Below are 56,796 nucleotides of genomic sequence, written 5' to 3'. Positions count from 1 at the left end.
CGGAAAGGCCCACCCAAGGCCGTCCACATAGCGAGATTGGGCGGTTATCCGGCGGTTGCCACCTGTTCGCCCCGCTCCGCCAATGACCGAGACGTAGCGGCCTGTTGTGGTTCACGGATCGCCCGTTATCCGATTTTGACATCTCCGGCCCCCAGAATCGGACGGTCCGAATGGCAAGATGCACCATCACACGAGGTCGCGACACCCGAAGGTGTGTGCACGACCCCATGTCACGACATGACACATGGCTACTCCCCCATCCGCCGGAGGACCCCTATGACCGCAGGCACCACTCGTCGCACGACCGCCGCGAACTCCGCGAAGTCCCGGATTGTCGCTGTCGGCGCGATCGCGGTCGCCGGTTCGCTGCTCCTGACCGGCTGCGGCGACCAGCGGGACAACAAGAAGGACGACGGCGGCAAGAAGGTCATCGACGCCCCGCTCTCCGACCTGCTGCCCGCGAACGTCCGCAACAAGGGCGTCATCAAGGTCGGCTCGGACATCGCCTACCCGCCCGTCGAGTTCAAGGACAAGAACGGCGACACGGTCGGCATCGATCCCGACATCGCCGAGGCGATGGGCAAGCAGCTCGGAGTGGAGTTCCAGTTCGACAACGGCACCTTCGACACGCTCCTGGGTGGCCTGCGCTCCAAGCGCTACGACATCGCAATGTCGGCCATGACCGACACCAAGAACCGCCAGGAGGGCGTCGACGAGGAGACCGGCAAGAAGGTCGGCAAGGGCGTCGACTTCGTCGACTACTTCACCGCGGGCGTCTCGATCTACACCAAGAAGGGCGAGAACCAGGGCATCAAGACCTGGTCCGACCTGTGCGGCAAGAAGGTCGTGGTGCAGCGCGGCACCGTCTCGCACGACATGGCGAAGGCCGAGTCGAAGAAGTGCAAGGGCGGCAAGAAGATCGGCATCGAGTCCTTCGACAACGACCAGCAGGCCCAGACCCGGCTGCGCTCCGGCGGCGCGGACGCGGGCTCCTCGGACTTCCCCGTCGCGGCCTACGCCGTGAAGACCTCCGGCGGCGGCAAGGACTTCGAGCTGGTCGGCGAGCAGGTCGAGGCGGCCCCGTACGGCATCGCGGTCTCCAAGGACAACCCGAAGCTGCGTGACGCCATCAAGGCCGCGCTGGACGCGATCATCGCGAACGGCCAGTACGAGAAGATCATCAAGGAGTGGGGCGTCGAGGACGGCGCGGTCAAGAAGGCCGTGGTCAACGGCGGCAAGTGAGCCGATCCCCGCGAGATCCCCGCGAGATCCCCGGGAGATCCCTGCGCGATCCCCGCGAGACCCCCGTCGTACACCTCGTCACACTCGTCGCTGAAAGGCACCACCCGTGACAACGGACATCACCAAGTCGGGCTCACCCGGCCCGCAGGACGAGCCGCCACGCTCCGCGCCGGAGGCCATCAGAGCCATCCCCGTGCGCCACTACGGCCGCTATGTCGCCGCCGTGCTCGCCATCGGCGTCCTGGGCGCGATCATCTACGCCTTCTCCCAGGGTGACATCAACTGGAACGCCATCCCGGACAACTTCTTCGACGACCGCATCCTCAAGGGCGTCCGCGAGACGCTGATCCTCACGGTCCTGTCGATGCTCATCGGCGTCGTGGGCGGCGTGGTCCTGTCGGTGATGCGCCTGTCGAAGAACCCGGTGACCTCGTCGATCGCGTGGTTCTACATCTGGTTCTTCCGCGGTACGCCGGTCCTGGTCCAGCTCTTCGTCTGGTTCAACCTCGGCTTCGTCTTCGAGTACATCAACCTCGGGCCGGTCTACCAGGACGAGTGGGCCGACTTCATGACGCCGTTCCTGACGGCGCTGCTCGGCCTCGGCCTGAACGAGGCCGCGTACATGGCGGAGATCTGCCGCGCCGGCCTGCTCTCGGTCGACGAGGGCCAGACGGAGGCCGCGCAGGCCCTCGGCATGAGCCACAACAAGACGCTGCGCCGCATCGTCATCCCGCAGGCCATGCGCGTGATCGTGCCGCCGACGGGCAACGAGGTCATCAACATGCTGAAGACGACCTCCCTGGTGGCGGCCGTCCAGTACTACGAGCTCCTCAGGTACGCACAGGACATCGGCACCTCGTCGGGCGCCACGGTCGAGGCCCTGCTCCTCGCCGCCACCTGGTACCTGATCATGACCTCGATCCTCAGCGTCGGCCAGTTCTACCTGGAGCGGTACTACGCGCGCGGCTCCTCGCGCACCCTGCCGGACACCCCCTGGCAGAAGATCAAGGCCAACATGCTGTCCCTCGGCAACCGTTCGGGAGGTATCCGATGACCGCCATGGTGAAGGCCGAGGGCGTCCACAAGTCGTTCGGCCACGTCGAGGTCCTCAAGGGCATCGACCTGGAGGTCAAGGCCGGTGAGGTCTTCTGCCTCATCGGACCCTCCGGTTCCGGCAAGTCGACGTTCCTGCGCTGCATCAACCACCTGGAGCAGATCAACGCCGGACGCCTGTACGTCGACGGGGAACTCGTCGGCTACCGGCAGAAGGGCGACAAGCTGTACGAGCTCAAGGACAGCGAAGTCGCCATGAAGCGCCGGGACATCGGCATGGTCTTCCAGCGCTTCAACCTGTTCCCGCACATGACGGCCCTCGAGAACATCATCGAGGCGCCCGTGCAGGTCAAGGGACAGCCGAAGGCGGAGGCCCGGGAGCGCGCCGAGCAGCTCCTGGAGCGGGTCGGCCTCGCGGACAAGGCGAAGAACTACCCCTCGCAGCTCTCCGGCGGCCAGCAGCAGCGCGTGGCGATCGCCCGCGCGCTGGCGATGGACCCGAAGCTGATGCTGTTCGACGAGCCGACGTCCGCGCTGGACCCGGAGCTGGTCGGCGACGTCCTCGACGTCATGCGCGACCTCGCCGAGTCCGGCATGACGATGATCGTCGTGACGCACGAGATGGGCTTCGCGCGCGAGGTCGGCGACAGCCTCGTCTTCATGGACGGCGGCGTGGTGGTCGAGTCCGGGCACCCGCGGGACGTCCTGACCGACCCGCAGCACGAGCGGACGAAGTCGTTCCTGTCGAAGGTCCTCTGAGCCGAAGGGCCACCGGTCCACGTCCGGGACACGCTCCCGGGCACCCGCGTCCGGAGAACGCGCTCCACGGAGAGAGGGGCGGTACGGGTCACCGACCCGTACCGCCCCTCTCCGTAGCCGCGGGCAAGCCCCTACTTCACCGCAAGCACCATCGCGTCCGACGGCGACGCCCACACCGCGCGGGCCTCGGCGAAGCCCGCCTCGCGCAGGGTGCGGGCGTGCCACTCGGCGGGCGGGGTGTCGCCGTCCGCGTGCTCGCCGTAGATCTCGAAGCGCTTGGCCGTGGGCTCGGCGAGGACCGGGTCCGCGGCGGCGAGCGCCCACCAGTCCGCCCAGTCCAGGACGCCCGCGGCCTTCGCGGCGGCCTGGCGGGCGTGGCGCTGCTCACGGTCGGCGGCGTTGATGCGCGGCGTCGCGGGGTCGGGCATGTGGTCGGCGTTCAGGAAGACGCCGCCGTCCCGGACGAGCTTGCCGACCTGGTGGTAGAGCGCCGCCAGCGGCTCACTGAACAGCCAGTGCAGCGCGGTGGCCGTGAGCACGGCGTCGTACGAGTCGTGCGGGAGCTGGGAGGCCCACTCCGGGTCCTTCAGGTCGGCGGTCACGAAGGTGACCCGGTCGTCGCCGGCGAAGGTGCCCTCGGCGATGGCGAGCAGGGCGGGGTCCAGGTCGACGCCGACGCTGACGGCCTTGGGGAACCTCTTCAGCAGCCGGTCCGTGATGCTGCCCGTGCCGCAGGCGAGGTCGAGGACCCGCGGTTCCGGGCCGACCAGCGCCTCCACCATGTCCAGCATGACGCGGAACCGCTCCTCGCGGTCCGGCATGTACCACTCCTGCTGGCGGTCCCAGCTCTCCTGCCAGGCGCGCCAGTCGGTCCCGAAGCCCGTACCGCTAGCCGTTTCCGTCACCGGAAGCCCTCCGTCCCGTACTACCCTCGAATATCCTCGGCAGGTAACACCCGCGATCGAAAAGCGCCTGTTACCTCGCCCGCAGATGAAGATAGCCCGCCGCCGTAAGGACTACAAGTGGAACTGGCCTATTACTCGGACTACGCCGTGCGACTGGTCAACACCGAGGAACCGGCGCGCAACAAGGACACGCTCACGTCGGTCGACGCGGTCCGTGAGCTGTTCGGGGCCAACCAGCAGGCGGCCCGCCGGGCCACCGACTCGGACGTGACGCGCTTCCGCTCGGTGCGGGCGCGGCTGCGCTCGGTCTTCGAGGCGGCGGACGGCGGTGACGAGACCCTCGCCGTGGACCTGCTGAACTCGCTGCTCCTTGAGTTCCCGGTGAGCCCGCAGATCTCCGGCCACGACTACCGCGACGACGACGGGCGCCCGCTGTGGCACATGCACCTGGCCGACCACCCGTCGAACGTGACCGCGGGGTACGCGGCCATCGCCGCGATGGGGCTCGCCTTCCACCTGACGGAACACGGCGTGGACCGGCTCGGCCTGTGCGAGGCGGCACCGTGCCGCAACGCCTACCTGGACACGTCCACCAACCGCTCGCGGCGCTACTGCTCCGACCGCTGCGCGACCCGCGCCAACGTGGCGGCCTACCGCGCCCGCAAGCGTCTGGAGAGCGAGCGGTCCGCCAGCACCGGCCGCACGGCCGAGAAGCTCCAGGAGACCAGCGCCGCCGGGGACAGCTGACGCCGCCCGACCGCCTCGCGCTCCGCGCGGAAGCTGCTGAGCGGCCTGAAGCGCCCCCGCACCCGGGCGAGCACGAGCTCCTCCGGCACCACGCCGTAGACGTTGCTGTCGCCGCCCGTGTTGTACGGGTTGTCGCCGAGCACCCACCAGCCGCCGTCCCGCCGCTCGACGGCCCGCTTGACCACCAACAAGTCCTGCTGCAGCGGGTGCCGCAGGATCACCACGTCACCGGGCCGCACCCGCGCGCCGTGCTGCACGAGCATCCAGTCACCCGGATTCAGCGTGGGCACCATCGACGGCCCGTCGACCTCGATCAACTGGAACGGCACGCGTGTCTCCCGCCCGTCTGCCGCCATCTGAGGCATCAGACAACCTCCCGGTCCAATCCTCCACCAGTCCCAGTGTGACCCTGGACTTTTGACCTAAGCCCGTGGGGGCGCCCGCGAAAACAGGTCTCTCACGGAGTAATCTCGCCCCTGAGAAGACGATCACGAGGAAGGACAGCTCAATGCTCTCCCGCCTGTTTGCCCCCAAGGTCAAGGCCAGTGCCCACTGTGACCTGCCGTGCGGCGTGTACGACCCCGCCCAGGCCCGCATCGAGGCGGAGTCGGTCAAGGCCGTGCAGGAGAAGATGGCCGCCAACGACGACCCGCACTTCCAGTCCCGTGCCACGGTCATCAAGGAACAGCGCGCCGAACTCGCCAAGCACCACGTCTCGGTGCTCTGGAGCGACTACTTCAAGCCGCCGCACTTCGAGAAGTACCCCCAGCTCCACGTGCTGGTCAACGACACCCTGAAGGCCCTGTCGGCGGCCAAGGCGTCGACGGACCCGAAGACCGGCGAGAAGGCCCTGGAGCTGATCGCCGAGATCGACCGCATCTTCTGGGAGACCAAGAAGGCCTGACCCGCGGGCGGTTGACCGTGACGAGGGGGCCCGGCCGGGCGCACCGGCCGGGCCCTTCGTCGTACCCGGGCACGGGCAGACCGGAGCGCGCCGGAAATCAGTTGCCCTCCTCCCGCGCCCCCTGCTGCACTGATCACGTCGGCCCGTACCGCGCGCGCCCGCCGGACGAGTGACCGCCGAGCGCTCCACGAGCGACCGACGTGTGACCCGCTGGCCCGGAAACCCGCCGCCCCGCCGCCCCACAGACCCACAGCCCCGCAGCCCCAGGAGATCCCAGATGCGCCAGACGTCCGTGTCCCACCAGGAAGGAATCGCCCCCCGACACGAGGACATGACGCCTAGTGCCATCGCACTCTCCCGCACGCATCCTGAACCTGGGCATCCTGGCGCACGTAGACGCCGGTAAGACCAGCCTGACCGAGCGGCTCCTGCACGCCGCCGGTGTCGTCGACGAGCTCGGCAGCGTCGACGACGGCAGTACGCGCACCGACTCCCTGGCCCTGGAGCGGCGGCGCGGCATCACCATCAAGTCCGCCGTCGTGTCGTTCCCGCTCGACGACGTCACGGTCAACCTCATCGACACCCCCGGCCACCCGGACTTCATCGCCGAGGTGGAGCGCGTCCTGAGCGTGCTCGACGGCGCGGTGCTCGTCGTCTCGGCCGTCGAGGGCGTCCAGCCGCAGACCCGTCTCCTGCTGCGGACGCTGCGGCGGCTCGCCATCCCCACGCTGGTGTTCGTCAACAAGGTCGACCGCCGCGGCGCGGACGGCGACCGCGTACTCGCCGAGATCGGCCGGAAACTGACCCCGGCCGTGGTCGCGATGGGCACCGTCCGCTCCCCCGGCACCCGGGGCGCGCGGGCCGTTCCGTACGCCCCCGACGACGCCGGCTTCCGTGCCCGTCTGGCCGAGTGCCTCGCCGAGCGGGACGACGCACTGCTCGCCGCGTACGTCGACGACGACCTCGCCGCGCTCACCCCCGCGCGGCTGCGCGCGGCCCTGGCGGAGCAGACGCGGCGGGCCGAGGTGCACCCGGTGTTCTTCGGCTCGGCCATCACCGGCACCGGGATCACCGCGCTGACGGACGCCGTCAAGGAGCTGCTGCCCGCCGCGTCCGGTACGCCGGACGGCCCGCTGGCGGGCGCCGTCTTCAAGGTCGAGCGCGGCCCCGCCGGTGAGAAGGTGGCGTACGCGCGCCTGTACTCCGGGGCGGTGCGGGTGCGCGACCGGGTGCCACTCGCCGGCCCCGCTGCCGACGGAGCGGTCGCCGACAGCGGGATCGTCGACAGTGCGGTCGCCGACAGCCCAGTCGCCGGTCGGGCCACCGACGGCAAGGTCACCGCCGTCAGCGTCTTCGAGCGGGGTGCGGCCGTGCCCCGCGAGACCGCCGCCGCCGGACAGATCGCCCAACTGTGGGGCCTCGGCGACGTACGGATCGGAGACGTGCTCGGCGACGTACGCGCCGTGCCCGAACGGCACGCGCCCCGGCGGCACTTCGCGCCGCCCACTCTGGAGACGGTCGTCGTGCCGCGCCGCGCGGCCGACAAGGGCGCACTGCACGCCGCGCTCACCCAGCTCGCCGAGCAGGACCCGCTGATCGGTCTGCGCCGGGACCCACTGCGCCAGGAGATCTCCGTGTCGCTGTACGGCGAGGTGCAGAAGGAGGTCGTCGAGGCCACGCTGGCGGAGGAGTACGGCATCGGCGTCGAGTTCCGCGGGACGACCACGCTGTGCGTGGAGCGGGTCGTCGGGACCGGCGCGCAGGCCGAGATCATCGACACCGGCCCCAACCCGTTCCTCGCCACGGTGGGGCTGCGCGTGGAACCGGCGCCGCCGGGTGCGGGCGTAGCGTTCCGGCTCGGCGTCGAGCTGGGGTCGATGCCGTACGCGTTCTTCAAGGCGGTCGAGGAGACCGTCCGGGAGACGCTGCGGCAGGGCCTGTACGGCTGGGAGGTCCCGGACTGCGTCGTCACCATGACGCACTCCGGGTACTGGCCCCGGCAGAGCCACGCGCACGCGGTGTTCGACAAGAGCATGTCGAGCACGGCCGGCGACTTCCGCCAGTTGACGCCGCTGGTCCTCATGGACGCGCTGCGGGCGGCGGGCACGCGCGTGTGCGAGCCGCTGCACCGGTTCCGCCTCACCGTGCCCGCCGACGTGTTCGGCACCCTGCTGCCGGTGCTCGGGCGCCTGCGCGCCGTGCCGCGGGCGCCAGTCGTGCGCGGCTCGTCGTACGTGCTCGACGGCGTGATCCCCGCCGCGCACGTGCACGAGCTGGAGCGGCTGCTGCCCGGGCTCACGCGCGGCGAGGGCGAGTGGGAGTCCGCCTTCGAGCGCTACGAGCCCGTACGCGGGGCACCGCCGACGCGCCCGCGCACGGACCACAACCCGCTGGACAGGAAGGAGTACGTGCAGCGGGTCACGCGGCGGACCGGCACCGGGCCCGGCTGACCGGGTGCACCGGTCCGCTGGGGCGCCCGGGCGCGTCAGCCAGGGGCGCGGGCGGTACGGCCGGTCGGCGCGGCCTGCCCGGTCAACCGGGGCCGTCGACCGGCCTGGCCGACCGGTGGCGCCGCCCGGCCCGTGGCGCCGCCCAGCCCGTGACGCCGCCCAGCCGGTGGCGCCGCCCGGCCCGGTCAGCCGGTCGGCTCGCCGCCGCCGATGACGGCCGCGATCGTCGAGGCGTCCACGAGCGCGGCGAGCCGGTCCCGGTCCGCCAGGATGTTGACCTCGACGATCCGGCCGTCGCGCACGGTGAACTCGCCGACGGAGAACGGCTTCCCGTCGAGGATCGAGAGCTGGCCCACGCGGCCGTTGACCAGCACCAGGTGCGTCGACAGCGCGACCGTGGCGAAGGAACGCGCCCCCGCGACGACGGCCTGGGAACCCCGCACGATCCTGGACAGGCCGGTGACGTCGCCGCCGTCCGCCCGCAGCACCACGTCCGGGTCGAGGAGTTCGAGCAGCGCGTCGAAGTCGCCGCCGCGCGCCGCCGCGAGGAACGCCTCGACGACCTCGCGCTGCTTGGCGCGGTCCGGATCGGGCGCGGGCGCCGCCTCCCGCACCCGGCGGCGGGCGCGGCTCGCGAGCTGCCGGGTCGCGGCCGGGGACCGCTCCACGATGGGCGCGATGTCCTCGAACGGCACGGCGAACATGTCGTGCAGGACGAACGCGAGCCGTTCGGCGGGGCCCAGCGTGTCGAGCACCACCAGCATCGCGAGCCCCACCGAGTCGGCGCGCAGCGCCTCCTCCTCCGGGTCCGCCGCCTCCCCGCGGCCCGGCAGGGGGCTGATCCGCGGGTCGGGTACGTACGTCTCGGGTACGTCGAGGGAGAGCTCGCCGCGCTGCCGGCGCGAGCGCAGCAGGTCCAGGCAGACGCGGCCGATGACGGTCGTCAGCCAGCCGCCCAGGTTCCGCACGCCGTCGCTGTCGGAGCGGCTGAGCTTGAGCCAGGTCTCCTGAACGGCGTCCTCGGCCTCGCTCAGGGACCCGAGCATGCGGTAGGCGACCGCCCTCAGGTGCGGCCGGTGCTCCTCGAAGCGCTCCGCGAGAAGCTGCCTTCCGTCCATGTGTCACATTCCTTCGTCGCGATCCGTCACAGCAGTGACGCGCCGGGGACGACGGCGCGCCGACCGCCTCGCGGCGGTGTCGAACAGAAGATCACGGAGCGGTACGCCCACGGTATCGGTCCCTGCGCGACAGGGGCATGGAGGGCGGGCGCGAGGGCGACGCGGAGGACGGACGGACACATGATCGAGTGGATGCGGAACCCTTCCGGGTCTCCGGGCACACCTCCCGTTTCCCTCCCCCCGGTCGGGGCGGGCAGCGGGGACGGCGGCCCGGAGGGGATCGTGGGACCGGGAGGGCCGGCCTGGTGACGGCCGGACGGGGCCGGAAGGGGGACACGGGGTGGGGGCGGGGCCGACCCTCTGCGCACGGTGGCGGAGGCGGCCCTGCCCGGAAGGACGGTCGCGACAGCGCCTGGTGAGGGCGAGGGCCGGGCGGCCCGGGCCCGCGCCGACGGGCGTAGGAGCCGGACGCACCTCCCCGAGCTTCACGCGAGGAGCGGCGCCAAGGCCTCGCGCAGGTCGTCCGGCCGCCGGTACAGCACGCCGGTCATGCCGAGGGCGACCGCCGCGTCCACGTTCTCCTGGCGGTCGTCCACGAACAGGCAGCGGCTGACGGCCGCGCCCACGCGCTCGGCGGCCAGCTCGTAGATACGGCGGTCGGGCTTGGCCAGGCCGAACGCGGCGCTGCCGACCACGTCGTCCACGAGGCCGGTGAGGCCGAGCCGCGCCAGGTCGTCGTCCAGCCAGGGCGTGGCGTTGGTGACGATCGACACCGGTACGCGGGCCCGGGCACGGCCCAGCAGCTCGACGACCTCCTGGTCCGCCCAGAACCCCGACTCGGCCAGCGCGAACCCGAGTGCACGGCCGCGCGCCGGGTCGAGCCGCCGGTGTTCGGCGAGCCCGGAGGCGATCGCCGCCACCCACTCCTCCTTGCCGATCCGGCCGAGCATCAGCGGCAGGTCGGTCTCCGGCGCGAAGGCGATCTCGGCGGTGGCTCCCTCGGGCAGCCCGGCCGCGCGCTCCAGTGCGGCGAGCCGGGACATGTCGTAGAAGCGGATGACGCCGTCGAGGTCGGTGAGGACGGCGTCGAAGGGACGCGGAGGCACGGCCGGGGCGTGCCCGGCGCCGCGCGCGGGGCGCAGGGGCGCGTCCGTCACCGGAGGCGGGTCCGGGGTGAGGGGCGCCTCGGTCACCGGAGGCAGCTCCGCGGTCACGGGTGTGTCGGTCGCAGGGGGCAGCCCCGGGTTCAAGGGCGTGTCGGTCACCGGAGGCGGCCCCGGGCTCAAGGGCGTGTCGGTCACCGGGCGGAACCTCGGGTTCGGGTCATGGCCCCATCATGCACACGGCCCCCCCGGGGACCGGCAGGGCCCTGCTCCGCCGGGCCGTCGGCCGGACAGTCCGCCGGGCCGTCGGCCGGGCCGTCGGCCGGGCGGTCGGCCGGGCGGTCGGCCGGGCAGTCCGCCGGGCAGTCGGCCGGACCCGGCGCGGGGCCGCCGCTCCCCGACCACACCGCCCACGCGCACGCCGCCACCACGAGCCCCACCGCCCCGCACTGCGGCCCGCTCAACCGCTCCCCCAGTGCCGCGAAGCCGACCGCCGCGCCCACCGCGGGCCCGAGCGCCAGCAGGACCCCGAAGGCCCGGACGCCCACGCGGCGGAGGGCGAGCAGGTCCAGGCAGTACGGGATCAGGGAGGAGAGGAGCGCGACGAGGAGGCCGGTACCGAGGACGGCCGGGTGCCGGGCGACGGCCGCGCCGTCGGTCACCGCCCCGACCGGGACGAGCAGTAGCGCCCCGACGGCGAGCGCCACGGTGAGCCCGGACCAGTCCGGGAAGAGCCGCCCCACACGGCGGTTGAGCACCACGTACGCGGCCCGGCAGACCGCGGCGAGCGCGCCGGACACCAGGCCAGCGACCGGCAGCGCCCCACCCGGCGCGGCAAGCAGCAGCACCCCGGCGAGGGCGAGCAGCCCGGCGCAGAGCTGCGCGAGGCTGCGGGACAGCGCCAGGGCGAGCATGAGCGGCCCGAGGAGTTCCAGGGTGGCGGCGACCCCCAGCGGCAGATGGCCGATGGCCTGGAAGTACGCCGTGTTCATGGCGGCGAACACCACGCCGAGCCCGACGGCGGCCCGCCACCGCGCGGCCGTCAGCAGCGCGAGCCTAGGCCGCACCACGCACCACAGCACGAGCGCCGCGAAGCCGAGGCGCATCCCGGCGAGAGCGGTCGGGCTGACGTCTCCGTACGCGCCCTTGGCGACCGCGGCACCTGCCTGGAGGCTGACCACCTGCGCGAACACCATGACGAGGGCGCCGCGCGCGGCGCGTGTGTTCCCCATGGGCCCAGCGTGATGTCATGCCCTTATGCAGTTCAACCATTACGGGGGCGAGGCGGCTCTGCTCGCGGCGGACCTGGTGAACGCGTACGCACGGAAGCCGGACACGAAGCGGGAACCAGACGCGAAGCCCGAGCCGAACGCCCCGGAACCGCAGGTGGACCTGGAACAACAGACAGGCACCACCGACCTGTCGGCCCTGCTCGTCGCCCGCGGAGTCGTGGACCACACCCTCACCGCGGCCCAGCAGCGGGACATCCGCGCCTGGGCCCACCGCCTCGCCCCCTGCTTCGGCCCGCAGGACCTCGCGAAGCGCTGCGCCCGCCTCAACGCTCTGCTCGACGAGGCCTCCAGCCGCCCCCGTATCGCCCTGCACGACGGCACCCCGCACTTCCACTACAGCGCGCCCGGCTCGGACCCGGCCGCCCACGTGCGGGCCCTGACGGCGGCCGGCCTCGCCTCCATCGTGTGCCACGCCGACGCGCGCCGGCTGGGCCGCTGCGCCCGTACGCTCTGCGGTCACGTCTTCGTGGACACCTCACGCGCGGGTCGTCGGACGTACTGCTCGGTGCGCTGCGCCAACAACGACGCGGTGGCCCGGCACCGGGCCACCCGCCGACCCGACTGAGACGCCCGCCCCGCCCGCCACCGACGGTCCGAACCGGCCCCCAACCCGCCGCCGACGTTCCGGGACGGCCCCCGGCCCACCGCCGATGCTCCGGGACGGCCTCCGCTACTCGCCGAGGGCCCGGCGCACCGCCGCCCGCACCCGGTCCAGGTCCGCGCGCACGGCGTCGTACGACGCCTGGTGCCGGGATATGTCGCGCCGCTGCTTCTCGGCGGTCACGAGCCACCACACGCCTGCCGTGTTGTGCTCGCGCTTGCACTCGATGTCGGCCACGGCGGTGTCCCGCTCGCGGCGCGTACGCGTGGTCCGGCCGTCGCCGCCGCGCCCCCAGGCCTTGTCGCGGAAGGCCGCCTCCGGGCTCGCGTACCGCTTGAAGCCCTTGTCGGCGACGCAGTCCGCCCACGTGTCCAGTGCGCGGCGCATCCGCGCGTCCTTGGCGACGGCCTTGTCGAGGGCGGCGCGGCGCTCCATGACGTACTCGATCAGGCGCTGTTCGTCCTTGGCACCGGCGCGCAGCCGACGGGCGCTGCTCGCATAGCAGCCGCCTTTCGGCACGGTGCGGCCCTTGACCTTGCGATCGCCTTCCGCGAGCGCCTCGCCGTGCAGCACTTGCTCCTCGTCCTGCGTGATCAGGCGCCCCTTGGAGTGCTTCCCGAACGCCGCCTCCATCTCCTTGGCATCCACCCCGTACCCCAGATGCCGGGCCCGGTCGAGGTCGAGCACCCCGTAGAGGCTCGTGAAGAACGCCGCCGTGGTGACGGTCTCGGCCAAGGTCTCCTGGTGCTCACGCCAGTGCGACGGGAAGTCGCGGAAGCCGTAGGAGCGCATGCACCGCTGCGTGAGGCGCCGCGTGGCCGTCTCCTCGCGGTCGTGGTCGCGCGCGCTGAACTCGTACGCGTCCAACGGCAGTTCCGGTAGGTCGCGCTCGACTCTCACCTCGGGCTCGCCCGGTGAGCGCGCGCGATCCCGGGCCGGCCCGTCCGCGGTCCCGCACCCGGCCGCCACCATGACGGCCAGCAGTGCGGCGGCCCACCGCGTCCCCCACGTCGCCTTCATGCCGGGGACGTTACCGGCACCCACTGACAATCGGCGGCGGAGGCCGGTGCTCGCCCGCGGTCAGGCTCCGGGGTCCGGCTGGACGTCCGTCACGGACTTCGTGTCGGCCGCGGCGGGTCCGGCCGTCGGGCGGCCCTTCTGCTGGTGGGCCCCGCGGCGCCTGCTCCTGCGGGCACGTCGGACCCTGACCTCCTCGGGTTCCTCGGTGGCGCGCGCGTCACAGGCGGGGTTGTGGCAGGGGGCGGGGCCCCACACGGGGACGTACGCTCCCAGCACCTTGCGTCGTTTGACGGCCGTAGCGACCGGACGTCCGCAGCTCGGGCATATGTGTCCGTCCTGCGAACGGGAAGCGAACCGGCCTTCTTCACTGCCCATACACCCAGGGTATGGCGATATGCCGGGACCGCACAGCCTGGCGGTCACCCGTTTGCGGACCGCCGCACGTAGTGGCGTACGACGAGCCCGTTGCCGAAGACCCGCGACGACGTCAGCGCGAAGTCGCTGACGTCCGGCTCCACGCCCGCGAACATCGGCATGCCGGAGCCGAGCAGCACCGGATAGGTCTTGATCACGAGTTCGTCGACCTCGTCGCGTAGCTGGCCCGCCACCTGCGCGCCCCCGCACAACCAGATGTCCAGCGGGCTGTCCTCCGCCTTGAGCTCGCGCACCTTGCCGACGAGATCGTCCGCGATGAGCTGGACGTTCGGGTCGGGCGCGGTGCCGAGGCTGCGCGTGGCGACGTACTCCCGCAGGTGGGCGTACGGGCTCGCGATCCCCTCGTCCAGGCCGAGCCGGTAGCTGTTCATGCCCTGGATGACGGTGTCGAACTTCCGGTTCGGCAGGTCGTCGAAGCCGAGAGCGCGGCGTCCGGCCGCGGAGACCGTCTCCGGGTACTCCGTCTTGAGGAACTCCAGGAACTCGTCGTCCACGAACCGCATGTAGGAGGTGGCGTCACCGCTCGGGTCCCCGATGAACCCGTCGATCGAGACGGCGACGAAGTAGGTGAGCTTGCGCAAATGTGTCCCCTTTTTCACTGCTGTCCACGGTTTTTCTCATTGCTGTCCGCGGTCTCACTGCTGTGGGCAAGCATCCGGGCACATCCGCGCCGCAGGCACACCGGCACACCGGATGAAGTACTTCACTTATAGTGCTTCACCCGCAGTGGTTTCAAGGGGTTACGGCGCCCCGTTCGCCTCGCTCTCTTGTTTCCGCAGGCCAGAAGGGTTTACCAGGCTCAAGAACGTTGCGGCTCGCGCCACATGGGCCACATCGTCGGCCCGTCCGGCAGGTCCAGGGCTTGGCCCAGGTCGGCGAAGCCGAGGCGCAGATACAGCTCACGGCTGCGTGGACTGCTCGCCTCCAGATAGGCGTGCAGCCCCTCGCGGTCGCACCGGTCGAGGACGGAGGTGATGAGCGCCGTACCGATCCCCTGCCCCTGCCGCTCGGGCCGTACGGCGATCATGTGCAGATACTGGTGCGGCCGGTCCGTCGGGTGGATGCCGGACGTCAACTGGGCGATGACTTCCACCCGTTCGTTGTCCGGGTCGACGGCCTCACGCAGTTGGGCGGGTCCGTCCGCCGCGGAACCGGCGTCCTCGCGCCCCGCACCCGCGGGCACTGACCACCACAGCGCCACCGCCGAACCGTCCTCGGCGATGTCCACGTACCCCTCCGCGAAGGCGAGATCGAGGAACGCGCTCATCAGCGCACCGTGCCGGTGCCGGCGCCGGTCCTCGTCCGGGAAGACCCAACTGCTCACCGGGTCCTGCCGGAACGCCTCGTCCATCAGGCGAACGATGTCCGCCCTGTCCCCCTCGGTCGCTCTCCGCACCACCACACCCATGTCCCCGCCCCTTCTCCGTGAACCCTGAAGTCCTCCCCCGTCACTGCCGTTTGCAGCCTAGGTGATCGTTTCGCGCGGGGCGACGGTGTAGTGGGCGTGCGTATACGGAGTGGCGAGTGTGACGCGTGTGCGTATGCGGAGTGACAGTGTGATCCGTGTGTGTGCAGGCGCCGGTCGCGTGCCGTACCTACGCACACGGCGGCAGCGGCATCCCGCACACCGAGGCGGGCGGCCTCCGGTTACGCACGCGAGGCGGCGGGCCACCCGGCACGCGCGGCGGCGCCCGGGCACCCCCTGCCGTGGTGGCGCCCGTACAGCGACGGCACGCACGCGGACGGATGTGGCCTGCCGTCGCCGCCTCCGTAACCGGACGGCCCGCCGTGGCCGTGCGGCGTGACCGGACCCGCCCCTCCGCGCACGGCCACCCCTCGGTCGCGCCCCTGCACATCCGGCTCCCCCCTCGGGCCGGTTGTCAGCAGGTGTCAGCAGGACCGGCGCGTCACGAGCTCCGTGAGCGCCAGCAGCTCTCCCGCCCGCTCGGGGTCCGGCACCGCCCGGGCTAGCTCCCCCAGGGCCCGGGACATGCGGTCGGCCGCCTGTGTCTGTGCCCAGTCCCGCCCCCCGGCCCGCTCCACCGCGCGAGCCAGCCGCTCCGGGTCGCGCTCGCCGGGCTCGCGGTCGTACAGCCCGGCCAGCGCCGCTCCGTCCGGCGTGCCGGAGGCGAGCGCGGCGACCACCGGCAGCGACTTCCCGCGCGCCGCCAGGTCCCCCCGCGCGGCCCCACCGGCCCGTGCGGGATCCCCCCAGATCCCGATCACGTCGTCGATGAGGCGGAACGCGAGCCCGGCCTGCCGCCCGAACCCGTCGAGCGCGTCGGCCACCTCCGGTCCCGCACCCGCGTACACGGCGCCGATCGCGCACGCGCAGCCGAGGAACGCCCCGGCCCCGGTCTCCGCCACGGCGATCCACTCCGCCGGCGCGACCTCGGCGGAGCGGCGCCGCTCCAGGACGTGCTCCAGGTGCCGTGCGGCACAGAGCTCCACGACGCAGGCGGCCAGGCGGGCGGCGGCCGCCGGGGCCCCCGGGTGCGGATCCTCGGCAAGGAGCCGCTGCGCCACGGCCTGGAGGGCGTCCCCCGCGAGGATCGCGTCGGCCTCGCCGGGCAGCGCTTCAGCGGTGGGCCGTCGCCCGCGGACGGCGGTCCGGTCCAGGACGCCGTCGCGGAGCCGGGCGCGGCCGTGCGTCAGCTCCACGGCGGCGGCCGCCCGCACGGCGACGCCCGGGTCACCGCCGAGCGCCCGCACCGCGGCCAGCACGAGCGCGGGCCGGGCCGCCGCGCCCGCCCCGCCGGGGGCGGGTGTGCCGTCCACGTGCCCCCAGCCGAGGTGAGGGAGCGCGACGCGGCGTAACGCCTCGGGCAGCGACGCGACGGCCGTGCGCAGCTCCGGGCCGACGCGGCGGCGCGCCGACGCCAGCATCTCGGCCGCCTCGTGCTCCTCCGGGGGGTCGAGGCCCCCTGGCGCCCGTGGGCGTTCCGTCACGTCCGCGGTGTCCGTCATGGACTCACTCCGGCGTGGAGGCGGACGGCGGCCGGTCCTGGGCGCCCGGGCGCGTACGGCACAGGGACGTCCGGCGCCGCTGCAGGGGGCACGGGTGGCGCCGGGGCCACGGACACGGGCGGCGCCTCACCTCCAGCGGCCGATCTCGACGTTCTCGAGGACCCCCAGCGCGTCCGGGACCAGGACGGCGGCCGAGTAGTACGTCGACACCAGGTACGAGATGATCGCCTGCTCGCTGATGCCCATGAAGCGCACGGAGAGGCTCGGCTCGATCTCGTCCGGGATGCCCGCCTGGTGCAGCCCGATGACGCCCTGCTCCTCCTCGCCGGTACGCATGCAGATGATCGAGGTGGTGCGCGTCTCGCTCACCGGGATCTTGTTGCACGGGAAGATCGGCACGCCGCGCCAGGTGGGGATGCGGTGGCCGGACACGTCGACGGTCTCCGGGACGAGCCCGCGCTTGTTGCACTCGCGGCCGAACGCGGCGATCGCGCGCGGGTGGGCGAGGAACAGCTTCGAGCCGCGCCGGCGGCTGAGCAGCTCGTCCAGGTCGTCCGGGCTCGGCACGCCGTCGTGCGGCTGGAGCCGCTGGTCGTACTCGCAGTTGTGGAGCAGGCCGAACTCGCGGTTGTTGATGAGCTCGTGCTCCTGGCGCTCCTTCAACGCCTCGACCGTGAGCCGCAGTTGCTGCTCGGTCTGGTTCATCGGCTGGTTGTAGAGGTCCGCCACGCGCGTGTGGATGCGCAGTACGGTCTGGGCGACGCTCAGTTCGTACTCACGCGGCCTCGCCTCGTAGTCCACGTACGTCCCGGGGAGCACCGGTTCACCGCTGTGCCCCGCGGAGAGGTCGATGGCCGCCTCTCCGTAGTCGTTGGTGCGCTGGGACGGGATGGACCGCAGGCTCTGGAGGTGGGCGCGCAGGGACTCCGAGCGCTCCGCGACCTGCTCCAGGTCCTGGCGCGCCAGCGTGAGGACCGTGCACGCGGTCACCGCACGGACGCTGTACTCCCAGATGGTGTCCGGGTCGATCAGGGCCTGCTCGCCGAAGTACGCGCCGTCGGCGTGCGTGCCGAGGACGGTGTCGTCGCCGTAGGGGCCGGTGCCGATCTGCTCGGCGCGGCCGTGGGCGAGCAGGAACACCTCGTCCGCGGGGCTGCCGAAGGACACCAGCTCCGATCCCGCGTCGAACTCGCGCTGCTGGCACCGCCGCGCCAGCTCTTCCAGGACCTCCTGGTCCTCGAAGTCCCGCAGCACCGGCAGCTCGCCGAGCTCGGCGGGGATGACCTCGACGCGGTCCCCGGTCTTCACGAACGTGACGCGCCCGTCGCCGACCGAGTAGCTCGTCCTGCGGTTCACCCGGTACGTACCACCCTGCACCTGCACCCAGGGCAGCATCCGCAGCAGCCAGCGGGAGCTGATCTCCTGCATCTGCGGCACGGACTTGGTGGTGGTGGCCAGGTTCCGCGCGGCAGAGGTACCGAGGCTCTGCTGCGGCCTGCCTTCGTCCGTACGGATCTCTTCGCCTACCGACATGGACAACGCCCTCCCAGATCATCTGCCGAGCTGCGTTCGCCACCCTTCCAGCACGGTGCGTACGGGCGCCATTACACAAATGAGCGGGAATGGATCAGGACGTACGGGGCACGCTGCTGCTACCAGGCCCGTTCCTTCGTACGTTCGTCCAAAGTCGGCTCACGGCGCGTGAAGCTCCGGCACCAGGCCCCGACGGCCCCGACGTACGGGGCGCACCACTCGTTCGGCCCGCCTCCGGATGTGCCCGTGGCAGGTCCCTGATGCGCTCGGTGGACGAGCACCCCGCCGACGCCGGTGGGTGCCCTAGGGGTTCCCGCGTACGGGCGGGGACCGATGCAGCACTGAGCGAACCGGGAGTACCGGGAGGGCTGGGAGAAGTGGACAGTGCGTGGCCGCACGAGCCTGGCACCGCTTCGTGGCGCAAATGGGGCAAACAATTCCGGCCAACTCACAGGGTGCGCTATTGACATCGCCGCGCCCCGGAGTCCCGTCCGGCACGCCCGGGAGCCGCACCGGTGCGACCCCGGGAACCGCAAGATCCGCGCGCACGTTGGAGCACACGAACGCGGCGCGCGCACCATCCGCACCAACCGTCAGGAGAAGGCGACATGGCAGGTTTCCTCGACCGCGCACGAGAGCAAGTGCAGCAGGGTCTCAACCAGGGCAAGCAGAAGCTGGACGACGTCCAGGCGCAGCGCGCGGGCAACGACCTGCTGAAGCAGCTCGGCGCGGCGTACTACGCCGAGCGCCGCGGCAGCGGCACCCCCGACGCCACGCAGCAGGCGCTCTCCGCCCTGGAGGCCCACATCGCGACGCACGGCGACGGCTTCCTGCGGAGCTGACCGCGCGCCGGCCGCACGCCGCTTGAGCACCTTCGGGACCGCCTCTTCGGGACCGGCCACCCCTGTGGGACCTCCCTTCGGCCGCCTCTTCGGGGCTGACCGGAACAGCTCGCACAGGGGCCCGAACGGACGCCGGGCACATGGTTCACGCCCTTGTGTTTCCGGTATCAACCACCGTACGAGGCGGCCCGCGACCGGCGGCCGTCGCGCCCCGAAGGAGGCGGCCATGGCCCCACCCATGTCCGCGAACAGATTCCTGGACGTGTTACAGGACGAAGGCGTCACGATCGTCGAAGTCGGAAACTGGCGCACGCACAACCGCAACCACAAGGGGCCCTGGGGTCCCGTCCACGGCGTGATGATCCACCACACGGTGACGTCCGGCGCCGAGAAGACCGTGCGCATCTGCCGCGAGGGCTACCAAGGCCTGCCCGGCCCGCTGTGCCACGGTGTCATCACCAAGGACGGCCGCGTCCACCTGGTCGGCTACGGCCGCGCCAACCACGCGGGCCTCGGGGACGACGACGTGCTGCGCGCCGTCATCGCCGAGAAGGCCCTGCCGCCGGACAACGAGGCCAACACCGACGGCAACCGCCACTTCTACGGCTTCGAGTGCGAGAACCTCGGTGACGGCGAGGACCCCTGGACACCCGCCCAGCTGGACGCCATCACGAGGGTCTCCGCGGCGGTCTGCCGCCACCACGAGTGGACGGCCCGCTCGGTCATCGGCCACCTGGAGTGGCAGCCCGGGAAGATAGACCCCAAGGGCTTCACGATGAACGCCATGCGGGACCGCGTCCACGAGCGGCTGAAGTAGCCGCACGGCGGCCCACGAGCGGCCGCGTGACCGTCTCGCGGGGGCGTCGGCGCCTGGTGTGAGCGCCCGGCACGACCGCGAACGGCCGGTGTGACGGCTCGGCACGACGTCGGCGGCCGCCGTGGCCCTCGCGGGGACGCGAGCGGCCCAGAGGCCCACCCGGCACGGATCACAAGCGGCTGACGCCGTCCTCACCGCAGGACGCGAACCGCTGCAGCAACCCCCGAGGAGGACAATGGCGGGGTGTCCCGCACCCCGCCCGCCCTCGTCCCCCGGCTCCCCACGCCCCTCCAGCCGGTCGCGGACCCGCGCTTCTCGGCGCACGGCGTCCGCCTCCTCCTCAAGCGCGACGACCTCATCCACCCGGCCCTGCCGGGCAACAAGTACCGCAAGCTCGTCCTGAACCTGGAGCGGGCGCGGGCCGCGGGCCACGACACCCTGCTGACCTTCGGCGGTGCCTACTCCAACCACCTGCGGGCCACCGCAGCCGCCGGCCGCCTCCTGGGTTTCGCCACCGTCGGCATCGTGCGCGGTGACGAGCTCGCCGGGCGGCCCCTCAACCCGTCGCTCGCCCGGTGCGAGGCCGACGGCATGCGGCTGCACTTCGTCGACAGGTCGACCTACCGCCGCAAACACGACCCCGCCGTCCTGGCCGCCCTCCAGCGCGACACCGCCACCCAGGAGGCGTACGTCATCCCCGAAGGCGGCAGCAACGCCCTCGCCGTGCACGGCTGCGCGGCCCTGGGTGAGGAGCTGCGGGGGCGCACCGACGTCGCCGCCGTGGCCTGCGGCACCGGCGGCACCCTCGCGGGGCTGGCCGCGGGCCTCGCCCCGGGCCAGCGCGCACTCGGCATACCCGTACTCAAGGGCGGCTTCCTGGGCGAGGAGATACGCCGGCTCCAGGACACCGCCCTCGGCTCGCCCACCGCCAACTGGAGCCTGGACGAGCGCTTCCACTGCGGCGGCTACGCCCGCACCACCGACGCGCTCACCGCCTTCGCCGACGACTTCGAGGACCGGCACGGTGTCCCCGTGGAGCGGATCTACGTGGCGAAGCTGCTGCACGCGCTGACGGCCCTCTCCGAAGAGGGCGCCTTCGCCCCCGGGACCACCGTCACAGCCGTCGTCACCGGTATGCCGCCCGCCTCAGGGCCGGCTCACCCCTCGCACTCCTCTCACTCCTCGACTTCCCGGTAGGCCGCGGCCTCCTCCAGGTCCAGCTTCCGCAGCAGCGTCCGCAGGAGCTCGTCGTCGATGCGGCGCTCGTCCCGCAGCCGTACGAACACCTCGCGCTCCGCGGCGATGGCCTCGCGCGCGAGCCTGCGGTAGGTGTCGTCGGCGGACTCGCCGGTCACCGGGTTCGGCTGGCCGAGCCGCTCCCACACGGAGTTGCGGCGGCGCTCCAGAACCGTGCGCAGCCGGTCCTGGAGGGGCCCTGGCAGACAGTTGCGCTCGTCCGCCATCAGCTCGTCCAGGCGGGCCTCGGCGGCCTGCGAGGCGGCGTTCTGCGCCTGCGCCTCGGCGAGCGTCTGCTGCCGCGGGTCGGGACCGGGCAGCCGCAGCGCCCGGATGAGCCACGGCAGCGAAAGCCCCTGCACCACCAGGGTGCCGATGACCGTCGTGAAGGTCAGGAACAGCACCAGGTTGCGGGCCGGGAAGGGAGTCCCGTCGTCCAGGGCGAGCGGGATGGAGAAGGCGATCGCCAGCGACACGACGCCCCGCATGCCCGCCCAGCTCACGACGAGCGGCCGCCGCCAGTCCGTGTCCTTCTCGCGCTCCCTGATCCGCGCCGACAGCAGACGCGGCACGTACGTCGCCGGATAGGACCACACGAACCGCACCGCCACGACGAGGACGAAGACCGCCAGGGCGTACCAGACGGCCTGTCCCACGCTGTACTCGCCGAGGTCCTCCAGGACGATCGGGAGCTGGAGGCCGATCAGGGCGAACACCGCGGACTCCAGGAGGAAGCCGACGACCCGCCACACCGCGGCCTCCTGGAGCCGCGTCTCGAAGTCGACCTGCCAGGAGCGGTGCCCCAGGTAGAGGGCCACCACGACCACCGCGAGCACCCCGGAGGCGTGCACCTGCTCCGCGACGGCGTACGCCACGAAGGGGATCAGCAGCGACAGCGTGTTCTGCAGGAGCGCTTCCTTCAGACGGGTGCGCAGCCAGTGGATCGGCACCATCAGCAGCAGGCCGACCCCGATGCCGCCGAGCGCGGCCACCAGGAACTCGCCGATGCCGCCCGCCCAGCTCGCGCCCTCGCCGACGGCCGCGGCGAGCGCCACCTTGTAGGCGGTGATCGCGGTCGCGTCGTTCACCAGGGACTCGCCCTGGAGGATCGTGGTGAGGCGGGACGGCAGCCCCACACGGCGCGCCACGGCGGTGGCGGCGACGGCGTCCGGAGGCGCGATCACCGCGCCCAGGACGAGCGCCGCGGTCAACGGAAGATCGGGGATCAGCAGATACGCGAGCCAGCCGACGACCACCGTTGCGAACAGAACGTAACCGACCGACAGGAGCGCGACGGGCCGTACGTTGGCCCGCAGGTCCAGATACGAGCTCTCCAGGGCGGCCGTGTGGAGCAGCGGCGGCAGCACCAGGGGCAGCACGACATGGGGGTCGAGGTGGTAGTCCGGCACCCCGGGGACGTACGCGGCGATCAGTCCCGCGCCCACCAGCAGGAGGGGCGCGGGCACCGGGGTGCGCCGCGCGGCCCCGGCCACGGCGGCGCTCGCCGCGATCAGCGCCACCAAGGGCAGTACGTCCATGGCAAGGCCCTCCACCCACCGCTCGGCCGTCGTAACCTGGCCATCATGAACGAGTGTCCGCACGTCAGCGCGCTGCCCCGCCCCGAGCCCGCGCCGCTGAGCGAAACGTGCCCGGAGTGCCTCGCCGTCGGCAGCCACCCCGTACAGCTCCGGCTCTGCCTGGTGTGCGGACACGTCGGGTGCTGCGACTCGTCGCCGTTCCAGCACGCGACGGGACACTTCAAGAAGACCGGGCACTCGGTGATGCGCACCTTCGAGCCGGGGGAAAGCTGGCGTTGGTGCTTCGTCGACGGTTCGATCGTCTGAGGCCTGGGTACGTCAACCCGACGCTCGTTCTTTCCAATTGGGCCCGCGTAACCCCTAGCCACTGTCCGTACCCGTAGGCTTACTATGAGTGACAGCAACGGGGCGGGGTCCCTGGGACACGGAACTGAGCAGCGCGGTAGCGTCACCGCTGAAAGACGAGGTGCGTTACCCGAGTGACGCAGTCCGGGCTGCCCAGGAGCGGTTCCGGAGCCCCGAAAGTGCTTGTACCACCTTGGAGGTGAGGGTGTCCCAGATCGCAGGCGAGCCCGGAAATCAGGACTTCGTCGAGGTCCGCCTTCCGGCTGCGGGTGCCTACCTGTCGGTGCTGCGTACGGCCACGGCCGGCCTCGCGGCGCGCTTGGACTTCACCCTGGACGAGATCGAGGACCTCCGCATCGCGGTCGACGAGGCCTGCGCGATCCTGCTCCAGCAGGCCGTGCCCGGCTCCGTGCTCCGCTGCGTCTTCCGGCTCGTCGACGACTCGTTGGAGGTGACCGTCTCGGCGCCCACCACCGACGGGCGTGCCCCGGAGCGGGACACCTTCGCCTGGACTGTGCTGTCGGCCCTCGCGGGCATGGTCGACTCCTCGGTCGGAGACGACAAAACCGTTTCGATCAGCCTCTACAAGAAGCGCGGCGCGGGTCCCGGGCCGGCGTGAGGGACGGGGACGGGCCGGTGCGGGACGAAGAGCGCGGAGCACGCGGCAAACACAGCACACACGGTCTGCCCGCCCGAGGCAGGGGCGGTACGCGCCCGGCCACGGGCCGCGGCCCGGCGGAGCCGGGGCCTGTCCCCGGAGGCATCCCCGAGCAGGCCAGGCCGCACCCACAGGACCCGGAGCAGTCGGGTCCACCGGTGGCCGAGAGGGCACCGATCCCAGTTGAGGCAGAGCCGACCCCCGAGGACGGGCGCGACGAGCTGTCCGGCCCGGGCGGAGGGCGACAGGACCAAGCAGGCGCCGCACGCAGGGGGTCCCCCCGGGTGTCCAGCGCTGGGGGCAGGGCCCCTGAAGGGCGGCGGCTGGTGACGGGCGGGACGATGAGCGAGCACGAGCAGCACAGCCGGCACGATCCACAGGACCGCAGCGGCGCGCGAGCGATGTTCGTCGAGCTGCGCGCGCTGCAGGACGGCAGCCCGGAGTACGCGGAGCTGCGCAACCAGCTCGTCCGTATGCACCTGCCGCTCGTGGAGCACCTGGCCCGCCGCTTCCGCAACCGCGGCGAGCCGCTGGACGACCTCACCCAGGTGGCCACGATCGGGCTGATCAAGTCCGTGGACCGGTTCGACCCGGACCGGGGCGTGGAGTTCTCCACGTACGCCACTCCCACGGTCGTCGGCGAGATCAAGCGCCACTTCCGCGACAAGGGCTGGGCGGTACGGGTCCCGCGGCGCCTCCAGGAGCTGCGCCTGGCCCTGACGACGGCGACCGCCGAGCTGTCCCAGCTCAACGGCCGCTCCCCCACCGTGCACGAGCTCGCCGAGAAGCTGGCGATCTCCGAGGAGGAGGTCCTGGAGGGCCTGGAGTCGGCCAACGCGTACTCCACGCTGTCCCTGGACGTCCCGGACACTGACGACGAGTCCCCGGCCGTGGCCGACACCCTGGGCGCCGAGGACGAGGCCCTGGAGGGCGTCGAGTACCGCGAGTCCCTCAAGCCGCTCCTGGAGGACCTGCCGCCGCGCGAGAAGCGCATCCTGCTGCTGCGCTTCTTCGGCAACATGACCCAGTCGCAGATCGCCCAGGAGGTCGGCATCTCCCAGATGCACGTCTCCCGGCTGCTCGCGCGCACGCTGGCGCAGCTCCGGGAGAAGCTCCTCGTCGAGGAGTGACGGCCCCGCGCGTCCCGGCAGTCCGCCGGCTACTTGCCGTCTCCCTGGACGGCGCCGGGGGACCCGATGCCGAGCGCCTCGGTCGTCGCGGGGTGCACCAGGAGCACGAGGGTGGCCACGGCGACGGCCGCGAGGGCGATGCCGCCCGGGATCAGCGCACTGTCCGCCTGGAGGAGCTGCCAGGCCACCGGCAGCGCCATGATCTGCGTGATGATCGCGGGCCCGCGGGCCCACCGGCGCTGCCGCAGCAGTCCGCGGGCGGCCAGCAGCGGCAGCAGCGCGAGGACGATCAGCGTGACGCCGCCGGTCGTGGCCTGCCGCGGGTTGTCGGGGTCGCCCGCGAGGCCCATCACGAGCATGTACGCACCGCCGACGACGAGGGCGAGGCCCTCCAGCGCGGCGAGCGCCGCGGCGGCCGTCAGGCGCCCGGGACGCGGTCCCTTTTCCGGGGCTTCGGGGGTGGTCTTCGGCTCAGTGCTCACCCTTCGAGGGTAGCCGCGGGGTCGGGGGCGTCGGCACGACGGTGTCCGGGGGATGCTGCGGCGGGACGGGGCCGGTCCTGGGTGCCTCGTACGGGCGGGGCCGGTGTGGCTGCGGCTGCGGCTGCGGCTGCGGCTGCGGCTGCGGCTGCGGCGTGGAACCGACCGGGCTCGCCTATGGACCCGCCCCGGGTCGTGGCTCCGCCCGGAGACAGGCCTGGAGACGGGCCCGGAGACAGTGAATGCGGGAGTTCGTACGGGCACACCGGGGAGCCATTCCGACACAGCCCGTGAGGCCCGGGCGAGACCTCGGTCTGGGCCCGGTCACGGCGGCTAGGTAGTCTGCTGCGCATGCGTGCACTCCTCGTGGTCAACCCGGCGGCTACTACCACCAGTGCGCGCACGCGTGACGTACTGATCCACGCACTGGCGAGCGAGATGAAGCTCGAAGCGGTGACCACGGAGTACCGCGGTCACGCCCGGGACCTGGGCCGGCAGGCGGCGGAGAGCGACGACATCGAGCTGGTCGTCGCCCTCGGCGGCGACGGCACGGTCAACGAGGTCGCCAACGGTCTCCTGCACAACGGCCCCTCCCCGGAGGCCCTGCCCCGCCTTGCCGTCGTCCCCGGGGGCTCGACGAACGTGTTCGCGCGGGCCCTGGGTCTGCCGAACGACGCCGTGGAGGCGACCGGCGCCATCCTGGACGCGCTGCGTGAGGGAAGCGGACGGACGGTGAGCCTCGGCCGCGTCTCGGGGACCCCGGGGACCGAGGACGAGGCGGTCCCGCCGCGCTGGTTCACGTTCGCGGCCGGGCTCGGGTTCGACGCGGGCGTGGTCGGCCGGGTGGAGCAGCACCGGGAGCGAGGCAAGAAGTCGACGCACGCCCTTTACGTGCGCCAGGTGGTACGCCAGTTCCTCGGCGAGAGCGACCGCCGGCACGGGTCGATCACCCTGGAGAGGGCGGGCGAGGAGCCGGTCACGGACCTCGTGATGTCCATAGTCTGCAACACCTCTCCCTGGTCCTACCTGGGCAATCGCCCCCTGTACGCGTCCCCGAAGGCCTCGTTCGAGACCGGTCTCGACGTCCTCGGCCTCAAGCGTCTTTCCACGGCTTCGGTGGCCCGGTACGGCACTCAACTGCTGCGTTCGACCCCCGAGCGGGGGCCCCACGGGAAGAACGCCGTCTCGTTGCACGATCTGACCGACTTCACCTTGCATTCGAAGGTGCCCCTGCCTCTGCAGATGGACGGCGACCACCTGGGGCTGCGGACGAGCGTGACGTTCACAGGCGTACGCCGTGCACTGCGTGTGATTGTGTGAGTGGAAGGGCCTAAAGTCCTTTCACTCGAACGTTTAGGCCAGGATCCACCCCATGGAAGTACGGCTGTGACTCAGCCGACACCGAGGAATCAAAAAAAACTTTCCGGAAGGGGTTGTATCCGCCGCCGAGGTTTGCGAATCTCTACATGGCGATCGGGACGGCCCGCAACACCAGCCTCTACAGGTCGCCAGAACCCCTCCTCTCACCACAAGGTCCACACCAGGCAACTGGGAGTCGGCCCTTCCCGCGCGGAGGGATTCGTGAAAGCGTTCACATTCACAAGCACCCTGCATGTAAGACCCAAGGAGAGGTAGCAGCCATGGACTGGCGTCACAACGCCGTTTGCCGCGAGGAAGACCCCGAGCTGTTCTTCCCCATCGGCAACACCGGTCCTGCGCTGCTGCAGATCGAGGAAGCCAAGGCCGTCTGCCGTCGCTGCCCCGTCATGGAGCAGTGCCTGCAGTGGGCGCTCGAGTCCGGTCAGGACTCCGGCGTCTGGGGTGGCCTCAGCGAGGACGAGCGCCGCGCGATGAAGCGCCGCGCCGCCCGCAACCGGGCGCGCCAGGCCAGCGCCTGACGCCCACGCCCCACGAGCCTGAGCCCGGCGGCGCGTGTGCCTGACGGCATTGATCCGTAGACAGCGCGTACGCAACCCCCGCCCCCGAGCCGCAGCCGCGCAGTACCCTCGGTGCGCATCGCAACGTGAGTGAGAAGCCCCGGACCCACCCGGTCCGGGGCTTCTCGCTGTCTCCGGGTCGGTACGTGGCTACGGGTGCCGTCGATTCGGGAACGGCTCACGCGCCGGGCGCCGGGCACCGGTCGGTACCGGCGCCCGGACGGGTCATTTGTCGACGCGCACCGGGATGTCGAGGACCACGCGCGTACCGCGCTCCGGGGCGCGGACCATGTCGAACGTGCCGCCCAGCTCGCCCTCGACGAGAGTGCGGACGATCTGCAGGCCCAGGTTGCCCGTGCGGTGCGGGTCGAAGTCCTCGGGCAGCCCGACCCCGTCGTCCTGGACGGTGATGAGCAGGCGGCCCTCCTTGGTGGTGCCGCCCCGCAGCGCGGACACCTCGACGGTGCCCGTGTCGCCCTCGCGGAAACCGTGCTCCAGGGCGTTCTGCAGGACCTCGGTGAGGACCATCGACAGCGGGGTCGCGACCTCGGCGTCGAGGATGCCGAAGCGGCCCGTGCGGCGGCCGGTCACCTTGCCGGGTGAGATCTCCGCGACCATCGCGAGCACGCGGTCGACGATGTCGTCGAACTCCACGCGCTCGTCCAGGTTCTGCGAGAGCGTCTCGTGCACGATGGCGATGGAGCCCACCCGGCGGACGGCCTCCTCCAGTGCCTCACGGCCCGATACGGAGTCGATCCGGCGCGCCTGGAGGCGCAGGAGGGCGGCGACCGTCTGGAGGTTGTTCTTCACCCGGTGGTGGATCTCCCGGATGGTGGCGTCCTTGGTGATCAACTCGCGTTCACGGCGGCGCAGTTCCGTGACGTCGCGCAGGAGCACCAGCGAACCGATGCGCGGCCCCTTGGGTTTGAGCGGGATGGCACGCAACTGGATCACGCCGTCGCCGCCCTCGATCTCGAACTCCCGGGGCGCCCAGCCGCTGGCGAGCTTGATGAGCGCTTCGTCCACCGGCCCTCTGGACGGGGCCAGTTCGGCGGTGGCCTTGCCCAGGTGGTGGCCCACGAGGTCGGCGGCGAGACCCAGGCGGTGGTACGCGGACAGGGCGTTCGGCGACGCGTACTGGACGATGCCGTCCGCGTCGAGGCGGATCAGCCCGTCCCCCACGCGCGGGGAGGCGTCCATGTCGACCTGCTGGTCCGGGAACGGGAAGGAGCCCGCCGCGATCATCTGAGCCAGGTCGGACGCCGACTGCAGGTAGGTGAGCTCCAGGCGGGAGGGGGTGCGCACCGTCAGGAGGTTGGTGTTGCGGGCGATGACTCCGAGGACGCGCCCTTCCCTGCGTACGGGGATGGACTCGACGCGCACCGGGACCTCTTCGCGCCACTCCGGGTCGCCCTCGCGCACGATGCGGCCCTCGTCGAGCGCCGCGTCCAGGAGGGGGCGGCGGCCGCGCGGGACGAGGTGGCCGACCATGTCGTCCTGGTACGAGGTGGGGCCGGTGTTGGGCCGCATCTGCGCCACGGAGACGTACCGGGTGCCGTCGCGCGTGGGGACCCACAGGACGAGGTCGGCGAAGGACAGGTCGGAGAGCAGTTGCCACTCCGAGACCAGCAGGTGCAGCCACTCGAGGTCGGAGTCGCCGAGGGCCGTGTGCTGACGTACGAGGTCGTTCATGGAGGGCACGTGTGTGAGCGTACCTGGCGGGCCGCGCGGGGCTCCGATGGCCGCTTTCCGTCCTCGGGCACCGGTCGGGCCGCGGCGCCAGGGCGGGACCCTCAACCCGACCCCAACACCGCAGCCCTTCTGGTGCATCGGCAGCCGGTCTGTGCGGTTCCGGCCGCCGATTGGGGAGAACCCGGCGCGGTCAGGGCAGAGAGCGCCGGTTCCTCGGTCCGCTCTCCTGTGCGGGGAGAGCGGGGCTTTACGTCCGATTGTGGACTAGACCATTCTTTCCTGTCTACGCGTGGGGCGATGTTTGTTGCGGGGGCGCGGGCGGCTCAGACGGCCGGTTCGGCGGTGTGGGCGGGGTCGGCGGCATCGGAGGCCTGGCTTGCCGGTTGGGCGGTGCCGGAGGCCTGGTTTGCCGGTTGGGCGGTGCCGGAGGCCTGGTTTGCCGGTTGGGCGGTGTCAGTGATCCGGCTCGCTGACTCGGCGGTGCCAGTGGTCCGGCCCGCCGGCTCGGAGGGCCAGGCGCGCATCGACAGTTCGGCGATCGCCTCCAGCTCCTCGCGGCCGGCGCCGTCCCGCGACTGCTGGGACATGCCCTGCAGGACCGCGCCCGTGTATCGGGCGAGGGCCGCCGCGTCCGTGTCGGCGGGCAGCCTGCCCCGCGCCATGTCGGCCTCTATGCGGTCCTGCATGGAGGCGATGTTCGCGTTGCGCCGTTCGCGGAGTGTCTGCTCGACCTCGGGCGTCGCGCAGTTGGTCGCCGCGTGGATGACGAGGCAGCCATGGGGGTGCGCCGGGTCCGTGTACGCGGCGGCGGCCTCGCGGAGCATGCGCTCGACGCCGGCGCGGGCAGTCGGCTCCTCGTCGAGGGCACGGCCGCCGAAGGCGCCGTACGTGACGGCGTACCGCTGCAGGACCTCACCGAAGAGGGTCTGCTTGTCACCGAAGGCCGCGTAGAGGCTAGGGGCGCCGATGCCGAGCTCACGCGTGAGGTCGGAGACGGACGTCGTCTCGTACCCGTGCTCCCAGAACGTGCGCAGGGCCTTCTCCAGGGCCGTCTCGCGGTCGAAGGAGCGGGGCCTGCCTCGCTGTTTCATCGCCATGGGAAAAATTCTATAGCGGGCGCTAGAAAAGCGGGAGGGAGTCGGGTACGGTTTTTATGTAGCGACCGCTAGAGAACGAATGTGGGAGTGGGGGTCTCGCCATGGGCGCGATGAAGAAGGCGGCGACGGAAACGGGGCTGGAAACGGCCGAGAGGGCGGGGGCGGCGGTGTCCGCGGGTCGGCTGGCGGGCAAGACCGCCCTGGTCACGGGCGGCAGCCGAGGCATCGGCCGGGGGATCGCCGAGCGCCTCGGCCGGGACGGCGCGCTGGTCGCCGTGCACTACGGCAGCAACGAGGCGGCCGCGAAGGAGACGGTGGCGGCGATCGAGCGGTCGGGGGGCGCGGCGTTCGCGATCGGCGCGGAGCTCGGGAGGCCCGGGGACGCGCGAGCGCTGTGGGCGGCGTTCGACGCGCACGCGGACGGCCTGGACATCCTGGTGAACAACGCGGGCATCGGCACGTCGCGCCCGTTCGCGGACACGGACGAGGCGGAGTTCGACCGGCTCTTCGCGGTGAACGCGAAGGCGCCGTACTTCATCACGCAGCTCGCCGTGGAGCGCCTGCGCGACGGCGGCCGGATCATCAACATCTCGTCCGGCGTCTCCCACGCCGCCGTCCTGCCGGACATCATGACCTACGCCATGACGAAGGGCGCCCTGGACGTCTTCACGCGGAACTTGTCGAAGGTCCTCGGCCCCCGGGGCATCACGGTCAACGCGGTCGCCCCGGGCATCGTGGACACGGACGTCAACGCCGCGTGGCTGCGCGGCGAGGAGAACAGAGAAGCGTGGGAGGGCGCGGCGGCGATGTCGGCTCTCGGCAGGGTCGGCACGGTGGAGGACATAGCCGACGTGGTCGCGTTCCTCGCCTCGCCGGACGGGCGGTGGGTGACGGGCCAGTGGATCGACGCGACGGGCGGTTCGCTGGCCTGAGACGCCGCGACGTACCGGGCGCCGCCGGGGCGGTTCAGCGGGTCTCCGTCACCTTGGCGAGAGCCCTCGGCGCGTCCGGGTCCTGGCCCCGGGCGATGGTGACCTCGTAGGCGAGGAGCTGGAGGGGGATGATCTCGAGGATCGGCTGGAGCTCCTCGGCCACGTTCTCCGTGGGCAGCACGAACCCTGCGGAGGCCTGCTCGACCTGGGCCTTGGGGCCGATGACCACCAGGTCGGCGCCGCGCCCGCGCAGGCGGTCGAGGACGGGCTGGAGCGCCGCGCCGCCCTTGCCGTCCGTCACGACCGCGATGACCGGCGAGATGTTGTCGACCATGGCGAGGGGGCCGTGCAACAGGTCGGCACCGGAGTAGGCGAGGGCGGGGATGTAGCTGGTCTCCATCAGCTTGAGGGCGGCTTCCTTGGCGGTGGGATAGCCGTAGCCACGGGAGGTGATCACCATGCGCTCCGCGAAGCGGTAGCGCGCGGCGAGGGTACGGATCTCCGGCTGGCGGGCGAGCAGGCCGGCGGCGAGGTCGGGCAGCCCGCGGGCCTCGGCGCCGTCGCCTCCGCGCAGGCCCTCGATGAAGAGGTAGAGGGCGAGCAAGGACGCCGTGTAGGTCTTCGTCGCGGGCAAGGCCTTCTCGGGGCCCGCCAGGATGTCGATGTGGTGCTCGGAGACGGCGGCGAGGGGCGAGTCCGGGTTGTTGGTGACGGCGAGGGTGACGGCACCGGCCTCGCGGGCGGCATGGGTGGAGGCCACCAGGTCCGGGGAGCCGCCGGACTGGCTGACGGTGATGACCAGGACGTCCCGCAGGTCGGGCTTGGCGCCGTAGGCCGTCGTCGTGGACATGGAGGTCAGCCCGCAGGGCAGGCCGAGACGGACTTCGAGGAGGTACTTGGCGTAGAGCGCGGCGTTGTCGGAGGTGCCGCGGGCGGTGAGCAGCACGAAACGGGGGCGCTGCGCCGCGACCTGCTCGGCGGTCCGCCGGATCCGGGGCGCGCCGGTCTCCAGGATGCGCCGCAGCACGTCGGGCTGCTCGGCCATCTCCCGGGACATGATGCGGCCGGGCTGCTCGCTGTACGGGGAGGACGAGGTCACGGTCATGCGTACCACTGTGCTCGCTCCCACCCGAGAGCGCCCCTTCTCCGCCCAGGGCCTTACTGCCCTGGGGGCCCTTCTCCCTGAACGGCCCAGGGCTTCCCGGGGCTTCCCGGGCATCGGGCTGCGAGGGCTGCGAGGGCTGCGAGGGCTGCGAGGGCTGCGAGGGCTGCGAGGGCTGCGAGGGCTGCGAGGGCTGCGAGGGCATCCTGCCCGGGGGGGGGCCGAGGGCATCTGCCCGGGGGCCGCAGGATTCGCTCAGAGCCCCTACGGACCTTCGCCCGGCTCCCCCGCCCTCACCCTTCCACCGCCACTTCCCGTTCTACTTCCCCACCGCCACTCCCCTGCCCACCGTTCTCTCTCCCACAGCCGTTGGACCCTCACTACTCACCGCTCGACAGCCCGTGCAGTGCTTGCGCCGACGCCCGCCCCACCCCGCAGCCGCCGTCCCCCGAGCGCGCGTGCCCCGGGCACCCCTCGCCTGCCACTCGACGGGGCCTCGGCCTCCTTAGACCTTCGCCGACACCCCGCCCAGCACTAGCCCGCCCCAAGCTCGCCCACGACCGGCCGGGTCCAGCCCCCTCCCCCGCTGTGGGCAAACGTCCCGCAGGGCGGGACGGGTGGGCACAGCGGCCGCACTGCCCGCAGGCCGAGCCCGGCAGGTATGGCTGTCCGCCCCGCGGGCTGCCTCGGCCAGGCAGGCCGTACTGCCCCCAGCCCAGGTGGACCGCAGCCCGGGCGGGCCTGAGGCCGGGCGGACCGCAGCCCAGGCGGGCCAGAACCCGGGCGGGCCGGAGCCGGGCGGGCCGGAGGTCGAGTGGGCCGGAGGTCGGGATGGCGTAGGCATGGACCGAGGGCTGCGCCTCAGGGGGGTGGCTCTGCTAGATTGGTCTATACCACACCATCGTCCCTCCTTCTCCAGATCGGCAGGCCCAGCGTGGAAGTTGTCATCGTCCCGGACGCCAAGGCAGGCGGCGAGCTCATCGCGGAGGCCATGGCCGCCCTGGTGCGTCGTAAGCCTGACGCCCTGCTCGGTGTCGCCACCGGTTCGACGCCGCTGCCCATCTACGAGGCCCTGGCGGCGAAGGTCCGCGGCGGGACCGTGGATGTGTCGCGGGCGCGGATCTGCCAGCTCGACGAGTACGTCGGGCTGCCGGCGGGGCACCCGGAGTCGTACCGCTCGGTGGTGCTGCGGGAGGTCGTCGAGCCGCTCGGGCTGAGCGAGGCGGCCTTCATGGGGCCGGACGGCAGTGCCGAGGACGTGCAGGGCGCGTGCGAGGCGTACGACCGGGCGCTCGCCGAGGCGGGCGGTGTGGACCTGCAGCTGCTCGGGATCGGCACGGACGGGCACATCGGGTTCAACGAGCCGTGCTCGTCGCTGGCCTCGCGTACGCGGATCAAGACGCTGACCGAGCAGACCCGGGTGGACAACGCGCGGTTCTTCGACGGCGACATCGAGCAGGTGCCGCACCACGTCATCACGCAGGGCATCGGCACGATCCTGGAGGCGCGGCACCTGGTGCTGCTCGCGACCGGCGAGGGCAAGGCGGACGCCGTGGCGGCGACGGTCGAGGGGCCGGTGGCGTCCATCGTGCCCGCGTCGGCGCTCCAGCTCCACCCGCACGCCACGGTCGTGGTGGACGAGGCCGCGGCGTCCAAGCTGAAGCTGGCGGACTACTTCCGGCACACGTACGCCAACAAGCCGGAGTGGCAGGGGCTCTAGGCCTCCGGCCCGGGCACGCGGACGGCGCCGGGCCGCCTCCCTCAGCGGGGGCGGCCCGGCGCCGTTGCGTTCCCGTACGGTCCGGGGCTGCTCGGGCCGTGCGCGGCTCTGCGCCCCGGTGGTGTGTGCCCCTCGGCGCCGCCGCGCGGAGCGGGTGGGCACACACCACGGGTGTAGTCGGGTCGCTATGCCCCCGTGAGGACCTCCGCCGCCGCGATGCCGCAGACGCGGGCCGCGCCGTGGGTGGCGATGTGGAGGGCGCCCGTCGGCTTGGCCTGGGGGATGCCCATCTCGACGACGACGGTGTCGGGGCGGGCGGCGAGGAGGCGGTCGACGGCCGCCGCCATCCACGGGTGGCGGTGGGCGTCGCGGACCACGGCGACGACGCGCCGGTCGCCCGCCGCGGCCAGTGCCTCGGCGCCCGCGCCCTCGCCGGTGAAGGAGCCGGTGGCCGTGCCGGGCAGGCGGCGGGTGAGTTCGGCGGCGACGCCCCAGGGGGTCTCGTCGCCGACGGCGATGTTGGCCAGCGGCGTGAAGGCGGCGACGTAGGGGGCTTCGGTGAGCGGGCCGGCGTAGATCTCGCCGTGGGTGACCGTCAGGGCGCGGCGGGCGGCGCGCAGTCCGACCTCGGGGTCGGGCACGCCCCCCGCACGACTGGCCGCGCCCGGCCCCGAGGTCCAGCGCGCCAGCGCCCGGACGCGGTCGGCCGCGTCGGCGAGCCGCTCCTCGGGCAGCTCGCCGGAGCGGACCGCCGCGACGAGGGCGTCGCGCAGTCGGATGACCGTCTCGTCGTCACACAGGCCGCCGCCCACGCAGATGGCGTCGCAGCCGGCGGCGATCGCGAGGACGGTGCCGCGTGCGATGCCGTAGGTGCCGGAGATGGCGCGCATCTCGATGCCGTCGGTGACGATCAGGCCGTCGAAGCCCAGCTCGCCGCGGAGCAGGTCGGTGAGGATGCGGCGGGAGAGCGTCGCGGGCAGGTCCGGGTCGAGGGCCGGCACGCTGATGTGGGCGCTCATCACGGCCCGGGTGCCGGCGCCGATCGCGGCCCGGAAGGGCGCCAGTTCGCGGGCGCGCAGCACGGCGTCGTCGGCGTCGATGTGCGGCACGGCGTGGTGCGAGTCGACGGCGGTGTCGCCGTGGCCAGGGAAGTGCTTGGTGCAGGCGGCGACGCCGGAGGACTGCAGGCCCTCGACGTACGCGGCGGTGTGCCGGGCCACCAGGTCCGGGTCGGAGCCGAAGGAGCGGACGCCGATGACCGGGTTGTCGGGGTCGGAGTTGACGTCGGCGGACGGCGCCCAGTTGAAGGTGACACCGGCCGCGGCGAGGCGGCGGCCCAGCTCGGCGGCGACGTCGCGGGTGAGCGCGGGGTCGTCGACCGCGCCGAGGGCGTGGTTGCCGGGGAAGGAGGAGCCGGTGCGCACCTCCAGGCGGGTGACGTCGCCGCTCTCCTCGTCGATGGCGACGACGAGGTCCTCGCGCTCGGCGCGGAGCTGCGCGGTGAGGGCGGCCACCTGCTCGGGCGTCCGCACGTTGCGGCCGAACAGGCCCACGGCGCCGAGGCCCTCGCCGATGCGGCGCAGCAGCCAGTCGGGGGCGGTGGTCCCGGCGAAGCCGGGCTGGAGGACGGTCAGGGCGTCGCGCGTGAGGGAGTCGGGCGCGGCGGTCGTAGAGCTCATGGGTGTGCTTATCCCTTCACGGCACCGTCGGTGAGGCCGGCGACGGCGCGGCGCTGGAGGAAGACGAAGAGCAGCAGGATCGGAATGGCGAAGATCGAGGAGGCGGCCATGGTGGCGCCCCAGTCGTCGCCGTAGACGGTCTGGAAGCTCGACAGCCACGCCGGGAGCGTCTTGGACTCCGGGTCCTTGTTGACCAGCAGGGCGATCGGGAACTCGTTCCAGGCGGTGATGAAGCCGAACAGCGAGGTGGACATCAGGCCGGGGGCGAGTAGCGGCAGGATGACGCGGCGGAAGGCCTGCATACGGGTGCAGCCGTCGACCATCGCCGACTCCTCCAGCTCCTTGGGCACGGCGGCGACGAAGCCGCGCAGCGTGAGGATCGTGAAGGGCAGGACCATCACCATGTAGAAGAGCGTCAGCGGGACGAGGCTGTTCAGCATCTCCGCGTCACGCACGATCATGTAGATCGAGATGACCATGACCTCCCAGGGCGCCATCTGGGCCAGCATGAAGCCGATGATGAAGCCCCGGCGGCCCTTGAACCGCATGCGGGCGAGGGCGAAGGCCGAGAAGAGGCCGATGATGAGGGAGAAGACGACCGCGAGGACGGTGACGGTCACCGAGTTCCTGACCATCTGCCAGAAGTGGTCGGCGTCGACGGCCGTCTTGAAGTGCTCGAAGGTGAAGTCGAAGGGGATCCAGACGGGGTCTTCGCTGATGATGTCGCCGGTCGGCTTGAAGGCCGTGGCGAACATCCAGTAGACGGGGAAGACCAGGCCGATGAAGAGGACGACGGCGACGACGTTGGGCCAGGTGCGGCCGAACCAGGAGCGCTTCACGCGTCCTCCTCTTGCTTGAGCACGATGCGCAGGTGGTACGCGGTCAGGACGAGCATGATGATGATCGTCAGCATGGCGATGGCGGAGCCCATGCCGTAGTGCTGGTTGCCCGAGCCCTCGATGTAGGCGTAGACGGGCAGGATCTCGGTGAGCCGGTCCGGACCGCCCTTGTTGATGGCGTAGACCTGGGCGAGGGCCTTGAAGACCCAGATGACCTCGAGGAAGGTCGTGGCGTAGAGGAAGGGCCGCAGGAACGGCAGGGTCACCGAGGTGAACTGCTTCCAGGCGCCCGCGCCGTCGAGCGACGCGGCCTCGTAGAGCTCCTTGGGGATGGTCGTGGTGGCGGCGTACAGGTTGATCGCCACGAAGGGGATCGACATCCACACGATCAGCGTGATGATCACGAAGAAGGTGGAGTACTGGCCGCCGAACCAGTCGTAGTCGGCCATGGAGCTGAAGCCGGCCTTGGCGAGCACCCAGTTGACGACGCCGTAGCGCTGCGCGAACAGCCACTGGTAGACGGTGGTGCCGGCGATGACGGGCATGGCCCAGGCGAGGACGAGGCCGAAGAGGAGCAGCCGTCGCATCTTGCTGCCGAGCTTGGCGAGCAGCAGTCCGATCAGGGTGCCGAGCACCATGATGAGGACGACGTTGATGGCGGTGAAGACGATCGACCGCCCGGTGACGCGCCAGAAGTCCTCGCTCTTGAGGACCTCCTTGTAGTTGTCGACGCCGTTCCACTCGGTGAGGTGCAGGATGACCTGCCTCATGTTGAGGTTCTGGAACGACAGGATCCCGTTGTTCACCAGCGGCCACCCCAGGAACACCAGGGTGGCCACGAGTGCGGGAAGCAGCATCAGATAGGGGGCGAGGGCCCCGGCTCTGGCGCGGGGCGTGCGCGGGGCCCCGTTGCGCCCGCCGCCCGACTTCACTACCTCCGGCGGGCCGGAGGGCGGCCGTTCGGTCTGTACGGTCATGCTCGCCATCTCTCTCATCGGCACGTCACGCAGGAATGCGCCGGGGGCGGCGAGGCGGGGGCCGCGGGCACGACCCTGTTGTCACCGCCCCCGGCGGGGCGCTTCCTTACTGCTTCTGCGACAGGCGCTTGTTGAACTCGCCCTCGACCTTCTTGGCGGCGTCGGCGGGCGAGTCGCCGCTCATGACCGCGGTCAGGTAGCTCTTGATCGGGTTGGGCTCGTTCTCGACGGCACCCCACTCCGGGATGAGCGGGGTGATGCCACCGCCGGAGGCGGCCGGGGCCGCGGCCTCGGCGGCGGCGTTGCCCTTGAGGTTGGACTCCAGGGCCTTCTTGTTCGGGATCACGCCGCCTTCCTTGGCGAGCTGGCCCTCGAACTTGTCCGACAGCGCGATCTTCAGGAACTCCTTGGCGAGCTCCTGCTTCTGGCTGGTGGCGGCGACGGCGAGGTTGGAGCCGCCGAGGAAGACGCCCTCGGGCTTGTCAGCCGTGGGGCCGGGGATCGTGAAGTAGCCGATGTCCTTCTCGATCTTCTTGTTGGCCTTGATAGCCGTGGCGGCCTCCCAGCTCATGCCGATGAACGCGCCGGTCTTGCCCTTGGCGAAGACCTCGGCCTGCTGCGGGGTGGCCTCGTCCTTGTTCTTCGGCGCCTTGGACAGGGCCTGGAACTTCTTGTACGTCTCCGCGGCCTTGGCGATCTTCGGGTCGTCCAAATTGGAGACGTACTTGTCGCCGTCCTTCTTGACCAGCTCGCCGCCCTCACCGATGACGAGGCCGACGAAGTGGTACCAGTTCTGGCCCGGCAGGTAGATCGGCTCCGCGTCGGTCTTCTGGCCGATCTTCTTCAGGTCGGCGTAGAACTCGTCGCGGGTCTTGGGCGTCTCCTTGATGCCCGCGTCGGCCCAGATCTTCTTGTTGTAGAGCACGACGCGGTTGAGCACGAACCACGGGGCGGCGTACTGCTTGCCGTCGACGACCGTGGACTTGTTGATCGACTCGGTCCAGTCGGAGCCGACCGACTCCTTGAGGTCGCTCAGGTCCGCGAGGCCGCCGGACTTGGCGTAGGCGGCCGTCTGGGTGTTGCCGATCTCGAAGACGTCCGGCGGGTTCTCCTCGGAGAGGGCGGCGGTCAGCTTCTGCTGGATGCCGTTCCACTGCTGTACTTCGATTTTGAGCTTGGCGCCGGTCTTCTTCTCGAACTCGGCCTTGACGTCCTTGGTCCACTGGTCCGGCGTCGACCCGTCCATGGCCCAGAGCGTCAGCGTCTCGCCCTTGAAGCCGTCCGCCCCGGACTTCTTCTTGTCGTCGCCGTCGTCACCACAGGCCGCGATCGAAACCAACATGCCCGCGACACCGATCGCCGCTATGAGCTTGCGCTTCACGTCATCCTCCTTTGGATGCCAGCCAACCCCCCACCCGCAGCGACCAAGAGGACCGAAAGTCGAAAGTACTGCCCGTGGGACTGGACCTGGTCTTTAATGGTGTAGACCAGTACGGGGGAGCTTGGCCTAGACCTTTTGGGGTGTCAAGGGTGTATAAGAAGGGCAGTCGGCTCCGTTATCGGACCGACACCTGAGCGGCACGGCTCTCCCCTCACGGCTTCGCTCGAACAGGGGTGACCCCCCTGGCCCGGACCGTGCCACGATGTGAGCCGCGACAGACGGAGGAGCCGGTGACGGCAGCAGCACAGGAGCCGGTGGAGGCAGCGCAGGTACCGGTGGGAGCGGCACAGGAGCCGGAGAGGCGGAGCATGGGCACAGAGGCGGGCAGCACCCGGGCCGAGGCGGTCACCGCGGCGACGGCGGCTCCGGCCGCCACCGCCCCCACGACGGCGACAGCTCCGGCCGCCACCGCCCCCGCGACGGGCGACGGCCCGGGCCCCGGCAAGTCCGTGCGCCCGGCCCGCGTGCCCAAGTACTACCGCCTGAAGCGGCACTTGCTCGACATGACCGAGACCCTGCCGCCGGGCACCCCCGTCCCGCCCGAGCGCACGCTCGCCGCCGAGTTCGACACCTCCCGTACGACGGTCCGCCAGGCCCTCCAGGAGCTGGTCGTCGAGGGCCGCCTGGAGCGCATCCAGGGCAAGGGCACGTTCGTGGCCAAGCCGAAGGTGTCGCAGGCCCTGCAACTCACCTCGTACACCGAGGACATGAAGGCCCAGGGCCTGGAGCCGACCTCGCAGCTCCTGGACATCGGGTACATCACCGCCGACGACACCCTCGCGGGGCTGCTCGACATCGCCGCCGGCGGGCGCGTGCTGCGCATCGAGCGGCTGCGGCTGGCCAGCGGCGAGCCGATGGCCATCGAGACCACGCACCTGTCGGCCAAGCGCTTCCCCGCGCTCAGGCGCTCGCTGGTGAAGTACACGTCCCTGTACACGGCGCTCGCCGAGGTCTACGACGTCCACCTCGCCGAGGCCGAGGAGACCATCGAGACGTCCCTGGCCACGCCGCGCGAGGCGGGGCTGCTCGGCACCGACGTGGGCCTGCCGATGCTGATGCTGTCGCGGCACTCGCTGGACGGCACCGGGCACCCGGTGGAGTGGGTGCGCTCGGTGTACCGGGGCGACCGGTACAAGTTCGTGGCCCGGCTCAAGCGGCCGCAGGACTGAGCCGCCGGGGCCGGGAGCAGCGGGACCGGGCCTCCGCCGGCCGCGGGACCGCCGGACCGGCCGCCCTCCGCGGGCCGGGGGCCGCGCGGCTCAGCCCTTGCCGACGAGCTGCCGCGCGACCCGGACCCTGCCGACGAGCTGCCACGGGACCCGGTCTCTGCCGACCAGCTGCCGCGCGGCCCGCCCCCCCTCGTCGACCGCCCGCCGCGCGGCCCCGCCCGCGCCCGCGCCCCCCCTGTGCCGCGCGGTTCGCGGCGTCCGACCCGTAGCGCAGATCACTTACCCTGGCCTACCGTCCTCCCGTCACCGCAGACAACGGGAGGACGGTCCGTGCGCGCAGCGAATCCGAAGACCATCGCCCTGTGGACGCTCGTCGCGCTGATCGGCGCCGCGGGGTGGACCGTGCTCGCGCTCTCCCGGGACGAGGAGGTGTCCGCCGCCTGGATGGTGGCCGCCGCCCTCGGCTCGTACGCCATCGCCTACCGCTTCTACGCGAAGTTCATCGCGTACAAGGTGCTGCGCGTCGACAAACGCCGGGCCACGCCGGCCGAGCGGCTCGACAACGGCATCGACTACCACCCGACCGACCGGCGGGTCCTGCTCGGCCACCACTTCGCGGCGATCGCGGGCGCCGGGCCGCTGGTCGGGCCCGTGCTCGCCGCCCAGATGGGGTACCTGCCGGGCACGATCTGGATCATCGCGGGGGTGATCTTCGCGGGGGCCGTGCAGGACATGGTGGTCCTGTTCTTCTCCACCCGCCGGGACGGCAAGTCGCTCGGGCAGATGGCGCGGGACGAGATCGGCCCGTTCGGCGGGACGGCGGCGCTGCTCGCCACCTTCGCCATCATGATCATCCTGCTCGCGGTGCTCGCCCTGGTCGTCGTGAACGCGCTCGCCGAGTCCCCCTGGGGCACCTTCTCGATCGCGATGACGATCCCCATCGCCCTGTTCATGGGGTTCTACCTGCGTGTCCTGCGCCCCGGCCGGGTCAGCGAGGTCTCGCTGATCGGCATCGCGCTGCTCCTTCTCGCCCTCGTCGGCGGCCGCTGGGTGGCGGAGTCCTCCTGGGCCGAGGCGTTCACGCTGGCGCCCTCCACCCTCGTCATCTGGCTGGTGGCGTACGGGTTCGTCGCCTCGATCCTGCCGGTGTGGATGCTGCTCGCGCCGCGCGACTACCTGTCCACGTTCATGAAGATCGGCACGATCGTGCTGCTCGCGCTCGGCGTGGTCGTCACCCTGCCGACGCTGAGGATGGACGCGGTGACGGACTTCGCCTCGCGCGGCGACGGCCCGGTCTTCGCGGGTTCGCTGTTCCCGTTCGTGTTCATCACGATCGCGTGCGGCGCCCTGTCCGGGTTCCACTCCCTGATCTCCTCCGGTACGACGCCGAAGATGATCCAGAAGGAGACGCAGGTCCGGATGATCGGCTACGGCTCCATGCTGATGGAGTCGTCCGTGGCGATCATGGCCATGGTGGCGGCGAGCATCATCGACCCGGGTCTGTACTTCGCGATGAACGCGCCCGCGGGCGTCGTCGGCGACACCGTCCAGGAGGCCTCGCGGGCCGTCGCGAACCTCGGGTACACCATCTCGCCCGAGGACCTGGCGCAGGCCGCCGAGAACGTCGAGGAGAGTTCGCTGCTCTCCCGCACCGGCGGCGCGCCCACGCTCGCGATCGGCGTCTCGGAGATCTTCTCCAAGGTCACCGGGGACTCGATGCGCGCGTTCTGGTACCACTTCGCGATCATGTTCGAGGCGCTGTTCATCCTCACCGCGCTCGACGCGGGCACGCGCGTGGGCCGGTTCATGCTCCAGGACATGCTCGGCAACGTCCACAAGCCGTTCAGGAACGTGAGCTGGAAGCCCGGCCTGATCCTGACCAGCGCCGCCGTGACCGGCCTGTGGGGCTACTTCCTCTGGGTCGGCGTGCACGAGCCGCTCGGCGGCATCAACCAGCTCTTCCCGATCTTCGGCATCGCCAACCAGCTCCTGGCCGCCGTCGCGCTGGCCGTGTGCACCACGCTCCTGGTGAAGTCCGGTCGCCTCAGGTGGGCCTGGATCACCGGGGTCCCGCTCGTCTGGGACGCCACGGTGACGCTCACCGCGAGCTGGCAGAAGGTGTTCTCCAGCGACCCGCGCGTGGGCTTCTTCAAGCAGCGCTCGATCTACCAGGACGCCATCGACGACGGCAAGGTCCTTCCGCCCGCCAAGTCGATGGACGACATGCACACCGTCGTCACCAACTCCACGGTGGACGGCGTCCTGTCCGCCCTCCTCGCACTCCTCGTCGTGGTCGTGCTCGCCGACGCCGCGCGCGTCTGCGTCCGCCACGTCCGCGACCCGCTGTCCTCGCGCCTGAGCGAGGCGCCGTTCGTGGAGTCGAAGACGGCGGCGCCCGCCGGTCTCTTCGCCACACCGGAGGAGAAGGCGGAGCTGGCGGCGCAGCGCGAGCGGCACCCGGCGGACGCGTCATGACCGGGGGGCGGCTGCGCCGGGCCCTGCGCGGACTGCGGTGGTTCGTACGGGAGTTGACGGACGAGTCCGCCTACGACCGGTACGTGGCGCACGTGCGCAAGGAGCACCCGGCGGCGGCCGTGCCGTCCCGGCGCGCCTTCGAGCGGATGCGGACGGACCGTCAGGACAGCGACCCGCGGCAGGGGTTCCGCTGCTGCTGAGCCGGCACCGAACCACCACCGGACCGCTGCCGCGGCCCGGCCGGAGCGGTGCCATGCCGCCCCCCGGCCGCCGCTGAGCTGCTTCTTCGTGGCCCGTCCGTTATACGGACAGGGGTTCCGCAGACCGAGACCGTCGCTTAGATTTCCCGCACGTTGACCACGGGACGAGTGAGCGAACGGAGCCGCGGTATGCCAGACGCGCCTGAAGTGCCGGTTGGGCCGGAAGTGAGACAGCCGGTGGTGACACCGGTCCGCGTGGTCGTCGCCCTCTGCCTCGTGGCGCCGTTCGTGGCCATGCTCTGGGTGAGCTCCTATGCGAAGGCCGACCCGGCCTTCATCGGCATCCCCTTCTTCTACTGGTACCAGATGCTGTGGGTGCTGATATCGACCGCGCTCACGATGATCGCGTACACGCTGTGGCAGCGTGAGCAGCGGGCCCGCAGGGCCGCCCGCGCCGAGGGGGGTGCGCGGTCGTGAACGGCGGTGTGAACGGCGTCGCGCTCGGCGTCTTCGTCTTCTTCTTCCTCGCGGTCACCGTCATGGGCTTCCTCGCCGCCCGCTGGCGCAAGGCCGAGAACGAGCACAGCCTCGACGAATGGGGCCTCGGCGGGCGGTCGTTCGGCACCTGGGTGACGTGGTTCCTGCTCGGCGGCGACCTCTACACCGCGTACACCTTCGTGGCCGTGCCCGCGGCGATCTACGCGGCCGGCGCCTCCGGCTTCTTCGCGGTGCCGTACACGATCCTCGTCTACCCGCTGATCTTCACCTTCCTGCCGCGCCTGTGGTCGGTCTCCCACAAGCACGGGTACGTGACCACGTCCGACTTCGTGCGCGGGCGGTTCGGCTCCAAGGGGCTCTCCCTCGCGGTGGCCGTGACCGGCATCCTCGCCACGATGCCGTACATCGCGCTGCAACTGGTCGGCATCCAGGCCGTCCTGGACGTGATGGGCGTCGGCGGCGGCGAGGACACCAACTGGTTCGTCAAGGACCTGCCGCTGCTGATCGCCTTCGGCGTGCTGGCCGCGTACACGTACTCCTCGGGGCTCCGGGCCCCGGCGCTGATCGCGTTCGTGAAGGACACGCTGATCTACATCGTGATCGTGGTCGCCATCATCTACATCCCGATCAAGCTGGGCGGCTTCGACGACATCTTCCACGCGGCGAACGAGAAGTTCTCCGCCACGAACGAGGCCACCGGCAAGCCCGTCGGCGCGCTGGTGCCCGGCGACGCGGGGACCTGGACGTACGCCACGCTGGCGCTCGGCTCGGCGCTCGCGCTGTTCATGTACCCGCACTCGATCACCGCGACGCTGTCCTCGCGCAGCCGCGACGTGATCCGCCGCAACACCACCATCCTGCCGCTGTACTCGCTGATGCTGGGCCTTCTCGCGCTGCTCGGGTTCATGGCGATCGCGGCCGGGGTGAAGGTGGAGAACGGGCAGCTCGCGATCCCGCAGCTCTTCGAGGACATGTTCCCCGACTGGTTCACCGGGGTCGCCTTCGCGGCCATCGGCATCGGGGCGCTGGTGCCCGCCGCCATCATGTCCATCGCGGCCGCGAACCTCTTCACGCGCAACATCTACAAGGACTTCCTCAGGCCCGACGCGACGCCCGAGCAGGAGACCAAGGTCTCCAAGCTGGTCTCGCTCCTGGTGAAGGTCGGCGCGCTCGTCTTCGTCCTCGGCATGGACAAGACGGTGGCCATCAACTTCCAGCTCCTGGGCGGCATCTGGATCCTGCAGACCATGCCCGCGCTGGTCGGCGGCCTGTTCACACGGTGGTTCCACCGGTGGGCGCTGCTCGCCGGGTGGGCGGTCGGCATGGCGTACGGGACGATCGCGGCGTACGGCGTCGCCTCGCCGACGCAGAAGCACTTCGGCGGGTCCTCCGACGAGATCCCGGGCATCGGCGAGATCGGCTACATCGGCCTCACGGCGTTCGTGCTGAACGTGGTGGTGACGGTGGTCCTCACCTTCGTCCTGAAGGCGCTCAAGGCTCCCGAGGGCGTCGACGAGACCTCCCCGGGCGACTACACGGCGGACGCGGGCGACAAGGGCGTCTCCGTCGAGCTGCCCAAGGTGGGGGCGGGGCACTGAGCCCCGGGGCGGGCCGCTGAGCCCCAGGGCGGGGCGCCGAAACCCGTGGGCGGGGCGCTGGTCTCCCGGCGCCCCGCCCTCTGGTCGACCCTCTTTGGCCGGCTCCCTCCGGCCGGCTCCTGGGGGCGGCCCTCCGCCCCGGCTACCCGCCCGCCCCCGGCGGGTCCTGCGGCGCCCCGTCCCCGTGCGACGGCAGGTCGCCGCGCTCCACGGGGGTGCCGGTCCTGCCGCCGTCCGACGGCCGCCCGCCGGGGTCGGCGGGCTCCGGCAGGACCGCGTCCAGTTCCCGGTCGTCGGCGCGGTGGGCGCCCTCGGCGGCGGCCCGCAGCACGGCACGGCTCACGGCGGCGCGGTCGGCGGCGACCTGGATGCGCAGGCCGTTCTCCGTACGGGCGTACTCGTGCCGGGAGCCGGTGACGCGGTACCAGGCCGTGCCGTCCTTCGCGCAGCTCTCGGCGGGAGGGTGCACGGTGCGGCAGGTGCCCTCGTCGAGCGTGCCCCGGTCGACGTGCAGCGTGATCAGCCTCCCACCGTCCCGCTGGACGTACGTGACCTGGAAGCCGTCCTCGTTGAGCACGCCCGCGGACTGCTGTGCCGCCCGGTACCCCTCGACCTCCGTCACGTACACGTGCTCGACGCGGGTCTGCACGGCCCGGGCGCGCGCTTCCAGCTCGGCGCGGCCGGGCGGCGGCGCGCCGCCCGCGCCGCCGCTGCCCTCCCCGGACTTCTCCGCGCCGCAGCCGGTCAGGGCGAGGGGCGCGAGCAGCAGCAGGGACGGGAGCAGGAGGCGGTGGCGGCGGCTGTAGCGGTGCCGGTGGCCGCGGCTGTGACTGTGGGTGTGGGTGTGGCGTGTCATGCGCACATCCTCGCGTCTTCTCGGCGCCGTGGAATGCCCCGCCTCCCCCGCGGGTTGAAGCTCCGACAGTGGCCGCGACAGCGGCCCGGCAGCGGCCCGGCGGCGGCCCAGGGGCGGCCCGGCAGCGGCCCAGGAACGGCCCGAGGGCGGCCCCCGCGGCGGTACCAAGGGCCGCCCGCGCGGCGGCTTTTCGTGAGGTCTGCGTCACCCTCCGACACAACATCTAGGGGTGCCACCGGCGCCCGGCACTAGATGTATGCTCGTGCTCGCTGTCGCCGCAGGGGAATCCGGTGCAAGTCCGGAACTGTCCCGCAACGGTGTACGTGTGCGCATTTGCGTACCCGCAGTCCGAGGACCTGCCGACAGCGCGCCCGTGCCGCCCGGCCCGGGCGCCCGACGTCCGGGCCTCGTGGAATGGGCTGGTGGACACGGCGTACGTCACCGCTGCGCGCGGTCGCGTCCGCGTGCCCTCGCCCGCCGCAAGGCCCCGAGCCGAGCGAGGGAGAGCACCACGTGACCATCGCGCCCGCCGAGCCAGCGTCAGCGCAGGCCGAAGCCGGTCAGCAGCCCGCCGAGCAGTCCGCGCCGTCCGACGGCCCCGGCACCGCCCTGCTGCGCACCCTGACCGACCTCACCGCCGACCTCCCCGACGCCGACCCCGGCCGCGTCGCCGCGGCCGCGCTGCGCGGCCGTTCGGCGAAGGCCGACGAGGCGGAGCTGCGGGAGCTGGCCACCGAGGCGGCCGCGGGGCTCATCTCCGAGGACCCCGCCTACTCCCAGCTCGCCGCCCGGCTCCTGGCCATCGGCATCCGCGAGGAGGCCGCCTCCCAGGGCGCCACGTCGTACTCCGCGTCGGTCGCGGTCGGCCACCGCGAGGGCCTGATCGCCGACCGCACCGCCGCGTTCACGGAGCAGCACGCCGCCCGGCTCGACGCGCTCGTGGAGGCCGCGCTCGCCGACGGCGCCGACCGCCGCTTCGGCTACTTCGGCCTGCGCACCCTTTACAGCCGCTACCTGCTGCGCCACCCGATCACCCGCAAGGTCATCGAGACGCCGCAGCACTTCATGCTGCGCGTGGCCGCCGGCCTCGCCGAGGACGGCAGCGAGCGCGCGCTGGACGAGGTCGCCGCGCTGTACGGCCTGATGAGCCGGCTCGACTACCTGCCGTCGTCGCCGACGCTGTTCAACTCCGGCACCCGCCACCCGCAGATGTCGAGCTGCTACCTGCTCGACTCGCCGCTCGACGAGCTGGACTCGATCTACGACCGCTACCACCAGGTCGCGCGGCTCTCCAAGCACGCCGGCGGCATCGGCCTTTCGTACTCCCGCATCCGCTCGCGCGGGTCGCTGATCCGCGGCACCAACGGCCACTCCAACGGCATCGTGCCGTTCCTGAAGACCCTCGACGCCTCCGTCGCCGCGGTGAACCAGGGCGGCCGCCGCAAGGGCGCCGCCGCCGTCTACCTGGAGACCTGGCACTCCGACATCGAGGAGTTCCTGGAGCTGCGGGACAACACCGGCGAGGACGCCCGGCGCACCCACAACCTGAACCTGGCGCACTGGATCCCCGACGAGTTCATGCGCCGCGTGGCCGCCGACCAGGACTGGTCGCTGTTCTCCCCCGCCGACGTGCCCGAGCTCGTGGACCTGTGGGGCGAGGAGTTCGACGCGGCGTACCGCGCGGCCGAGGCCAAGGGGCTCGCGCGCAAGACCATGCCCGCCCGTGACCTGTACGGGCGCATGATGCGCACCCTGGCGCAGACCGGCAACGGCTGGATGACCTTCAAGGACACCGCCAACCGCACCGCCAACCAGACCGCCGAGCCCGGCCACACCGTGCACTCCTCCAACCTGTGCACGGAGATCCTGGAGGTCACGGACGACGGCGAGACGGCCGTCTGCAACCTCGGCTCGGTGAACCTCGGCGCGTTCGTCGACACCGCGGCCGGCGACGTCGACTGGGAGCGCCTGGACGCCACCGTCCGCACGGCGGTGACGTTCCTCGACCGCGTCGTCGACATCAACTTCTACCCGACCGAGCAGGCCGAGCGCTCCAACAGCAAGTGGCGCCCGGTGGGCCTCGGCGCCATGGGCCTGCAGGACGTCTTCTTCCAGTTGCGCCTGCCCTTCGACTCCCCCGAGGCCAAGGCGCTGTCCACGCGGATCGCCGAGCGGATCATGCTCGCCGCGTACGAGGCGTCGGCGGACCTCGCCGAGCGCCACGGCCCGCTGCCCGCCTGGGAGAAGACCCGCACCGCGCGCGGCGTCCTGCACCCCGACCACTACGCGACGCAGCGGGCCTGGCCGGAGCGCTGGGAGGCGCTGCGGGCGCGCATCGCCGAGGTCGGCATGCGCAACTCGCTGCTCCTCGCGATCGCGCCGACCGCCACCATCGCGTCCATCGCGGGCGTCTACGAGTGCATCGAGCCGCAGGTCTCCAACCTCTTCAAGCGCGAGACGCTGTCCGGCGAGTTCCTCCAGGTCAACTCCTACCTGGTGCAGGACCTCAAGAAGCTCGGCGTGTGGGACGCCCAGACCCGCGAGGCGCTGCGCGAGTCCAACGGCTCGGTGCAGGGCTTCACCTGGGTGCCCGAGGACGTGCGGAAGCTGTACCGCACGGCCTGGGAGATCCCGCAGCGCGGCCTCATCGACATGGCCGCCGCCCGCACCCCGTACCTCGACCAGGCGCAGTCCCTGAACCTGTTCCTGGAGACGCCGACCATCGGCAAGCTCTCCTCGATGTACGCCTACGCCTGGCAGCAGGGCCTGAAGACCACGTACTACCTGCGCTCGCGCCCCGCGACGCGCATCGCCCGCGCCGCCGGCTCCACCGCCGCCGCGGCCGCCCCCGTCCCCCCGCAGGCCACCGACCCCGAGGCGGTCGCCTGCTCCCTGGAAAACCCCGAGTCCTGCGAGGCCTGCCAGTGACGTCCCAGTCCGCCCAGCACACCACCGGCGCCGGCGGTGCGAAGAACCTGCTCGACCCCGGCTTCGAGCTGACGCTCCGCCCGATGCGCTACCCGGACTTCTACGAGCGCTACCGCGACGCCATCAAGAACACCTGGACCGTCGAGGAGGTCGACCTCCACTCGGACGTGGCCGACCTGGCCAAGCTGACGCCCGAGGAGCAGCACCTGATCGGCCGCCTGGTCGCGTTCTTCGCGACCGGCGACTCGATCGTGGCGAACAACCTGGTGCTGACCCTCTACAAGCACATCAACTCCCCCGAGGCGCGGCTCTACCTGAGCCGGCAGCTCTTCGAGGAGGCCGTGCACGTCCAGTTCTACCTGACGCTGCTCGACACCTACCTGCCCGACCCGGAGGACCGCGCCGCCGCCTTCGCGGCCGTGGAGAACATCCCCTCCATCCGGGAGAAGGCCGAGTTCTGCTTCCGGTGGATGGACTCGGTGGAGAAGCTGGACCGCCTGGAGTCCCGGGCCGACCGGCGCCGCTTCCTGCTGAACCTGATCTGCTTCGCGGCGTGCATCGAGGGCCTGTTCTTCTACGGCGCCTTCGCGTACGTGTACTGGTTCCGCAGCCGCGGCCTGCTGCACGGCCTCGCCACCGGCACCAACTGGGTGTTCCGTGACGAGACCATGCACATGAGCTTCGCCTTCGACGTGGTCGACACCGTCCGCAAGGAGGAGCCGGACCTGTTCGACGGCGAGCTCCAGCAGCAGGTCACCGACATGCTGATGGAGGCGGTCGAGGCGGAGCTGCAGTTCGCCCGCGACCTGTGCGGCGACGGCCTGCCCGGCATGAACACCGAGTCGATGCGCCAGTACCTGGAGTGCGTCGCCGACCAGCGCCTGTCGCGGCTCGGCTTCGCGCCGGTGTACGGCTCCGAGAACCCCTTCTCGTTCATGGAGCTTCAGGGCGTGCAGGAGCTGACCAACTTCTTCGAGCGGCGGCCGTCCGCGTACCAGGTCGCCGTGGAGGGCTCGGTCTCCTTCGACGACGAGTTCTGATCCCCCGGCCCGGCTCCCCGTTCGGCCTCCCGCAGCTGCCGGTCGATCCGGCGGTCGTGGGCGTGGCCGAGCAGGGACGGCAGGGCCATGAGGAGGAAGACCCCGAGGACGGCCAGCGTGTCGAGTGCGTCATGTGTGTTCATGACATCCACTCTCGCGCGGGCCGTCCTCCGGTGTGAGTGGCAGAACTGACGCGACCCCTCGATTTCCTGCCAGCCGCGCGGCACACTGACCGCATGCTGCGCAACGTCGCCGCCGTCCTGCTCGACGGCGTCCACCCCTTCGAACTCGGCGTGGTCTGCGAGGTCTTCGGCCTCGACCGGAGCGACGAGGGCCTGCCCGTGTACGACTTCGCCGCCGTCTCGGCCGAGGGGCCCACGCTCACCACCCACGCCGGGTTCACCGTCACCACGCCGCACGGCCTCGACCGGCTCGACGATGCCGACCTCGTCGCCGTCCCGGCGGGTCAGAGCTACGTCGACCGGGAGTACCCGCCCGCGCTGCTCGACGCGCTGCGGCGCGCGGTGGACCGCGGCGCCCGGGTGCTCAGCGTCTGCTCGGGCGTCTTCGTGCTCGGCGCCGCCGGGCTGCTCGACGGGCGCCGCTGCGCCGTGCACTGGAAGCACGTGGAGGCCCTGGCCCGGCGCCACCCGCGGGCCGTCGTCGAGCCGGACGTGCTGTACGTCGACGAGGGCCCGGTGATCACCTCGGCGGGCACGGCCGCCGGCATCGACGCCTGCCTCCACCTCGTGCGCGAGGAGCACGGCCCGGAGATCGCCAACGCCCTGGCGCGCCGCATGGTCGTACCGCCGCACCGCGACGGCGGCCAGGCCCAGTACATCGAGCGCCCGCTGCCGCGCAGCCGCTGCGACACCGTCGGTGAGGTCCTGGCCTGGATGGAGCGCCACCTGGAGCAGGAGCTGACCGTGGACCAGCTCGCCGCCCGCGCCCACATGTCGCCGCGCACCTTCGCCCGCCGCTTCCAGCAGGAGACCGGCACCACGCCCTACCGCTGGCTGCTGCGCCAGCGGCTGCTGCGGGCGCAGGAGCTGCTGGAGGCCACGGACGAGACGGTGGACTCGGTGGCCTGGCGGTCGGGGTTCGGCACCGCGGCCGCGCTGCGCCACCAGTTCGTCCGCGCCCTGGGGACCACGCCGCACGCGTACCGGCGTACGTTCCGCGGGCCCGGCGTCGGCGACGCCGCCTGACGCCGGGCCCGTCCCGGCTCAGCGCCGGTCGGCCCGCAGGACCAGCCTGCGCGGGTGCAGCGTGATGCCGACCTTGGTGCGCGTGTCGGTCCGCTCCACCGGGGACAGCCGCCACTTCGGGGCGACCGTCGCCAGGATGAGGGTGAGTTCCGCCAGGCTGAAATGATCGCCCGGGCACTTACGGTTGCCGACGCTGAACGGCATCATGGCGAACTCCGGTACGTCCGCGGCGCGTTCCGGATTCCACCGGTCCGGGTCGAACTCGAGATGCCGCTCGAAGGAACGCGGATCGCGCTGCATCGCGTACACGCTGTACACGATGTCGGCGTCGGCGGGAATGCGATAGCCGCCGAGAGTGGTCTCCACCACGGACCGCCGGGTGAAAATCCAGGCGGCCGGCCGGATACGCATCGCCTCCGTCACGACATTGCGGGTGTGCCGCAGCTCCGCGAGATCGGCGAAGGCGACGGGCCGCCCCCGCGTCACCTGATTTACCTCTTCAACCAACCGCCTTTCGTGCTCGGGGTGTTCGGTGAGCAGATGGAAGGTCCATGCCAGTGTCGAGGCGACATTCTCGGCACCCGCCACGACGAGGGAGACGACGTGGTCGTGGATCTCCTGGTCCGTCAGCGGCTGCCCCGATTCGTCGCGCGCGCCGAGCAATACGGCCAGCAAGTCCTCTTCCGTGCCGTCGCCGCACCTGCGGCGTTCGGCGACGATCTCGTCGACGAGCGCGTGCAGGTCCGCGAGCGCGCGCTCGAAGCGCCGGTTGGCGGGCGTCGGCACCCGGTACAGCGGCCCGACGGAGAGCACCATGCGGCGGTACAGGCCCTCGAAGACGGTGTGCAGCGAGTCGCTGATGCGGTCCGCCTTCTCCCCGATCGAGTCCACCTCCAGGAGGGAGCGGGAGACGATGCGCACGGCGGTGCGGAACATCTCCGCGCTCACGTCCACCGTCTGGCCGTCCCGCCAGCGCCCCGCCGTCGCCTGCGCCTCCTCGGCCATCACGCGGGCGTAGTCGGCGATGCGCTCGGGCCGGAACGCGGGCTGCATCATCCGCCGCTGGCGCCGGTGCAGCGGGCCGTTGCTGGTCGCCACGCCCTTGCCGAGCAGCACCTCCAGGGTGTCCCAGAGCGGCCCGCCGACGACGTAGTCCGGGCTCTTCAGGAGGGCGCCGGCGAGCTGCGGTGCGCACACCGCGTACGCGGTCCGGGGCCCGAGCCTGATCCGGACGAGGTCCCCGTGGTCGCGCAGGGCGGCGAGGAAGCCCAGCGGGTCGCGGACCAGGTTCCAGGCGTGGCCGAGAACCGGTGCTCCGCCGGGGACCAGGGGAGGGGTATCCGGCCGCGTCCGGCCGGCCGGGGCGGGGGCGGCGGACGCCGCGGAATTGACGGTCATTCCTGGCCTCCCACCGATTCCGGGACGCTTTCCCCGCATTCCGGGATGTCGGGTCCCGGAGCGTCGGACACATACGGCGGCAGGGACTGGTCGTCCCAGTTCTCGACGCGATATCTACCGGATTCATGGTGGAACCAGTACACGGAACTGAACCAGTTCCGCATGTTGAAGACGCAGGAGTGCAGGGCGGCGCCCGCTTTCCGCCCCTCGGCGCCTCCGTCGAGCAGTGCGTCCGCGATCGCGAGTACGTCCGGCTCCACCGCGAGGAAATCGGTGACGCATTCGCTGACGCGCCGGTGGACTTCCCGCACGGCTTCCTGGAGGGAGAGTCCCTCGTGGTGGATGAGCGAGATTCCGAGGTTGTGCACCTCGTCCCCAGCCAATTCCTTCGGCAGGGAGCACAGGTCGTTGTACCAGGCGGAGAAATCCTGGGTGGCGAGTGCCGCCGCCCGATAGGCGGGGTGTTTCCGCACCGCGTCGGGGAGTTCGTACCGGGCGGTGGGTTCGAGCAGGTCGATCCAGACCCAGTGCGCGAAGGTCAGGCGGCGCAGCTCGACGTACGCCTCGACGCTCGGCACGGTGCCGGTGCGGCGGTTGCCGAACTCGTGGTCGTAGGCGTCGATCACCGGGTGGAAGTGGCGTGCGAAGCGCGCGTTCCACCGCGGTCCCAGGTGCGCGTACAGCCGCAGGACGCAGTCCGCGAAGCCCGCGACCAGAGGGTCCTTGTGGTGCCGCTGCGCCCACGGGTCCTGGAGCGTCTCGTGCAGCCCCGCGCACAGCCGCCGCCACCCCGCGGCCCTGCCGTGCACCGCGTCCCGGTCGTGCCGGTCGTCCCAACCGAAGAACCAGGAGCTCAGATCGGCGACGGCGGACAGGAGGCTCTCCGGCGCCCCGATGTAGTAGCCCGCCACCAGGTCCGTGTAGCAAAGGCTGTCGGCATATGCCGCGACCTTGTCGGGGGGCATGATGCGCTTTTCCAGGAGCCACGCCCGGGAGGTTTCCTGAAGCTTTGGCCAATACGGGTGCAGATACCGGGGAAACTCCGTCTCCACCACCGGAAGGGCCAGTGCGGTGGGCACCGATACCCTCTGACGGACAGGGGACTGGAGCGACTCGGCCAGGTTGCGCCGTTGCCTCGGGACTCGTTCCGCCGCATATGCCGGAACGCGTACCGAGGCGCCTGTCGTCCAGTCCGACTGGGAAGTGCTGTGTGAGGAAGCAGGCACGAACAAACCCCTCTCGACCGCGCTGAGGACACACGCCCCTCTTGCCGTGCCGGGCGCGCGCCGTTGCGTATCCCCGCGCTTTCCATTCAGCACTACAAGTGACCGTTGAGGGAACAGATTTGCGCCATTCACTACCCCACGATGCCGAGAACATCCCCTTACGTGACCGAATCCGGATCAGCCGCGGCTGATCGTGGACCAGTCCTGTCCGGTTCTGAGCGGGCACGGCAACGGCCCCTGGTCAACCGGGTGTTCCCGACCAGGGGCCGCTGCGGTCACGCGCTCACCGCGCGTCCCAGCCGTGCCGTACGTCAGTCATTCGGTACCACGGGGTAGCGCGGCGTCCCCTCCGCCATCTGCCGCAGCGCGTCCTTGCGCTCCCGCTTGGAGAGGCGGTCGATGTACAGGTAGCCGTACAGGTGGTCCGTCTCGTGCTGGAGGCAGCGGGCGAAGTAGCCCGTGCCGCGCACCTTGATGGGGTTGCCCTTCTGGTCCTGGCCGGTGACGACCGCGTAGTCGGGCCGGGCCAGCGGCGCGTACGCCGTCGGCACCGACAGGCAGCCCTCGCCGGAGTCGTCCAGGCGGCGCTGCTCGGCGGGCAGCTCCTGCAGGACCGGGTTGCAGACGACGCCCACGTGGCGCACGCCGTCGTCGTCCTGGCAGTCGTACACGAACACCTTGAGGTCGACGCCGACCTGGTTCGCGGCCACGCCGACGCCCTGGGCGACGCGCTGGGTCGCGAACATGTCGTCGATCAGCTTCGCGAGCTCGTCGTCGAAGGCCGTGACGTCCTTGCACTCCTTGTGCAGCACCGGATTGCCGACGACCGTGATGGGGCGGGACGTGCCGCGCTCGCGGTAGGCCGTCTCCCGCGCCTCGCAGTCCTCGGTGTCGATGACGAACCCCTCGTCGTCGACCGGGAGCACCCCGTCCGCGTAACCCTGCTCAGTATCCTGCGCCATGTCCGCCGTATGCCTTCTTCCTGGGAACGTGCACTGCTGCCCGTACAGGGTACGGCCCGCTCCCGACCGGAGCAGCGCGCACAGAGGCCCGGGGTCAGGCCTAACAGACCTCCTCCAGGTCACGCCAGTCCCGGGAGTCCGGGCTGTCCGCGACCCAGCCGTCGAGGAGGCCGCGGACCAGGCCCGCCGGGGCCGCGATGCCGCACTCGCGCTCGGGCACCCACAGGGCGCCGGGGCTGCGGTGGCCGAGCGGCCCCGGGTGCCCGGGCTCGCTGTGGTCGTGCGGGTCCAGGTGCTCCCCGTCGCCCTCGTCGCTCGGCATCCGGGACTCGGAGCACATCCGGCACAGCAGCCGCACCGACGACGACCAGTCCTCGGCCGCGAAGCCCGCGTCGGCGGCCAGCTTCTCCAGGGCGTCCCGGTCGTCCTCGGTCGCGGCCTCCAGGAGGACGACCCAGGTCGGCACGGGCGAGGGCGCCCACAGCTCGATCTCGTCGAAGACGGGGTACGCGTGCCCGGCGGCCGTCGTCCGCTCCCCGTGCGGGACGCCGTCGTGCAGCACGACCTCGCCCCAGCGCCGCCCGGAGGAGGGCAGCGGGATGGACAGCACCTCGATGCGGGCCGGGTCCAGCCTGCGGCCCCAGACGACCTCCGCCTCGCCCTCCGGCGACAGCCGCACGGCCGCGCTGCCCAGGTCCATGCCCGTGGGCTCGCCGGTCGCCGCGACCCCGCCGGGCACCCGCAGGCCGTACGCCTGCCAGGCCCGGCGCGCCAGCGGCCAGTCCTGCAGGGCCGTCGCCGCGATGCCCACGTTCCACCAGTCCGGGGCGCCCGTCGAGCGGTCCAGCAGCGCCACGGCCCGCAGCCCGGCGGCCCGGGCCTGCTCCCAGTCGTGCCGGAACTTGTGCAGCAGCGCCAGGTTGAACCAGGACTCGGACAGCCAGGGTTCGAGGTCGGCGGCGCGCGTCAGGAGCGCGCCCGCGTCCTCGTAGCGGCCGTCGCCGATGAGCGTGAACGCTCTGTCGGTGGCCTGCCGCCACGAGGCGGAGGGCCGGTGCCGTCCCTTGCCGAAGATCCTCACGATTCCCGCCTGCCAGCTCTTGTCGGGGGGTGTACCCACTGCCTGTCGGGGGGGTGACCCGCCGCCGCGCTCCCGCGCGGCCCACCTTTTTACAGGTTCCTTCGCATCCAACCACGTACGGTCGGACGGCCGCTCATTACCCATGGGTTACCCCGTGGGGCCCCGGGTCAGACGGCCCGGCCGCGAGCCCGCGCGGGACGCCCCGGGCCTGCCGGTTCCCCGACCGGAGGACGGTACCGGACCCCCGATCGGGTAGGGGGTCGCCCCCGTCGTCGTCCCTTCAGCCCTTCGGGCGTCCCCGAGGGGCGGGCCCGTCGGCTCCCGCGAGCACCCGGGCCAGGGCCTCCACGACCTCCGGCTGGTACGCCCGGCCGGTGGCGAGGCGCAGCCGCTCCAGGGCCGCCAGAGGGCCTTGGGGACCTTGTTCCCGGGCCATCTCGTCGTACGCGTTGACGGTACGCACGATACGGGCGGTGAGCGGCTGCTCACGGTACGGGTCGGCCTGGCGCTCCACGACGACGGCGACCCCGGCGGCGACCCCGGTCTGCCGGACGACGGCACCGCCGAGCAGGGCGATGCGCCGCTGCTCGGCCTCGGGGAGCGAGGCGGTGGCGCCCGCGGGCACGGGGTCGACGAGGGAGAGCTGGCCGATGTCGTGCATCAGCGCCGCGTGCTCGAGGACGGTCAGGTCGGCCCCGGAGAGCCCCAGCTCACGCCCCACGGCCCGGCTGAGGTCCGCGACCCGGCGGGCGTGCCCGGCCGGGGTGTACCCGGCGATCTCGGTGGCGCGGGCGAGGGAGGCGATGGTCTGGCGGTAGGTGGCGCGCACGGCGGCGTAGCGGCGGACGGCCAGTTGGGTGAGCAGCAGCGGGCCGCTGACCACGGGCAGCGCCCACAGGCCCGCCACGGCGACCGCCAGCGCCATCACGGCCCCGGTCGCGCAGACGGCCGAGCCGATGCCGGGCACGCGCCGCAGCTCCTCCCGCAGCAGCGGCCCGAACGGCCACCGCGTCCGGGCGTGCGCCAGCGCGGCGGCGAGCACGGCGTCGCACAGCGCGGTCAGGGCGAGCAGCGCCACGAGGGCGACGGCGTACCAGGAGCCGTAGCCCACCCATCGCCCCAAGGCGCCGGAGTTGTACAGGGGTTGGAAGCACACGGCGGCGAAGGCGACGGTCAGGACGCGGCGGGTGAGGACGTCGGCCGACGGCCCCCGGCCGTGCGCGACGTGCGGCACGGCCCCGACGAGCATCGCCGCCACGACGACGGCGACGACCTGGAGCACGCCGTGGTGCGTCGGCCGGCCGCCGCTCTCGCCGAGCAGCGCGTACGCGAGGGCGCCCGCGGCCCCCAGCGGCGCGGGCTCTCGCTCGCCGCCGCTGCCCCACCGGGCCAGCTCGCCGCCGGCGATGAGCACCCCGAAGGCGAGGGCGGTCGCGGGCTCCTCGACCCCCCGCCAGAGCGTGGCGCCGAGGGCGGCCAGCGCGACCAGCGGCGCGGCGCACCGGATCGCGAGGGCCACCGCGGCGGCGGGCCGTCCCGCGGCCGGGTACGTCACCGGCCCGCCGGC

The 56,796-nt window shown here is 71.9% G+C and carries 50 protein-coding genes, 1 pseudogene and 1 riboswitch; of the genes and pseudogenes, 25 read left to right on the top strand and 26 right to left on the bottom strand.

Features of this window, described 5'->3' with window-relative positions; all coding sequences use genetic code 11:
- Positions 1 to 276 precede the first annotated feature (276 nt).
- The 3 genes from QK440_RS02905 (at position 277) to QK440_RS02895 (ending at position 3,054) form a co-directional block, all read left to right on the top strand.
- Positions 277 to 1,242 carry an ABC transporter substrate-binding protein gene (locus tag QK440_RS02905; protein WP_282791320.1) on the top strand — a complete coding sequence of 322 codons (966 nt, stop codon included), beginning with the start codon at positions 277 to 279 and terminating at the stop codon, positions 1,240 to 1,242.
- A 106-nt stretch (positions 1,243 to 1,348) separates the two neighbouring features.
- Entirely contained in the window at positions 1,349 to 2,296 is a 948-nt protein-coding gene (locus QK440_RS02900) for an amino acid ABC transporter permease (protein WP_282791319.1), read from the top strand.
- Positions 2,293 to 3,054 carry an amino acid ABC transporter ATP-binding protein gene (locus QK440_RS02895; protein ID WP_282791318.1) on the top strand — a complete coding sequence of 254 codons (762 nt, stop codon included), beginning with the start codon at positions 2,293 to 2,295 and terminating at the stop codon, positions 3,052 to 3,054. The genes QK440_RS02900 and QK440_RS02895 overlap by 4 nt, the downstream gene beginning before the upstream one ends.
- Before the next feature lie 131 nt (positions 3,055 to 3,185).
- Here the strand turns inward: QK440_RS02895 and QK440_RS02890 are convergent, their stop codons facing one another.
- The gene (locus QK440_RS02890) at positions 3,186 to 3,959 is read right to left on the bottom strand and encodes a class I SAM-dependent methyltransferase (RefSeq protein ID WP_282791317.1); all 774 of its coding nucleotides are present in this window, start codon (positions 3,957 to 3,959) and stop codon (positions 3,186 to 3,188) included.
- A 117-nt stretch (positions 3,960 to 4,076) separates the two neighbouring features.
- Here QK440_RS02890 and QK440_RS02885 point away from each other — a divergent pair, with 117 nt between their 5' ends.
- Positions 4,077 to 4,706 (top strand): CGNR zinc finger domain-containing protein, encoded by a 630-nt coding sequence (locus QK440_RS02885; RefSeq protein WP_282791316.1) that lies wholly within the window; start codon positions 4,077 to 4,079, stop codon positions 4,704 to 4,706.
- On the opposite strand, the gene sodX is transcribed toward QK440_RS02885, so the two are convergent.
- A complete protein-coding gene (gene sodX, locus QK440_RS02880; RefSeq protein WP_282791315.1) occupies positions 4,610 to 5,071 on the bottom strand; it encodes a nickel-type superoxide dismutase maturation protease in 462 nt (153 codons plus the stop codon). The two genes, QK440_RS02885 and sodX, sit on opposite strands and share 97 nt — an antisense overlap.
- A gap of 143 nt (positions 5,072 to 5,214) precedes the next feature.
- Between sodX and sodN the strand changes: the two genes are divergently transcribed.
- A complete protein-coding gene (sodN, locus tag QK440_RS02875; protein WP_282791314.1) occupies positions 5,215 to 5,610 on the top strand; it encodes a superoxide dismutase, Ni in 396 nt (131 codons plus the stop codon).
- Positions 5,611 to 5,951: 341 nt separating this feature from the next.
- Positions 5,952 to 8,060: a TetM/TetW/TetO/TetS family tetracycline resistance ribosomal protection protein gene (locus tag QK440_RS02870; RefSeq protein ID WP_282791313.1), complete on the top strand. Its 2,109-nt coding sequence runs from the start codon at positions 5,952 to 5,954 to the stop codon at positions 8,058 to 8,060.
- Positions 8,061 to 8,245: 185 nt separating this feature from the next.
- Here QK440_RS02870 and QK440_RS02865 read toward each other — a convergent pair whose 3' ends face one another.
- The 3 genes from QK440_RS02865 to QK440_RS02855 all read right to left on the bottom strand — a co-directional run bounded on the left by QK440_RS02865 (position 8,246) and on the right by QK440_RS02855 (position 11,513).
- Positions 8,246 to 9,178, bottom strand: a complete 933-nt coding sequence (locus QK440_RS02865) for a sigma-70 family RNA polymerase sigma factor (protein ID WP_282791312.1) — start codon at positions 9,176 to 9,178, stop codon at positions 8,246 to 8,248.
- Positions 9,179 to 9,663: 485 nt separating this feature from the next.
- Entirely contained in the window at positions 9,664 to 10,284 is a 621-nt protein-coding gene (locus QK440_RS02860; RefSeq protein ID WP_282791406.1) for an HAD-IA family hydrolase, read from the bottom strand.
- Positions 10,285 to 10,475: 191 nt separating this feature from the next.
- Entirely contained in the window at positions 10,476 to 11,513 is a 1,038-nt protein-coding gene (locus QK440_RS02855; RefSeq protein WP_282791311.1) for an EamA family transporter, read from the bottom strand.
- A 25-nt stretch (positions 11,514 to 11,538) separates the two neighbouring features.
- Between QK440_RS02855 and QK440_RS02850 the strand changes: the two genes are divergently transcribed.
- Complete coding sequence (locus QK440_RS02850) at positions 11,539 to 12,138, top strand: CGNR zinc finger domain-containing protein (RefSeq protein ID WP_282791310.1); 600 nt, start codon at positions 11,539 to 11,541, stop codon at positions 12,136 to 12,138.
- A 105-nt stretch (positions 12,139 to 12,243) separates the two neighbouring features.
- Here QK440_RS02850 and QK440_RS02845 read toward each other — a convergent pair whose 3' ends face one another.
- The 5 genes from QK440_RS02845 to QK440_RS02825 all read right to left on the bottom strand — a co-directional run bounded on the left by QK440_RS02845 (position 12,244) and on the right by QK440_RS02825 (position 18,129).
- Entirely contained in the window at positions 12,244 to 13,194 is a 951-nt protein-coding gene (locus QK440_RS02845) for a hypothetical protein (RefSeq protein ID WP_282791309.1), read from the bottom strand.
- Positions 13,195 to 13,613: 419 nt separating this feature from the next.
- Positions 13,614 to 14,210, bottom strand: coding sequence for a dihydrofolate reductase family protein (locus QK440_RS02840; RefSeq protein WP_282791308.1), 597 nt, complete (start codon positions 14,208 to 14,210; stop codon positions 13,614 to 13,616).
- A gap of 218 nt (positions 14,211 to 14,428) precedes the next feature.
- A complete protein-coding gene (locus QK440_RS02835) occupies positions 14,429 to 15,037 on the bottom strand; it encodes a GNAT family N-acetyltransferase (RefSeq protein WP_282791307.1) in 609 nt (202 codons plus the stop codon).
- 482 nt (positions 15,038 to 15,519) lie between these two features.
- Positions 15,520 to 16,596: a polyprenyl synthetase family protein gene (locus QK440_RS02830; RefSeq protein ID WP_282791306.1), complete on the bottom strand. Its 1,077-nt coding sequence runs from the start codon at positions 16,594 to 16,596 to the stop codon at positions 15,520 to 15,522.
- Between the two features lie 126 nt (positions 16,597 to 16,722).
- The gene (locus QK440_RS02825) at positions 16,723 to 18,129 is read right to left on the bottom strand and encodes a family 2B encapsulin nanocompartment shell protein (protein ID WP_282791305.1); all 1,407 of its coding nucleotides are present in this window, start codon (positions 18,127 to 18,129) and stop codon (positions 16,723 to 16,725) included.
- 608 nt (positions 18,130 to 18,737) lie between these two features.
- Between QK440_RS02825 and QK440_RS02820 the strand changes: the two genes are divergently transcribed.
- From QK440_RS02820 to QK440_RS02810, 3 genes are all read left to right on the top strand, one after another.
- A complete protein-coding gene (locus QK440_RS02820) occupies positions 18,738 to 18,971 on the top strand; it encodes a hypothetical protein (RefSeq protein ID WP_282791304.1) in 234 nt (77 codons plus the stop codon).
- A gap of 226 nt (positions 18,972 to 19,197) precedes the next feature.
- Entirely contained in the window at positions 19,198 to 19,788 is a 591-nt protein-coding gene (locus tag QK440_RS02815; RefSeq protein ID WP_282791303.1) for an N-acetylmuramoyl-L-alanine amidase, read from the top strand.
- Between the two features lie 243 nt (positions 19,789 to 20,031).
- Positions 20,032 to 20,985 (top strand): pyridoxal-phosphate dependent enzyme, encoded by a 954-nt coding sequence (locus tag QK440_RS02810; protein WP_282791302.1) that lies wholly within the window; start codon positions 20,032 to 20,034, stop codon positions 20,983 to 20,985.
- On the opposite strand, the gene QK440_RS02805 is transcribed toward QK440_RS02810, so the two are convergent.
- Positions 20,964 to 22,562, bottom strand: a complete 1,599-nt coding sequence (locus tag QK440_RS02805; protein WP_282791301.1) for a Na+/H+ antiporter — start codon at positions 22,560 to 22,562, stop codon at positions 20,964 to 20,966. The two genes, QK440_RS02810 and QK440_RS02805, sit on opposite strands and share 22 nt — an antisense overlap.
- A 45-nt stretch (positions 22,563 to 22,607) precedes the next feature.
- Here QK440_RS02805 and QK440_RS02800 point away from each other — a divergent pair, with 45 nt between their 5' ends.
- The 3 genes from QK440_RS02800 to QK440_RS02790 all read left to right on the top strand — a co-directional run bounded on the left by QK440_RS02800 (position 22,608) and on the right by QK440_RS02790 (position 24,695).
- Positions 22,608 to 22,868 carry a UBP-type zinc finger domain-containing protein gene (locus QK440_RS02800; protein ID WP_282791300.1) on the top strand — a complete coding sequence of 87 codons (261 nt, stop codon included), beginning with the start codon at positions 22,608 to 22,610 and terminating at the stop codon, positions 22,866 to 22,868.
- Between the two features lie 244 nt (positions 22,869 to 23,112).
- A complete protein-coding gene (locus tag QK440_RS02795; RefSeq protein WP_190139359.1) occupies positions 23,113 to 23,526 on the top strand; it encodes an anti-sigma regulatory factor in 414 nt (137 codons plus the stop codon).
- Positions 23,523 to 24,695, top strand: coding sequence for a SigB/SigF/SigG family RNA polymerase sigma factor (locus QK440_RS02790; protein WP_282791299.1), 1,173 nt, complete (start codon positions 23,523 to 23,525; stop codon positions 24,693 to 24,695). The genes QK440_RS02795 and QK440_RS02790 overlap by 4 nt, the downstream gene beginning before the upstream one ends.
- A 29-nt stretch (positions 24,696 to 24,724) precedes the next feature.
- Here QK440_RS02790 and QK440_RS02785 read toward each other — a convergent pair whose 3' ends face one another.
- Positions 24,725 to 25,177, bottom strand: coding sequence for a hypothetical protein (locus tag QK440_RS02785; protein WP_282791298.1), 453 nt, complete (start codon positions 25,175 to 25,177; stop codon positions 24,725 to 24,727).
- Between the two features lie 348 nt (positions 25,178 to 25,525).
- Between QK440_RS02785 and QK440_RS02780 the strand changes: the two genes are divergently transcribed.
- Positions 25,526 to 26,494, top strand: coding sequence for a diacylglycerol kinase family protein (locus QK440_RS02780; RefSeq protein WP_282791297.1), 969 nt, complete (start codon positions 25,526 to 25,528; stop codon positions 26,492 to 26,494).
- A gap of 320 nt (positions 26,495 to 26,814) precedes the next feature.
- Positions 26,815 to 27,072 carry a WhiB family transcriptional regulator gene (locus QK440_RS02775; RefSeq protein ID WP_016639615.1) on the top strand — a complete coding sequence of 86 codons (258 nt, stop codon included), beginning with the start codon at positions 26,815 to 26,817 and terminating at the stop codon, positions 27,070 to 27,072.
- Positions 27,073 to 27,336: 264 nt separating this feature from the next.
- Here the strand turns inward: QK440_RS02775 and QK440_RS02770 are convergent, their stop codons facing one another.
- Entirely contained in the window at positions 27,337 to 28,803 is a 1,467-nt protein-coding gene (locus QK440_RS02770; RefSeq protein WP_282791405.1) for a PAS domain-containing sensor histidine kinase, read from the bottom strand.
- Between the two features lie 509 nt (positions 28,804 to 29,312).
- Positions 29,313 to 29,900, bottom strand: a pseudogene (locus tag QK440_RS02765) (TetR/AcrR family transcriptional regulator); the annotation flags it as partial.
- 110 nt (positions 29,901 to 30,010) lie between these two features.
- Between QK440_RS02765 and QK440_RS02760 the strand changes: the two are divergent.
- Positions 30,011 to 30,832, top strand: coding sequence for an SDR family oxidoreductase (locus tag QK440_RS02760; protein ID WP_282791404.1), 822 nt, complete (start codon positions 30,011 to 30,013; stop codon positions 30,830 to 30,832).
- A 34-nt stretch (positions 30,833 to 30,866) separates the two neighbouring features.
- On the opposite strand, the gene QK440_RS02755 is transcribed toward QK440_RS02760, so the two are convergent.
- Complete coding sequence (locus QK440_RS02755; RefSeq protein ID WP_282791296.1) at positions 30,867 to 31,937, bottom strand: SIS domain-containing protein; 1,071 nt, start codon at positions 31,935 to 31,937, stop codon at positions 30,867 to 30,869.
- Positions 31,938 to 32,868: 931 nt separating this feature from the next.
- Between QK440_RS02755 and nagB the strand changes: the two genes are divergently transcribed.
- Positions 32,869 to 33,654: a glucosamine-6-phosphate deaminase gene (gene nagB, locus QK440_RS02750; protein WP_282791295.1), complete on the top strand. Its 786-nt coding sequence runs from the start codon at positions 32,869 to 32,871 to the stop codon at positions 33,652 to 33,654.
- 185 nt (positions 33,655 to 33,839) lie between these two features.
- On the opposite strand, the gene QK440_RS02745 is transcribed toward nagB, so the two are convergent.
- From QK440_RS02745 to QK440_RS02730, 4 genes are all read right to left on the bottom strand, one after another.
- Positions 33,840 to 35,333 carry a glycoside hydrolase family 3 protein gene (locus QK440_RS02745; RefSeq protein ID WP_282791294.1) on the bottom strand — a complete coding sequence of 498 codons (1,494 nt, stop codon included), beginning with the start codon at positions 35,331 to 35,333 and terminating at the stop codon, positions 33,840 to 33,842.
- Between the two features lie 8 nt (positions 35,334 to 35,341).
- A complete protein-coding gene (locus QK440_RS02740; RefSeq protein ID WP_282791293.1) occupies positions 35,342 to 36,172 on the bottom strand; it encodes a carbohydrate ABC transporter permease in 831 nt (276 codons plus the stop codon).
- Entirely contained in the window at positions 36,169 to 37,149 is a 981-nt protein-coding gene (locus QK440_RS02735) for a sugar ABC transporter permease (protein WP_282791292.1), read from the bottom strand. Before QK440_RS02735 ends, QK440_RS02740 begins: the two co-directional genes overlap by 4 nt.
- Positions 37,150 to 37,255: 106 nt before the next feature.
- Positions 37,256 to 38,530, bottom strand: coding sequence for an extracellular solute-binding protein (locus tag QK440_RS02730; protein ID WP_282791291.1), 1,275 nt, complete (start codon positions 38,528 to 38,530; stop codon positions 37,256 to 37,258).
- Positions 38,531 to 38,898: 368 nt separating this feature from the next.
- Between QK440_RS02730 and QK440_RS02725 the strand changes: the two genes are divergently transcribed.
- From QK440_RS02725 to QK440_RS02705, 5 genes are all read left to right on the top strand, one after another.
- Entirely contained in the window at positions 38,899 to 39,759 is an 861-nt protein-coding gene (locus QK440_RS02725; protein ID WP_282791290.1) for a GntR family transcriptional regulator, read from the top strand.
- A gap of 330 nt (positions 39,760 to 40,089) precedes the next feature.
- Complete coding sequence (locus tag QK440_RS02720) at positions 40,090 to 42,234, top strand: carbon starvation CstA family protein (protein ID WP_282791289.1); 2,145 nt, start codon at positions 40,090 to 40,092, stop codon at positions 42,232 to 42,234.
- Positions 42,231 to 42,434: a YbdD/YjiX family protein gene (locus QK440_RS02715; RefSeq protein WP_282791288.1), complete on the top strand. Its 204-nt coding sequence runs from the start codon at positions 42,231 to 42,233 to the stop codon at positions 42,432 to 42,434. The genes QK440_RS02720 and QK440_RS02715 overlap by 4 nt, the downstream gene beginning before the upstream one ends.
- A gap of 189 nt (positions 42,435 to 42,623) precedes the next feature.
- Positions 42,624 to 42,911, top strand: a complete 288-nt coding sequence (locus QK440_RS02710) for a DUF3311 domain-containing protein (protein ID WP_282791287.1) — start codon at positions 42,624 to 42,626, stop codon at positions 42,909 to 42,911.
- Positions 42,908 to 44,530 carry a sodium:solute symporter family protein gene (locus QK440_RS02705; protein ID WP_282791286.1) on the top strand — a complete coding sequence of 541 codons (1,623 nt, stop codon included), beginning with the start codon at positions 42,908 to 42,910 and terminating at the stop codon, positions 44,528 to 44,530. Before QK440_RS02710 ends, QK440_RS02705 begins: the two co-directional genes overlap by 4 nt.
- 142 nt (positions 44,531 to 44,672) lie before the next feature.
- Here QK440_RS02705 and QK440_RS02700 read toward each other — a convergent pair whose 3' ends face one another.
- Positions 44,673 to 45,386, bottom strand: coding sequence for a hypothetical protein (locus QK440_RS02700; RefSeq protein ID WP_282791285.1), 714 nt, complete (start codon positions 45,384 to 45,386; stop codon positions 44,673 to 44,675).
- A 239-nt stretch (positions 45,387 to 45,625) separates the two neighbouring features.
- Positions 45,626 to 45,765, top strand: a riboswitch (cobalamin riboswitch).
- 134 nt (positions 45,766 to 45,899) lie between these two features.
- On the opposite strand from QK440_RS02700, the gene QK440_RS02695 reads away from it, so the two are divergent.
- On the top strand, positions 45,900 to 48,314 hold the full coding sequence (locus QK440_RS02695) for a ribonucleoside-diphosphate reductase subunit alpha (RefSeq protein WP_282791284.1): 2,415 nt from the start codon (positions 45,900 to 45,902) through the stop codon (positions 48,312 to 48,314).
- Between the two features lie 83 nt (positions 48,315 to 48,397).
- A complete protein-coding gene (locus tag QK440_RS02690; RefSeq protein ID WP_282791403.1) occupies positions 48,398 to 49,354 on the top strand; it encodes a ribonucleotide-diphosphate reductase subunit beta in 957 nt (318 codons plus the stop codon).
- Here the strand turns inward: QK440_RS02690 and QK440_RS02685 are convergent.
- Complete coding sequence (locus QK440_RS02685) at positions 49,258 to 49,497, bottom strand: hypothetical protein (RefSeq protein ID WP_282791283.1); 240 nt, start codon at positions 49,495 to 49,497, stop codon at positions 49,258 to 49,260. The genes QK440_RS02690 and QK440_RS02685 overlap by 97 nt on opposite strands.
- A gap of 93 nt (positions 49,498 to 49,590) precedes the next feature.
- On the opposite strand from QK440_RS02685, the gene QK440_RS02680 reads away from it, so the two are divergent.
- Entirely contained in the window at positions 49,591 to 50,562 is a 972-nt protein-coding gene (locus QK440_RS02680) for a helix-turn-helix domain-containing protein (protein ID WP_282791282.1), read from the top strand.
- Positions 50,563 to 50,580: 18 nt separating this feature from the next.
- Here QK440_RS02680 and QK440_RS02675 read toward each other — a convergent pair whose 3' ends face one another.
- From QK440_RS02675 to QK440_RS02655, 5 genes are all read right to left on the bottom strand, one after another.
- On the bottom strand, positions 50,581 to 51,960 hold the full coding sequence (locus tag QK440_RS02675; protein ID WP_282791281.1) for a cytochrome P450: 1,380 nt from the start codon (positions 51,958 to 51,960) through the stop codon (positions 50,581 to 50,583).
- A complete protein-coding gene (locus QK440_RS02670) occupies positions 51,957 to 52,925 on the bottom strand; it encodes a multidrug MFS transporter (protein ID WP_282791280.1) in 969 nt (322 codons plus the stop codon). The genes QK440_RS02675 and QK440_RS02670 overlap by 4 nt, the downstream gene beginning before the upstream one ends.
- 572 nt (positions 52,926 to 53,497) lie before the next feature.
- Positions 53,498 to 54,148, bottom strand: coding sequence for a peptide deformylase (gene def, locus QK440_RS02665; RefSeq protein WP_282791279.1), 651 nt, complete (start codon positions 54,146 to 54,148; stop codon positions 53,498 to 53,500).
- Between the two features lie 100 nt (positions 54,149 to 54,248).
- Complete coding sequence (locus QK440_RS02660) at positions 54,249 to 55,229, bottom strand: hypothetical protein (RefSeq protein WP_282791278.1); 981 nt, start codon at positions 55,227 to 55,229, stop codon at positions 54,249 to 54,251.
- 280 nt (positions 55,230 to 55,509) lie between these two features.
- A complete protein-coding gene (locus tag QK440_RS02655) occupies positions 55,510 to 56,748 on the bottom strand; it encodes an HD domain-containing protein (protein ID WP_282791402.1) in 1,239 nt (412 codons plus the stop codon).
- Positions 56,749 to 56,796: the final 48 nt, after the last annotated feature.

Origin of the sequence: Streptomyces sp. CC224B, assembly GCF_030010595.1 — a bacterium.
Lineage (GTDB): Bacteria > Actinomycetota > Actinomycetes > Streptomycetales > Streptomycetaceae > Streptomyces > Streptomyces longispororuber.
This window is presented reverse-complemented; position numbering and strand designations above follow the sequence as displayed.

What these genes read in the sequence shown, in the direction of transcription:
- QK440_RS02905 (WP_282791320.1), top strand. Translation starts at nt 277, where the DNA reads ATGACCGCAGGCACCACTCGTCGCACGACCGCCGCGAACTCCGCGAAG.
- QK440_RS02895 (WP_282791318.1), top strand. Translation starts at nt 2,293, where the DNA reads ATGACCGCCATGGTGAAGGCCGAGGGCGTCCACAAGTCGTTCGGCCAC.
- sodX (WP_282791315.1), bottom strand. Translation starts at nt 5,071, where the DNA reads ATGCCTCAGATGGCGGCAGACGGGCGGGAGACACGCGTGCCGTTCCAG.
- sodN (WP_282791314.1), top strand. Translation starts at nt 5,215, where the DNA reads ATGCTCTCCCGCCTGTTTGCCCCCAAGGTCAAGGCCAGTGCCCACTGT.
- QK440_RS02865 (WP_282791312.1), bottom strand. Translation starts at nt 9,178, where the DNA reads ATGGACGGAAGGCAGCTTCTCGCGGAGCGCTTCGAGGAGCACCGGCCG.
- QK440_RS02855 (WP_282791311.1), bottom strand. Translation starts at nt 11,513, where the DNA reads ATGGGGAACACACGCGCCGCGCGCGGCGCCCTCGTCATGGTGTTCGCG.
- QK440_RS02850 (WP_282791310.1), top strand. Translation starts at nt 11,539, where the DNA reads ATGCAGTTCAACCATTACGGGGGCGAGGCGGCTCTGCTCGCGGCGGAC.
- QK440_RS02845 (WP_282791309.1), bottom strand. Translation starts at nt 13,194, where the DNA reads ATGAAGGCGACGTGGGGGACGCGGTGGGCCGCCGCACTGCTGGCCGTC.
- QK440_RS02835 (WP_282791307.1), bottom strand. Translation starts at nt 15,037, where the DNA reads ATGGGTGTGGTGGTGCGGAGAGCGACCGAGGGGGACAGGGCGGACATC.
- QK440_RS02830 (WP_282791306.1), bottom strand. Translation starts at nt 16,596, where the DNA reads ATGACGGACACCGCGGACGTGACGGAACGCCCACGGGCGCCAGGGGGC.
- QK440_RS02825 (WP_282791305.1), bottom strand. Translation starts at nt 18,129, where the DNA reads ATGTCGGTAGGCGAAGAGATCCGTACGGACGAAGGCAGGCCGCAGCAG.
- QK440_RS02820 (WP_282791304.1), top strand. Translation starts at nt 18,738, where the DNA reads ATGGCAGGTTTCCTCGACCGCGCACGAGAGCAAGTGCAGCAGGGTCTC.
- QK440_RS02815 (WP_282791303.1), top strand. Translation starts at nt 19,198, where the DNA reads ATGGCCCCACCCATGTCCGCGAACAGATTCCTGGACGTGTTACAGGAC.
- QK440_RS02805 (WP_282791301.1), bottom strand. Translation starts at nt 22,562, where the DNA reads ATGGACGTACTGCCCTTGGTGGCGCTGATCGCGGCGAGCGCCGCCGTG.
- QK440_RS02800 (WP_282791300.1), top strand. Translation starts at nt 22,608, where the DNA reads ATGAACGAGTGTCCGCACGTCAGCGCGCTGCCCCGCCCCGAGCCCGCG.
- QK440_RS02780 (WP_282791297.1), top strand. Translation starts at nt 25,526, where the DNA reads ATGCGTGCACTCCTCGTGGTCAACCCGGCGGCTACTACCACCAGTGCG.
- QK440_RS02775 (WP_016639615.1), top strand. Translation starts at nt 26,815, where the DNA reads ATGGACTGGCGTCACAACGCCGTTTGCCGCGAGGAAGACCCCGAGCTG.
- QK440_RS02770 (WP_282791405.1), bottom strand. Translation starts at nt 28,803, where the DNA reads ATGAACGACCTCGTACGTCAGCACACGGCCCTCGGCGACTCCGACCTC.
- QK440_RS02760 (WP_282791404.1), top strand. Translation starts at nt 30,011, where the DNA reads ATGAAGAAGGCGGCGACGGAAACGGGGCTGGAAACGGCCGAGAGGGCG.
- QK440_RS02755 (WP_282791296.1), bottom strand. Translation starts at nt 31,937, where the DNA reads ATGACCGTGACCTCGTCCTCCCCGTACAGCGAGCAGCCCGGCCGCATC.
- QK440_RS02745 (WP_282791294.1), bottom strand. Translation starts at nt 35,333, where the DNA reads ATGAGCTCTACGACCGCCGCGCCCGACTCCCTCACGCGCGACGCCCTG.
- QK440_RS02735 (WP_282791292.1), bottom strand. Translation starts at nt 37,149, where the DNA reads ATGACCGTACAGACCGAACGGCCGCCCTCCGGCCCGCCGGAGGTAGTG.
- QK440_RS02725 (WP_282791290.1), top strand. Translation starts at nt 38,899, where the DNA reads ATGGGCACAGAGGCGGGCAGCACCCGGGCCGAGGCGGTCACCGCGGCG.
- QK440_RS02715 (WP_282791288.1), top strand. Translation starts at nt 42,231, where the DNA reads ATGACCGGGGGGCGGCTGCGCCGGGCCCTGCGCGGACTGCGGTGGTTC.
- QK440_RS02710 (WP_282791287.1), top strand. Translation starts at nt 42,624, where the DNA reads ATGCCAGACGCGCCTGAAGTGCCGGTTGGGCCGGAAGTGAGACAGCCG.
- QK440_RS02700 (WP_282791285.1), bottom strand. Translation starts at nt 45,386, where the DNA reads ATGACACGCCACACCCACACCCACAGTCACAGCCGCGGCCACCGGCAC.
- QK440_RS02690 (WP_282791403.1), top strand. Translation starts at nt 48,398, where the DNA reads ATGCGCTACCCGGACTTCTACGAGCGCTACCGCGACGCCATCAAGAAC.
- QK440_RS02685 (WP_282791283.1), bottom strand. Translation starts at nt 49,497, where the DNA reads ATGAACACACATGACGCACTCGACACGCTGGCCGTCCTCGGGGTCTTC.
- QK440_RS02680 (WP_282791282.1), top strand. Translation starts at nt 49,591, where the DNA reads ATGCTGCGCAACGTCGCCGCCGTCCTGCTCGACGGCGTCCACCCCTTC.
- QK440_RS02675 (WP_282791281.1), bottom strand. Translation starts at nt 51,960, where the DNA reads ATGACCGTCAATTCCGCGGCGTCCGCCGCCCCCGCCCCGGCCGGCCGG.
- QK440_RS02670 (WP_282791280.1), bottom strand. Translation starts at nt 52,925, where the DNA reads ATGCCCCCCGACAAGGTCGCGGCATATGCCGACAGCCTTTGCTACACG.
- def (WP_282791279.1), bottom strand. Translation starts at nt 54,148, where the DNA reads ATGGCGCAGGATACTGAGCAGGGTTACGCGGACGGGGTGCTCCCGGTC.